General features: G+C 69.8%; 65 protein-coding genes (1 of these 65 running past the window's edge). 57 read left to right on the top strand and 8 right to left on the bottom strand.

Annotated features, from left to right (window positions below):
- The 3 genes from ACEPPI_RS07470 to ACEPPI_RS07460 form a co-directional block, all read right to left on the bottom strand.
- Positions 1–619 carry the 5' portion of a hypothetical protein gene (locus ACEPPI_RS07470; protein ID WP_373914426.1) on the bottom strand. Its footprint begins 140 nt before the window's first position, so only the first 619 of its 759 coding nucleotides appear in the window; its start codon is at positions 617–619; the stop codon falls past the left edge of the window.
- A gap of 123 nt (positions 620–742) precedes the next feature.
- On the bottom strand, positions 743–1,456 hold the full coding sequence (locus tag ACEPPI_RS07465; protein ID WP_373914425.1) for a Crp/Fnr family transcriptional regulator: 714 nt from the start codon (positions 1,454–1,456) through the stop codon (positions 743–745).
- A gap of 71 nt (positions 1,457–1,527) precedes the next feature.
- The gene (locus tag ACEPPI_RS07460; RefSeq protein WP_373914424.1) at positions 1,528–4,017 is read right to left on the bottom strand and encodes a YfhO family protein; all 2,490 of its coding nucleotides are present in this window, start codon (positions 4,015–4,017) and stop codon (positions 1,528–1,530) included.
- Between the two features lie 400 nt (positions 4,018–4,417).
- Between ACEPPI_RS07460 and rpsL the strand changes: the two genes are divergently transcribed.
- The 41 genes from rpsL (at position 4,418) to glmM (ending at position 33,648) form a co-directional block, all read left to right on the top strand.
- Positions 4,418–4,789, top strand: coding sequence for a 30S ribosomal protein S12 (rpsL, locus tag ACEPPI_RS07455; RefSeq protein WP_007265893.1), 372 nt, complete (start codon positions 4,418–4,420; stop codon positions 4,787–4,789).
- A gap of 2 nt (positions 4,790–4,791) precedes the next feature.
- On the top strand, positions 4,792–5,262 hold the full coding sequence (gene rpsG, locus ACEPPI_RS07450) for a 30S ribosomal protein S7 (protein WP_007265894.1): 471 nt from the start codon (positions 4,792–4,794) through the stop codon (positions 5,260–5,262).
- Positions 5,263–5,301: 39 nt separating this feature from the next.
- Positions 5,302–7,434, top strand: coding sequence for an elongation factor G (fusA, locus tag ACEPPI_RS07445; RefSeq protein WP_373914423.1), 2,133 nt, complete (start codon positions 5,302–5,304; stop codon positions 7,432–7,434).
- A 149-nt stretch (positions 7,435–7,583) separates the two neighbouring features.
- Positions 7,584–8,777, top strand: a complete 1,194-nt coding sequence (gene tuf / locus ACEPPI_RS07440; protein WP_373914422.1) for an elongation factor Tu — start codon at positions 7,584–7,586, stop codon at positions 8,775–8,777.
- A 177-nt stretch (positions 8,778–8,954) separates the two neighbouring features.
- Positions 8,955–10,145: a hypothetical protein gene (locus ACEPPI_RS07435; RefSeq protein ID WP_373914421.1), complete on the top strand. Its 1,191-nt coding sequence runs from the start codon at positions 8,955–8,957 to the stop codon at positions 10,143–10,145.
- Between the two features lie 478 nt (positions 10,146–10,623).
- The gene (gene rpsJ, locus ACEPPI_RS07430) at positions 10,624–10,932 is read left to right on the top strand and encodes a 30S ribosomal protein S10 (RefSeq protein WP_003948644.1); all 309 of its coding nucleotides are present in this window, start codon (positions 10,624–10,626) and stop codon (positions 10,930–10,932) included.
- A gap of 14 nt (positions 10,933–10,946) precedes the next feature.
- A complete protein-coding gene (gene rplC / locus ACEPPI_RS07425) occupies positions 10,947–11,591 on the top strand; it encodes a 50S ribosomal protein L3 (protein WP_007265899.1) in 645 nt (214 codons plus the stop codon).
- Positions 11,592–11,595: 4 nt separating this feature from the next.
- Positions 11,596–12,246: a 50S ribosomal protein L4 gene (gene rplD, locus ACEPPI_RS07420; protein ID WP_373914420.1), complete on the top strand. Its 651-nt coding sequence runs from the start codon at positions 11,596–11,598 to the stop codon at positions 12,244–12,246.
- Positions 12,246–12,569 (top strand): 50S ribosomal protein L23, encoded by a 324-nt coding sequence (rplW, locus tag ACEPPI_RS07415; protein ID WP_030154694.1) that lies wholly within the window; start codon positions 12,246–12,248, stop codon positions 12,567–12,569. Before rplD ends, rplW begins: the two co-directional genes overlap by 1 nt.
- Positions 12,570–12,608: 39 nt before the next feature.
- Complete coding sequence (gene rplB / locus ACEPPI_RS07410) at positions 12,609–13,445, top strand: 50S ribosomal protein L2 (protein ID WP_008739715.1); 837 nt, start codon at positions 12,609–12,611, stop codon at positions 13,443–13,445.
- Positions 13,446–13,457: 12 nt separating this feature from the next.
- On the top strand, positions 13,458–13,739 hold the full coding sequence (rpsS, locus tag ACEPPI_RS07405) for a 30S ribosomal protein S19 (protein WP_008739713.1): 282 nt from the start codon (positions 13,458–13,460) through the stop codon (positions 13,737–13,739).
- 43 nt (positions 13,740–13,782) lie between these two features.
- Positions 13,783–14,130, top strand: coding sequence for a 50S ribosomal protein L22 (gene rplV, locus ACEPPI_RS07400; protein ID WP_007265904.1), 348 nt, complete (start codon positions 13,783–13,785; stop codon positions 14,128–14,130).
- The gene (gene rpsC, locus ACEPPI_RS07395; protein ID WP_030230639.1) at positions 14,130–14,972 is read left to right on the top strand and encodes a 30S ribosomal protein S3; all 843 of its coding nucleotides are present in this window, start codon (positions 14,130–14,132) and stop codon (positions 14,970–14,972) included. Before rplV ends, rpsC begins: the two co-directional genes overlap by 1 nt.
- 5 nt (positions 14,973–14,977) lie before the next feature.
- Positions 14,978–15,397 carry a 50S ribosomal protein L16 gene (gene rplP, locus ACEPPI_RS07390; RefSeq protein ID WP_030026326.1) on the top strand — a complete coding sequence of 140 codons (420 nt, stop codon included), beginning with the start codon at positions 14,978–14,980 and terminating at the stop codon, positions 15,395–15,397.
- Positions 15,397–15,621 carry a 50S ribosomal protein L29 gene (gene rpmC / locus ACEPPI_RS07385; protein ID WP_008739703.1) on the top strand — a complete coding sequence of 75 codons (225 nt, stop codon included), beginning with the start codon at positions 15,397–15,399 and terminating at the stop codon, positions 15,619–15,621. The genes rplP and rpmC overlap by 1 nt, the downstream gene beginning before the upstream one ends.
- Positions 15,621–15,902, top strand: coding sequence for a 30S ribosomal protein S17 (rpsQ, locus tag ACEPPI_RS07380; protein WP_352214014.1), 282 nt, complete (start codon positions 15,621–15,623; stop codon positions 15,900–15,902). The genes rpmC and rpsQ overlap by 1 nt, the downstream gene beginning before the upstream one ends.
- 106 nt (positions 15,903–16,008) lie before the next feature.
- A complete protein-coding gene (gene rplN / locus ACEPPI_RS07375) occupies positions 16,009–16,377 on the top strand; it encodes a 50S ribosomal protein L14 (RefSeq protein ID WP_008739701.1) in 369 nt (122 codons plus the stop codon).
- A 2-nt stretch (positions 16,378–16,379) separates the two neighbouring features.
- A complete protein-coding gene (gene rplX, locus ACEPPI_RS07370; RefSeq protein WP_030230645.1) occupies positions 16,380–16,703 on the top strand; it encodes a 50S ribosomal protein L24 in 324 nt (107 codons plus the stop codon).
- Positions 16,703–17,254 carry a 50S ribosomal protein L5 gene (gene rplE, locus ACEPPI_RS07365; RefSeq protein WP_373914419.1) on the top strand — a complete coding sequence of 184 codons (552 nt, stop codon included), beginning with the start codon at positions 16,703–16,705 and terminating at the stop codon, positions 17,252–17,254. The genes rplX and rplE overlap by 1 nt, the downstream gene beginning before the upstream one ends.
- A 5-nt stretch (positions 17,255–17,259) precedes the next feature.
- On the top strand, positions 17,260–17,445 hold the full coding sequence (locus ACEPPI_RS07360) for a type Z 30S ribosomal protein S14 (RefSeq protein ID WP_003956452.1): 186 nt from the start codon (positions 17,260–17,262) through the stop codon (positions 17,443–17,445).
- 223 nt (positions 17,446–17,668) lie between these two features.
- Positions 17,669–18,067, top strand: a complete 399-nt coding sequence (gene rpsH / locus ACEPPI_RS07355) for a 30S ribosomal protein S8 (protein ID WP_007265911.1) — start codon at positions 17,669–17,671, stop codon at positions 18,065–18,067.
- A 20-nt stretch (positions 18,068–18,087) separates the two neighbouring features.
- Complete coding sequence (gene rplF, locus ACEPPI_RS07350) at positions 18,088–18,627, top strand: 50S ribosomal protein L6 (RefSeq protein ID WP_373914418.1); 540 nt, start codon at positions 18,088–18,090, stop codon at positions 18,625–18,627.
- 2 nt (positions 18,628–18,629) lie between these two features.
- The gene (rplR, locus tag ACEPPI_RS07345) at positions 18,630–19,013 is read left to right on the top strand and encodes a 50S ribosomal protein L18 (RefSeq protein ID WP_030026334.1); all 384 of its coding nucleotides are present in this window, start codon (positions 18,630–18,632) and stop codon (positions 19,011–19,013) included.
- Between the two features lie 45 nt (positions 19,014–19,058).
- A complete protein-coding gene (gene rpsE, locus ACEPPI_RS07340) occupies positions 19,059–19,661 on the top strand; it encodes a 30S ribosomal protein S5 (RefSeq protein WP_030230653.1) in 603 nt (200 codons plus the stop codon).
- On the top strand, positions 19,661–19,843 hold the full coding sequence (gene rpmD / locus ACEPPI_RS07335; protein ID WP_005313525.1) for a 50S ribosomal protein L30: 183 nt from the start codon (positions 19,661–19,663) through the stop codon (positions 19,841–19,843). Before rpsE ends, rpmD begins: the two co-directional genes overlap by 1 nt.
- A gap of 1 nt (position 19,844) precedes the next feature.
- On the top strand, positions 19,845–20,300 hold the full coding sequence (gene rplO, locus ACEPPI_RS07330; protein WP_030230657.1) for a 50S ribosomal protein L15: 456 nt from the start codon (positions 19,845–19,847) through the stop codon (positions 20,298–20,300).
- Positions 20,301–20,488: 188 nt separating this feature from the next.
- Positions 20,489–21,802, top strand: a complete 1,314-nt coding sequence (secY, locus tag ACEPPI_RS07325) for a preprotein translocase subunit SecY (RefSeq protein WP_030230660.1) — start codon at positions 20,489–20,491, stop codon at positions 21,800–21,802.
- On the top strand, positions 21,802–22,449 hold the full coding sequence (locus tag ACEPPI_RS07320) for an adenylate kinase (RefSeq protein ID WP_373914417.1): 648 nt from the start codon (positions 21,802–21,804) through the stop codon (positions 22,447–22,449). The genes secY and ACEPPI_RS07320 overlap by 1 nt, the downstream gene beginning before the upstream one ends.
- Positions 22,450–22,541: 92 nt before the next feature.
- A complete protein-coding gene (gene map, locus ACEPPI_RS07315) occupies positions 22,542–23,393 on the top strand; it encodes a type I methionyl aminopeptidase (RefSeq protein ID WP_373914416.1) in 852 nt (283 codons plus the stop codon).
- A 138-nt stretch (positions 23,394–23,531) separates the two neighbouring features.
- Positions 23,532–23,753, top strand: coding sequence for a translation initiation factor IF-1 (infA, locus tag ACEPPI_RS07310; RefSeq protein ID WP_003956442.1), 222 nt, complete (start codon positions 23,532–23,534; stop codon positions 23,751–23,753).
- Positions 23,754–23,826: 73 nt separating this feature from the next.
- Positions 23,827–23,940 carry a 50S ribosomal protein L36 gene (gene rpmJ, locus ACEPPI_RS07305; RefSeq protein ID WP_003956441.1) on the top strand — a complete coding sequence of 38 codons (114 nt, stop codon included), beginning with the start codon at positions 23,827–23,829 and terminating at the stop codon, positions 23,938–23,940.
- Positions 23,941–24,137: 197 nt separating this feature from the next.
- Positions 24,138–24,518: a 30S ribosomal protein S13 gene (gene rpsM, locus ACEPPI_RS07300; RefSeq protein WP_007265919.1), complete on the top strand. Its 381-nt coding sequence runs from the start codon at positions 24,138–24,140 to the stop codon at positions 24,516–24,518.
- A 54-nt stretch (positions 24,519–24,572) separates the two neighbouring features.
- On the top strand, positions 24,573–24,977 hold the full coding sequence (gene rpsK, locus ACEPPI_RS07295) for a 30S ribosomal protein S11 (RefSeq protein WP_003956432.1): 405 nt from the start codon (positions 24,573–24,575) through the stop codon (positions 24,975–24,977).
- 203 nt (positions 24,978–25,180) lie between these two features.
- A complete protein-coding gene (locus tag ACEPPI_RS07290; protein WP_008739666.1) occupies positions 25,181–26,203 on the top strand; it encodes a DNA-directed RNA polymerase subunit alpha in 1,023 nt (340 codons plus the stop codon).
- 92 nt (positions 26,204–26,295) lie between these two features.
- A complete protein-coding gene (gene rplQ, locus ACEPPI_RS07285) occupies positions 26,296–26,760 on the top strand; it encodes a 50S ribosomal protein L17 (RefSeq protein ID WP_215023458.1) in 465 nt (154 codons plus the stop codon).
- A gap of 96 nt (positions 26,761–26,856) precedes the next feature.
- Complete coding sequence (gene truA / locus ACEPPI_RS07280; RefSeq protein ID WP_373914415.1) at positions 26,857–27,720, top strand: tRNA pseudouridine(38-40) synthase TruA; 864 nt, start codon at positions 26,857–26,859, stop codon at positions 27,718–27,720.
- Positions 27,721–27,828: 108 nt separating this feature from the next.
- Positions 27,829–29,448, top strand: a complete 1,620-nt coding sequence (locus tag ACEPPI_RS07275) for an ABC-F family ATP-binding cassette domain-containing protein (RefSeq protein WP_373914414.1) — start codon at positions 27,829–27,831, stop codon at positions 29,446–29,448.
- 211 nt (positions 29,449–29,659) lie between these two features.
- A complete protein-coding gene (locus ACEPPI_RS07270; protein ID WP_373914413.1) occupies positions 29,660–30,916 on the top strand; it encodes a glycosyltransferase family 87 protein in 1,257 nt (418 codons plus the stop codon).
- Between the two features lie 236 nt (positions 30,917–31,152).
- Positions 31,153–31,596, top strand: a complete 444-nt coding sequence (rplM, locus tag ACEPPI_RS07265; protein ID WP_030230678.1) for a 50S ribosomal protein L13 — start codon at positions 31,153–31,155, stop codon at positions 31,594–31,596.
- A 42-nt stretch (positions 31,597–31,638) separates the two neighbouring features.
- Complete coding sequence (gene rpsI, locus ACEPPI_RS07260) at positions 31,639–32,154, top strand: 30S ribosomal protein S9 (protein ID WP_030230680.1); 516 nt, start codon at positions 31,639–31,641, stop codon at positions 32,152–32,154.
- Between the two features lie 135 nt (positions 32,155–32,289).
- A complete protein-coding gene (glmM, locus tag ACEPPI_RS07255; protein WP_373914412.1) occupies positions 32,290–33,648 on the top strand; it encodes a phosphoglucosamine mutase in 1,359 nt (452 codons plus the stop codon).
- Between the two features lie 6 nt (positions 33,649–33,654).
- Here the strand turns inward: glmM and ACEPPI_RS07250 are convergent, their stop codons facing one another.
- Positions 33,655–34,620, bottom strand: coding sequence for a DUF389 domain-containing protein (locus tag ACEPPI_RS07250; RefSeq protein WP_373914411.1), 966 nt, complete (start codon positions 34,618–34,620; stop codon positions 33,655–33,657).
- Between the two features lie 35 nt (positions 34,621–34,655).
- Positions 34,656–35,720 carry a type I pantothenate kinase gene (gene coaA, locus ACEPPI_RS07245; RefSeq protein WP_373914410.1) on the bottom strand — a complete coding sequence of 355 codons (1,065 nt, stop codon included), beginning with the start codon at positions 35,718–35,720 and terminating at the stop codon, positions 34,656–34,658.
- A 255-nt stretch (positions 35,721–35,975) separates the two neighbouring features.
- On the opposite strand from coaA, the gene ACEPPI_RS07240 reads away from it, so the two are divergent.
- The 8 genes from ACEPPI_RS07240 (at position 35,976) to ACEPPI_RS07205 (ending at position 43,905) form a co-directional block, all read left to right on the top strand.
- Entirely contained in the window at positions 35,976–36,758 is a 783-nt protein-coding gene (locus ACEPPI_RS07240; protein ID WP_373914409.1) for a hypothetical protein, read from the top strand.
- Between the two features lie 104 nt (positions 36,759–36,862).
- Complete coding sequence (gene glmS, locus ACEPPI_RS07235) at positions 36,863–38,713, top strand: glutamine--fructose-6-phosphate transaminase (isomerizing) (protein ID WP_373914408.1); 1,851 nt, start codon at positions 36,863–36,865, stop codon at positions 38,711–38,713.
- A gap of 11 nt (positions 38,714–38,724) precedes the next feature.
- Positions 38,725–39,093 carry a holo-ACP synthase gene (locus ACEPPI_RS07230; protein WP_356218016.1) on the top strand — a complete coding sequence of 123 codons (369 nt, stop codon included), beginning with the start codon at positions 38,725–38,727 and terminating at the stop codon, positions 39,091–39,093.
- An 81-nt stretch (positions 39,094–39,174) separates the two neighbouring features.
- Positions 39,175–40,572 (top strand): NAD(P)H-hydrate dehydratase, encoded by a 1,398-nt coding sequence (locus ACEPPI_RS07225; protein WP_373914407.1) that lies wholly within the window; start codon positions 39,175–39,177, stop codon positions 40,570–40,572.
- 89 nt (positions 40,573–40,661) lie between these two features.
- Positions 40,662–41,798 (top strand): alanine racemase, encoded by a 1,137-nt coding sequence (gene alr / locus ACEPPI_RS07220; RefSeq protein ID WP_373914406.1) that lies wholly within the window; start codon positions 40,662–40,664, stop codon positions 41,796–41,798.
- A gap of 17 nt (positions 41,799–41,815) precedes the next feature.
- The gene (locus tag ACEPPI_RS07215; protein WP_373914405.1) at positions 41,816–42,997 is read left to right on the top strand and encodes an alpha/beta fold hydrolase; all 1,182 of its coding nucleotides are present in this window, start codon (positions 41,816–41,818) and stop codon (positions 42,995–42,997) included.
- Positions 42,954–43,523 carry a tRNA (adenosine(37)-N6)-threonylcarbamoyltransferase complex ATPase subunit type 1 TsaE gene (tsaE, locus tag ACEPPI_RS07210; protein WP_373914404.1) on the top strand — a complete coding sequence of 190 codons (570 nt, stop codon included), beginning with the start codon at positions 42,954–42,956 and terminating at the stop codon, positions 43,521–43,523. Before ACEPPI_RS07215 ends, tsaE begins: the two co-directional genes overlap by 44 nt.
- A gap of 196 nt (positions 43,524–43,719) precedes the next feature.
- Positions 43,720–43,905, top strand: a complete 186-nt coding sequence (locus tag ACEPPI_RS07205) for a hypothetical protein (RefSeq protein WP_373914403.1) — start codon at positions 43,720–43,722, stop codon at positions 43,903–43,905.
- 61 nt (positions 43,906–43,966) lie between these two features.
- Here the strand turns inward: ACEPPI_RS07205 and ACEPPI_RS07200 are convergent, their stop codons facing one another.
- Positions 43,967–44,524 (bottom strand): hypothetical protein, encoded by a 558-nt coding sequence (locus ACEPPI_RS07200; RefSeq protein ID WP_373914402.1) that lies wholly within the window; start codon positions 44,522–44,524, stop codon positions 43,967–43,969.
- 134 nt (positions 44,525–44,658) lie between these two features.
- Between ACEPPI_RS07200 and tsaB the strand changes: the two genes are divergently transcribed.
- The 5 genes from tsaB to ACEPPI_RS07175 are packed head-to-tail and all read left to right on the top strand — an operon-like array spanning position 44,659 to position 47,992.
- Complete coding sequence (gene tsaB, locus ACEPPI_RS07195) at positions 44,659–45,321, top strand: tRNA (adenosine(37)-N6)-threonylcarbamoyltransferase complex dimerization subunit type 1 TsaB (RefSeq protein ID WP_373914400.1); 663 nt, start codon at positions 44,659–44,661, stop codon at positions 45,319–45,321.
- Positions 45,318–45,854: a ribosomal protein S18-alanine N-acetyltransferase gene (gene rimI, locus ACEPPI_RS07190; RefSeq protein WP_373914399.1), complete on the top strand. Its 537-nt coding sequence runs from the start codon at positions 45,318–45,320 to the stop codon at positions 45,852–45,854. Before tsaB ends, rimI begins: the two co-directional genes overlap by 4 nt.
- Entirely contained in the window at positions 45,847–47,016 is a 1,170-nt protein-coding gene (gene tsaD, locus ACEPPI_RS07185) for a tRNA (adenosine(37)-N6)-threonylcarbamoyltransferase complex transferase subunit TsaD (protein WP_373914398.1), read from the top strand. Before rimI ends, tsaD begins: the two co-directional genes overlap by 8 nt.
- The gene (locus ACEPPI_RS07180) at positions 47,013–47,285 is read left to right on the top strand and encodes a hypothetical protein (protein WP_373914397.1); all 273 of its coding nucleotides are present in this window, start codon (positions 47,013–47,015) and stop codon (positions 47,283–47,285) included. Before tsaD ends, ACEPPI_RS07180 begins: the two co-directional genes overlap by 4 nt.
- A 47-nt stretch (positions 47,286–47,332) precedes the next feature.
- Positions 47,333–47,992: a hypothetical protein gene (locus ACEPPI_RS07175; RefSeq protein ID WP_373914396.1), complete on the top strand. Its 660-nt coding sequence runs from the start codon at positions 47,333–47,335 to the stop codon at positions 47,990–47,992.
- Between the two features lie 13 nt (positions 47,993–48,005).
- On the opposite strand, the gene ACEPPI_RS07170 is transcribed toward ACEPPI_RS07175, so the two are convergent.
- On the bottom strand, positions 48,006–49,208 hold the full coding sequence (locus ACEPPI_RS07170; protein WP_373914459.1) for a methyltransferase domain-containing protein: 1,203 nt from the start codon (positions 49,206–49,208) through the stop codon (positions 48,006–48,008).
- A 72-nt stretch (positions 49,209–49,280) separates the two neighbouring features.
- Here ACEPPI_RS07170 and ACEPPI_RS07165 point away from each other — a divergent pair, with 72 nt between their 5' ends.
- Both ACEPPI_RS07165 and ACEPPI_RS07160 read left to right on the top strand, forming a co-directional pair.
- Positions 49,281–50,222: a polysaccharide deacetylase family protein gene (locus ACEPPI_RS07165; protein ID WP_373914395.1), complete on the top strand. Its 942-nt coding sequence runs from the start codon at positions 49,281–49,283 to the stop codon at positions 50,220–50,222.
- Positions 50,222–51,112 carry a polysaccharide deacetylase family protein gene (locus ACEPPI_RS07160; protein WP_373914394.1) on the top strand — a complete coding sequence of 297 codons (891 nt, stop codon included), beginning with the start codon at positions 50,222–50,224 and terminating at the stop codon, positions 51,110–51,112. The genes ACEPPI_RS07165 and ACEPPI_RS07160 overlap by 1 nt, the downstream gene beginning before the upstream one ends.
- A gap of 634 nt (positions 51,113–51,746) precedes the next feature.
- Here ACEPPI_RS07160 and ACEPPI_RS07155 read toward each other — a convergent pair.
- Complete coding sequence (locus ACEPPI_RS07155; protein ID WP_373914393.1) at positions 51,747–52,007, bottom strand: hypothetical protein; 261 nt, start codon at positions 52,005–52,007, stop codon at positions 51,747–51,749.
- Between the two features lie 204 nt (positions 52,008–52,211).
- Here ACEPPI_RS07155 and ACEPPI_RS07150 point away from each other — a divergent pair, with 204 nt between their 5' ends.
- Positions 52,212–53,555: a hypothetical protein gene (locus ACEPPI_RS07150; RefSeq protein WP_373914392.1), complete on the top strand. Its 1,344-nt coding sequence runs from the start codon at positions 52,212–52,214 to the stop codon at positions 53,553–53,555.
- Positions 53,556–53,906: the final 351 nt, after the last annotated feature.

Here is a 53,906-nt window from a genome sequence, read left to right as displayed (position 1 = left end):
ACGGGGCGGCCGACGGCGCGGCGGCGGGGGGCGCCGCGGCCGCCCCCTGGGGGAGGGGGCCGTGCAGCCAGGCGGTCAGCGGCCCGTTCTTGCTGGGCACGGTGATCTCGCGGAACTCCGCGGAGGGGACACCGGGGTGTTCGTGCCGCACGATCCCGCTGTACACCGCCTCCGAGACGCAGAGCGCGTAGTCGTCGTGGCGCTCGCGCAGCGCGGCCCGCAGGGTGTTCCCGTCGAGGAGACGACAGGCCTGGTTGAGGTCGCTCCCCACCCAGCCGTCGTACTCGTCGATCATCACGTACCCGGTGGCCAGGACGGCCCGCAGCCGGATCTGCGCCGAACTCGCGGCGAGTCGGTTCACCGACCGCAACTGTGCGGGGGCCTCCGTCAGCAGGGCGCGCAGCAGGGTGTTGACGGGTACGGAGGAGTCGATCAGTTCCATGATCGCGTCGCCTCGGTCGGCGCGCAGCCGCAGGGTCTGGTCGACCCCGGCGGCCAGCAGGGTGCGGTCCACGACGCCGTAGAGCATCCGGCGCAAGTAGGCCTGCTGGACGTCGTCACGGTCGCTGAAGCGCTCCGTGTCGACGAGGAGGAAGGTGCGGTGAAGCGGGTTGCTCATGGTCGCCTCTCGTGGTGGGTCCCTGCGGTGACAAGAGAATGGGGCAGGCGGGCGCGCCGCCGAGAGGGCGGATGACGCACCCGGAGTGTGACGGTGTGCACTGAGCGGGAGGGGCGGGGCGGGTCAGTCCGCGTCCGGTGACTCGGCGATGCGGCGCAGTACGTCCGGACGTACGATCACCAGCGCGCGGCGGCCGGTGAGCACGACCCCGCGCTCGCGCAGCTCCTTGAGCTGGCGCTGGACCATCTCGCGCGAAGCCCCGACGGCCCCGGCCAGCTCCTGCTTGGTCAGGGGGACGGCCACCTCCACGCCCTCCGCGGTGCGCCGGCCGTGTGTGCGGGCGAGGTCCTGGAGGAGGACGGCGAGCCGCTCGCGCACGCTCATGGCCGCGAACTCCAGCCGGCGGCGGTCGGCCGCCCGGGTGCGGTCCGAGGTGAGGGCCAGGAGCTGCAGGGCCGCGCCAGGGGCGCCGGCGAGGAAGGTGCGGAAGCGCTCGTGCTCGATGGCCACGGCGCGCACCGGTTCGAGGGCGGTCACGGTGGCGGAGCGGGGGCGTCCGGTCAGGGCGGCGGATTCGCCGATGATGTCGCCCGGGCCGCGCAGGGCGAGCAGGGCCTCGTAGCCGTTGGCCGCGGAGGCGGTGACTTTGGTCCAGCCGTGGAGGATCAGCAGGACATGGGCGGCGGGTTCGTTCTGGTGGATCAGGGTGGCCCGGGCCGCGAAGGGGATCTCGCGGCCGAGAGCGCGTAACGCGGCGCCCTCCTCGTCCTCCAGCCGGGCGAGGAAGGGGACCCGGTCGTCCAGCCCTCCGTCGCCCGTGAGATGTGCCGCCGCCATGCGCGCCCCCCCGGTCGTCAAAACGGTCAATGTAGTGGCCACGGGGGGTGCGCGGAGGGAGAACGGGCGGATTACGGGGTGCCGCGGCGGCGGCGGAGGCGGGTGGTGAGCGGGACTGCCAGGAGGGTGAGGAGGGCCAGGGCGGCGGCTGCCAGGCCCGGGGTGAGGCCCTTGGGGGTGAAGGTGCAGGAGACCTTGTCGGTGCCCGGGGTGAGGGGGACCGCGAGCAGGCCGTGGAAGGGGCGGACCGGGGCGCTGCACTGCCAGCCGGGGACGGCCGTCATCGCGAGGACGGCGGTGCCGGTGGAGTCCTTCGGGAGGGTGGCCTCGATGGTGTGGCCGCCCGCGGTGACCTTCGTGGCGCCGGTGGCGGTGAGGTGGCCGACCGCCTTGTCCAGGGCGGCGCGGTCCAGGCACCCGATGGGGTGGGCGCCCGCGGTGGCGCCCCGGGTGTGGGTGTCGACGGTGACCTCCAGGCGGCCGGACGCGGGGACCGGGCCCAGGGGGAGGACGCCGCTCATGCGGTCCTCCAGGGTCCGCCGGGTGGCTCCGGCGTGGAGGGTGCCGTAGAGCTCGGGGGAGTACCAGTAGGCCTCGGAGCCGGGGGTGCACTGGGCGGCGTACGTCTGCGCGGTGGGGGTGCCGCCGCGGGTGACCTCGGGGACCTCGTAGACGGTGGCGCCGAGGACGGTCTCCTGGCGGGCGTAGACGCTGTCCGCGGGGTGGGGGGAGGTGTACGGGGTCGCGGGGCGGACCGTGACCAGCGGCGGGGCGGGGGAGCGGGTGGCCGTCCAGGTGCCCGGGGAGGTGCCGGGGCGGACGTGGGCCCCGATGGAGAAGATCGCGTCGAGCACCGGGTTGTCGGCGCCGAAGAAGGTCCGGCCGTCGTTCTTGAAGCCGTAGCCGAGGGGTTCCAGGGCCTGGTACGTGGCCTCCGGCAGGTAGCTGCTGTAGTACTGCGGGCCCTGTGCCCGCAGGGCGAGGCCGTCGTTGTACGAGGTCTGCGGCGCGCCGGAATCCGTCCGGTAGGCGGGCCAGCCGTCCACCCCTCGGACGGCCTTCCAGTGGTCGCTGATCGACCGGCTGGAGGTGGCGACCGGCTTCGCCCAGTGTTCGCGGGCCCGGCGGGCGTCGGCGTTGGCCGCGGCGACCGTGGACTCGGCGAAGACCACGCCGACCATGAGGACCGCGGCGACGGGGACGAGGTGGCGGCGCCTGTCGCCGAGCGCGAGCAGGGTCAGGGCGAGCAGGGAGACGGCTCCGCCGCCCAGGACGGCCGGCCAGGTCCAGCCGCCGAAGTCGTCGGTGTGGCGCAGCACGAAGGTGGCCGTGACCAGGAGGGCGGCGGCCAGAGCCAGGTGCAGCGGGCGCGGCCGGTTGGCCAGCGCCAGCCAGGCCACGATGACCACCATGCCGCTGAAGACGAAGGCCTCGCGGTACGGATTGCCGTTCGGGACGGCCAGCCCGTGCCACACGTACTGGGTCGGCGGGAACTGGAAGGAGGCGACGACCAGCAGCGTCGCCGCGGCCCACACCAGGCGGGTCTTCTTCGCGATCGCGGTGTTGAAGAGGAAGCTGCCCGCCAGGATCAGCCCCAGCGAGGCCACGTACAGGCGCGGCCGGCCACCCCACAGGTGGGTGGCCGGGAGCATTCCGGCGAGGAAGACCTCGATGCGGACGGGGTCGAAGGCGGCCGCCTTGGTGGGCTGCGCCGCCCCGCTGGACAGGAACGACGGCAGGAGCAGCGGCAGGGTCAGCAGGATGCCCACCACCGTCGCGGAGGCGGCCCGCCACAGGGCGCGCAGGCGCTGCGCGCCGGTCAGGTCCAGGGTGATCAGGCGGACGGCCAGCAGGACGCAGGCGGCCATCGTGGCCATCATGGCGGTGTAGAAGTTCCCGAACCACGCGAGGGCGACGAACAGGGCGACGCCCGGCCAGCGCCGCTGCTCCAGGCACCATTCGACGGCGATGCCGAGGAGCGGGAGCGCGACCAGGCCCCACAGCCACATCGGGATGTACGAGGCGTCGCTCAGCGCCCACCCGCACAGCCCGTACACGGCCCCGAGCACGCCCCGCTGCCACCAGGGGCCGGGCTGGAGCTTGCCGAGGTAGACGGTCATCAGCGCGGCGGCCGCGCCCATGGTGACCGGGGTGATCGCGAAGACGGCCAGGTCCACGTGTGCGCGCGGGACGAGGACGGCGAGCCAGGAGAAGGGGTTGCCGAGGTAGGTGTAGTAGTCGGACAGGAACTGCTGTCCGAAGCCTCCGCTCCAGCTGAACAGGACGTCGCCGGAGGCCTGGCCGTGGACCAGGTCCCACAGGGCGCGGTGGAAGGGCACGTACTGGTTGGCCTGGTCGTTGATGGCCCGGCCGGTGTTGCCGAAGGGGAAGCTGCCGCGGGCCACCCAGGCCGCGCAGAAGGCGCCCGAGGTGACGAGGAAGGCCAGCAGGGGCCCGTAGAGGCGGGTCAGGCGCCCGCCGAGGCGTGGTGGCCCGGGGGTCCGGCCGCCGTCCGGGGGCGGGGTGTCCGCCGTCGTCGGCTCCGAGGTGACCGTCCCCAATGTCCTGCTCCTGGCGCTCGTACGTGTTTGTCTGACTCGCTGGGATTCGCTGGCAGTGTAGTTCGCCCCGCTCTACCACGCGGGTGCGAAGAGCGCACGTCCACCCCGCCTCGGGAGCCCGGCGCCCGTGCGGCGCCTGAGCTGTGCGGTCGTACGGGCCGGAGCGGTGCGGCTTATGTTTTGACCGGAGTGGATGCGGTGGGTACGCTCAGACCTTGTGCCTGGGGTGTGCCTGGGCTCCCGTGCGTGTCCATCAACCGCACGCGAGCCGCATCGGCCACCGCGATCCATGCGTTTCCGTGCTTGCACGGAGGTCCGCCGGATCCGACACACCCGACCGCGTGGGTCGGCAAAGTTCCAGGTTAGCTTCACTACACGGCACACAGAAACCGGAGAAGTAGTGCCTACGATCCAGCAGCTGGTCCGTAAGGGCCGGCAGGACAAGGTCGAGAAGACAAAGACCCCCGCGCTTGAGGCTTCGCCCCAGCGTCGTGGCGTCTGCACGCGTGTGTTCACGACCACCCCGAAGAAGCCGAACTCGGCGCTCCGTAAGGTCGCGCGTGTGCGTCTGACCTCCGGCATCGAGGTCACCGCTTACATTCCGGGTGAGGGACACAACCTGCAGGAGCACTCGATCGTGCTCGTGCGTGGTGGCCGTGTGAAGGACCTGCCGGGTGTTCGTTACAAGATCATCCGCGGTGCGCTTGACACCCAGGCTGTCAAGAACCGCAAGCAGGCCCGCAGCCGCTACGGCGCCAAGAAGGAGAAGTAAGAATGCCTCGTAAGGGCCCCGCCCCGAAGCGCCCGGTCATCATCGACCCGGTCTACGCATCTCCTCTGGTGACCTCGCTCATCAACAAGATCCTCCTGAACGGCAAGCGCTCCACCGCCGAGCGCATCGTTTACGGCGCCATGGAAGGCCTCCGCGAGAAGACCGGCAACGACCCGGTCATCACGCTGAAGCGCGCGCTGGAGAACGTCAAGCCGTCCCTCGAGGTCAAGTCCCGCCGTGTCGGTGGCGCGACCTACCAGGTTCCCGTCGAGGTCAAGCCGGGTCGTCAGTCGACCCTGGCCCTCCGCTGGCTCGTGGGTTACTCCCGCGCCCGCCGTGAGAAGACCATGACCGAGCGCCTGATGAACGAGCTGCTCGACGCCTCGAACGGTCTTGGCGCTGCCGTCAAGAAGCGTGAGGACACGCACAAGATGGCCGAGTCCAACAAGGCCTTCGCGCACTACCGCTGGTAGTCCCAACCCACATCGAGACCGAGAGAAGACTGAGCCGATATGGCTACCACTTCGCTTGACCTGGCCAAGGTGCGCAACATCGGCATCATGGCCCACATCGACGCGGGCAAGACGACCACCACCGAGCGCATCCTGTTCTACACCGGTGTGTCGTACAAGATCGGTGAGGTCCACGACGGCGCTGCCACGATGGACTGGATGGAGCAGGAGCAGGAGCGTGGTATCACCATCACGTCTGCCGCTACCACCTGCCACTGGCCGCTCGAAGATGTTGACCACACCATCAACATCATCGACACCCCGGGTCACGTCGACTTCACCGTCGAGGTGGAGCGTTCGCTCCGCGTCCTCGACGGCGCCGTCACCGTGTTCGACGGTGTGGCCGGCGTTGAGCCGCAGTCCGAGACCGTTTGGCGTCAGGCGGACCGCTACGGCGTCCCGCGCATCTGCTTCGTCAACAAGCTCGACCGCACCGGCGCCGAGTTCCACCGCTGCGTCGAGATGATCAAGGACCGCCTCGGTGCGGTTCCGATCGTCATGCAGCTCCCCATCGGTGCCGAGGCCGACTTCCAGGGTGTCGTCGACCTCGTCACGATGAAGGCGTTCGTCTGGTCCGCCGAGGCGACCAAGGGCGAGATGTACGACATCGTCGACATCCCGGCCACGCACACCGAGGCCGCTGATGAGTGGCGCGGCAAGCTGGTCGAGACCGTCGCCGAGAACGACGACGAGATCATGGAGCTCTTCCTGAACGGCGACGAGCCGTCCGTGGAGCAGCTGCACGCCGCCGTCCGTCGCATCATCCTCGGCTCCGGCAAGGGCAAGGGCGAGCCCACGATCACCGCGGTGTTCTGTGGCACGGCGTTCAAGAACAAGGGCGTTCAGCCCCTGCTCGACGCCGTCGTCCGCTACCTGCCCTCGCCCCTGGACATCGAGGCCATCGAAGGCCACGACGTCCGGGACCCCGAGGTCGTCGTGAAGCGCAAGCCTTCCGACGAGGAGCCCCTCGCGGCGCTGGCGTTCAAGATCATGAGCGACCCGCACCTCGGCAAGCTCACCTTCGTCCGGGTTTACTCGGGCCGCCTGGAGGCCGGCACTGCGGTGCTGAACTCCGTCAAGGGCAAGAAGGAGCGCATCGGCAAGATCTACCGCATGCACGCCAACAAGCGTGAAGAGATCGCCGCGGTGGGCGCCGGTGACATCGTCGCCGTCATGGGCCTGAAGCAGACCACCACCGGTGAGACGCTGTGTGACGACAAGAACCAGGTGATCCTGGAGTCCATGGACTTCCCGGCCCCGGTCATCCAGGTCGCCATCGAGCCCAAGTCCAAGGGTGACCAGGAGAAGCTGGGTGTAGCCATCCAGCGTCTCGCGGAGGAGGACCCCTCCTTCCACGTTCACTCGGACGAGGAGACCGGCCAGACCATCCTCGGCGGTATGGGCGAGCTGCACCTTGAGGTGCTGGTCGACCGTATGAAGCGCGAGTTCAAGGTCGAAGCCAACGTCGGCAAGCCGCAGGTCGCGTACCGCGAGACCATCCGCGGCACCGTCGAGCGTCACGACTACACCCACAAGAAGCAGACCGGTGGTACCGGTCAGTTCGCCAAGGTGCAGATCGCGATCGAGCCCATCACCGAGGCTGACGGTCCGGCGTACGAGTTCGTGAACAAGGTCACCGGTGGCCGCGTGCCGAAGGAGTACATCCCTTCGGTCGACGCCGGTGCGCAGGAGGCCATGCAGTTCGGCATCCTGGCCGGCTACGAGATGACGGGCGTCCGCGTCACGCTTCTCGACGGTGGCTACCACGAGGTCGACTCCTCCGAGCTCGCGTTCAAGATCGCCGGTTCGCAGGCCTTCAAGGAGGCCGCGCGCAAGGCGTCCCCCGTGCTCATGGAGCCGATGATGGCCGTCGAGGTCACCACGCCCGAGGACTACATGGGTGACGTCATCGGCGACATCAACTCCCGCCGTGGCCAGATCCAGGCCATGGAGGAGCGCCACGGCGCTCGCGTCGTCAAGGGCCTCGTGCCCCTCTCGGAGATGTTCGGCTACGTCGGAGACCTCCGCAGCAAGACCTCGGGTCGCGCCAGCTACTCGATGCAGTTCGACTCCTACGCCGAGGTTCCCCGGAACGTCGCTGAGGAGATCATCGCGAAGGCCAAGGGCGAGTAACTCTTCCGAGTACACGTTTTAGGCTTGCCACCGGAGCCTCTGGGGCAACAGGAGCAACCCTCCCGTTGCCCCGGGGGAACCGGCTATCCAGCAAAGATCACCTGGCGCCGATGATTCAAGGCGTACAGAACCACTCTCAGGAGGACCCCGTGGCGAAGGCGAAGTTCGAGCGGACTAAGCCGCACGTCAACATCGGCACCATCGGTCACATTGACCACGGTAAGACGACCCTCACGGCCGCCATTACCAAGGTGCTGCACGACAAGTACCCGGACCTGAACGCGGCCTCGGCGTTCGACCAGATCGACAAGGCTCCCGAGGAGCGCCAGCGCGGTATCACCATCTCCATCGCGCACGTCGAGTACCAGACCGAGGCGCGTCACTACGCCCACGTCGACTGCCCGGGTCACGCTGACTACATCAAGAACATGATCACCGGTGCCGCGCAGATGGACGGTGCCATCCTCGTGGTCGCCGCCACCGACGGCCCGATGCCGCAGACCAAGGAGCACGTGCTCCTGGCCCGCCAGGTCGGCGTTCCGTACATCGTCGTCGCCCTGAACAAGGCCGACATGGTGGACGACGAGGAGATCCTGGAGCTCGTCGAGCTCGAGGTCCGTGAGCTGCTCTCCGAGTACGACTTCCCGGGCGACGACCTGCCGGTCGTCCAGGTCTCCGCGCTGAAGGCGCTCGAGGGCGACAAGGAGTGGGGTGACAAGCTCCTCGGCCTGATGGACGCCGTGGACGAGGCCATCCCGACCCCGCCGCGTGACACCGAGAAGCCGTTCCTGATGCCCGTCGAGGACGTCTTCACGATCACCGGTCGTGGCACCGTCGTCACCGGCCGCATCGAGCGTGGTGTCCTCAAGGTCAACGAGACCGTCGACATCATCGGCATCAAGACCGAGAAGACCACCACCACGGTCACCGGCATCGAGATGTTCCGCAAGCTGCTCGACGAGGGCCAGGCCGGCGAGAACGTCGGTCTGCTCCTCCGTGGCATCAAGCGCGAGGACGTCGAGCGCGGCCAGGTCATCATCAAGCCCGGTTCGGTTACGCCGCACACCGAGTTCGAGGCCGCCGCGTACATCCTGTCGAAGGACGAGGGTGGCCGTCACACCCCGTTCTTCAACAACTACCGCCCGCAGTTCTACTTCCGTACCACGGACGTGACCGGCGTCGTGACCCTCCCCGAGGGCACCGAGATGGTCATGCCGGGCGACAACACCGACATGACGGTCTCGCTGATTCAGCCGGTCGCCATGGAGGAGGGCCTGAAGTTCGCCATCCGTGAGGGTGGTCGTACCGTGGGCGCCGGCCAGGTCACCAAGATCACGAAGTAATTTCGTGCTCTGACCTGGTAGCTCGCGCGAGCGGGCACCATGTTCGGCAGAAGGGCCCCTTCCCCACCGCTCCGGCGGCGGGGAAGGGGCCCTTCTCCGTACCCCGGTAAAGAACGCATAAAGGCCCCGTGAGAGGCTCACCGGCAGTTCGAACGGAATCGCACAGGGTGGGGAAGCATGGGGCAGCAGGGCGACGGCAGACCGGAGATCTCCGACGAGGAGTGGGCCCGGTTCGGTGAGCAGGTCGCGCGGGAGTCCGCGGACGCCCCGAGGGAGCCGTCGGCGCGGGCGCGGATGGTCACCGAGCGGCTGCGCCGCGAGGAGGCGGAGCGGGCGGCCGGGCAGGGGCGCGGGCGGTTCGGCCGCCGGCGGCCGGTGCGCAACGATCCGCCGGGGTGGCGGACCGGGCCGGCCTGGCAGGAGATGGAAGGCCGGGGGAAGACCGGGCGCAGGCTCAGGGCGACCGCCGCGATCGTCTTCATAGCGGGGCTCGCGCTCGTCGTCGTACGCCCGGAGCTGCTGATCGACAGGCTGACCGGCAAGACCGAGGCCCGTGAGCGGGCCGCCACGGCCTCGCCGCTGCCGGCCGAGTCCGCGCGTCCGACCGCGGCCCCGGAGGCCGTGTACCCCGACCGGCCGACCCTGAGGGACCCCTTCCGGGGCTCGCCGGCCCTCCAGTGGGCGGACGGCGCCACCGGCATCGAGGTCCCGCCGGCCACCGCGGTCGGCGGGATGACCGAGGACCAGGTCGCCGACGCACTGGCGAAGGCGAAGCAGTTCCTGGTCGCCGCCAACCTGGACCCGGCGACGCTGCGCGGGGAGCGGCCGGAGGCGGCCCTGAAGCTGCTGGACCCGCAGGACGAGGAGTTGCGCAAGGAACTGGACGAGTCCTTCCGGCAGCCGGCCCGCGGGCACGACCCCCTGGACCTGTTCACCCGCTACGACCCGGCCGAGCTCAAGCCCGTGGGCGACGTGGTCAAGGTGCGGGGCCGGATGTGGGTGGAGCCGGGGGAGAAGGCCGGACAGGCCGAGGTGAAGGCGGACTACTCCTTCGTCCACCCCTTCGTGAAGGTCAAGGGGAACCCGGAGGACGTCGCGCGCACCATCGTGCGGCGGGAGATCACCTTCTCGGTCGCCGACCCCGCCAGGTGGAAGGGGACGCCCGGCGCCCTGCGGCTCGTGTCCTTCCGGCCGGACCTCGCGAACAGCGCCTGCGACCGGTACGACGGGTACCTGCACCCGTCCTTCTTCTCGGACCCCGCGGACGGCGGACCGGCACCCTCCGGATCGCCGGTCGACCCGTACGACCGCAGCAAGACCATCGAGGCGCGCGGGCAGGAGGGCTGCGGGACCGTCTCCCGCTCGTGATCAGCGGTGCGGCCTGGGAGAACCCCCGTCGGGTGAGGCGCGCGGTGCGGTTTGACGTGATCGCGCGGCGGGGTATTCTCTTCGGCCCGATTGGCCAGGTAGGTGTCTCGTATGGCAGACTACTCAAGTTGCTCGGTTGAGTGCCGATGCTGTGCGCCTCCCGCCGGGAGGACCGGAAGCGAGTCCCACAGTACTCGTCGTCCTTAATCTGCCTTTCGGGGCAGCAATGAGGACGGACGTACGGGAATCTTCTGGGAAGTGTCAGCAGGGTGCTTACCAGGCACTCGGTGGGTGTTTCTCCCCCGATGCGCGGTCCGGGACCGCATCCCCTTGGACGAGGGAATTTCCGTATGGGAATTTTCTGTAGAGGGAGTGCGACACGCCCGACCGCGTGGGTCGGAGAGAAGCCGCGGGATCCGTCCCGCAGCCGACCGAGAGCCAGAGCGTTTCCACATACAGACAGGACTACGGAGTAGCCATGGCGGGACAGAAGATCCGCATCCGGCTCAAGGCCTACGACCACGAGGTCATCGATTCCTCGGCGAAGAAGATCGTCGAGACGGTGACCCGCACTGGTGCGTCGGTCGCGGGCCCGGTGCCGCTGCCCACTGAGAAGAACGTGTACTGCGTCATCAAGTCGCCGCACAAGTACAAGGACTCGCGCGAGCACTTCGAGATGCGCACGCACAAGCGCCTGATCGACATCCTCGACCCGACGCCCAAGACCGTTGACTCGCTGATGCGCCTGGACCTTCCGGCCGGCGTTGACATCGAGATCAAGCTCTGAGAGGCGTCGAGAAGATGGCAAAGCAGATCAAGGGCGTCCTGGGCGAGAAGCTCGGCATGACCCAGGTCTGGGACGAGAACAACCGTGTCGTCCCGGTCACCGTGGTCAAGGCCGGACCCTGCGTCGTTACCCAGGTCCGTACGAACGACATCGACGGCTACGAGTCGGTCCAGATCGCCTTCGGCGAGATCGACCCGCGCAAGGTGAACAAGCCCCTCAAGGGCCACTTCGCCAAGGCCGACGTCACCCCCCGCCGCCACCTGGTGGAGCTCCGCACCTCCGACGCCAGCGAGTACACGCTCGGCCAGGAGATCACTGCTGAGGTGTTCGAGTCCGGCGTCAAGGTTGACGTCACGGGCAACAGCAAGGGCAAGGGCTTCGCCGGTGTCATGAAGCGGCACAACTTCCGGGGCCTCGGCGCCGGTCACGGTGTGCAGCGCAAGCACCGCTCCCCCGGTTCGATCGGTGGCTGCGCCACCCCTGGGCGTGTCTTCAAGGGCATGCGCATGGCCGGTCGCATGGGTAACGAGCGCGTCACCACCCAGAACCTGACCATCCACGCGGTTGACGCGGAGAAGGGTCTGCTGCTCATCAAGGGCGCGGTCCCCGGTCCGAACGGCGGCCTCGTCCTGGTCCGTACCGCGGCCAAGGGGGCTTGAGGTAATGAGCACCATTGACATCCTTTCGCCGGCAGGCGACAAGGCCGGTACCGTCGAGCTCCCCGCGGAGATCTTCGACGCCAAGACCAGCGTTCCGCTGATCCACCAGGTCGTTGTCGCTCAGCTGGCTGCTGCCCGTCAGGGCACGCACAAGACCAAGACCCGTGGCGAAGTCCGTGGTGGTGGCCGCAAGCCGTACCGCCAGAAGGGCACCGGCCGCGCCCGTCAGGGTTCGACCCGCGCTCCGCAGTTCGCCGGCGGTGGCGTCGTCCACGGCCCGCAGCCGCGTGACTACTCGCAGCGGACCCCGAAGAAGATGAAGGCCGCCGCCCTCCGCGGTGCCCTCTCGGACCGTGCGCGTCACTCCCGCATCCACGTCGTCACCGGCGTGGTCGAGGGTGCCGCCTCCACGAAGGCCGCCAAGACGCTGTTCGGCAAGATCTCGGAGCGCAAGAACCTGCTCCTGGTCGTCGACCGCAGCGAAGAGGCCGCGTGGCTGTCCGCCCGCAACCTGCCCCAGGTTCACATCCTGGAGCCGGGCCAGCTGAACACGTACGACGTGATCGTCTCTGACGACGTGGTCTTCACTCAGACCGCTTTCGAGTCCTTCGTGTCTGGCCCCAAGGCCGATGAGACCGAAGGGAGCGACGCCTGATGTCTGAGGCGACCGTTACCAGCAAGACCTTCACCGACCCGCGCGACCTGCTGATCAAGCCGGTTGTCTCGGAGAAGAGCTACGCGCTGCTGGACGAGAACAAGTACACGTTCATCGTCGCGCCCGGCTCCAACAAGACCCAGATCAAGCAGGCCGTCGAGGCGGTCTTCGGGGTCAAGGTCACCGGGGTCAACACGATCAACCGTCAGGGTAAGCGCAAGCGCACCAAGACCGGTTTCGGCAAGCGCGCTGACACCAAGCGCGCCATCGTGACCCTCGCTGAGGGCGACCGAATCGACATCTTCGGCGGCCAGGCCTCCTAACGGAGGTCTAGTCGTCCGGAATCGGACGAGGACTGAGAAATGGGTATCCGCAAGTACAAGCCGACGACCCCGGGCCGTCGTGGCTCCAGCGTCGCCGACTTTGTCGAGATCACGCGGTCCACGCCGGAGAAGTCGCTGGTTCGCCCTCTGCACAGCAAGGGCGGCCGTAACAACACCGGCCGGATCACCGTTCGCCACCAGGGTGGTGGACACAAGCGCGCCTACCGCGTGATCGACTTCCGTCGTCACGACAAGGACGGCGTGCCGGCCAAGGTCGCGCACATCGAGTACGACCCCAACCGCACTGCGCGCATCGCGCTCCTGCACTACGCGGACGGCGAGAAGCGCTACATCATCGCGCCGAAGGCTCTGAAGCAGGGCGACCGGATTGAGAACGGCCCCACGGCCGACATCAAGCCCGGTAACAACCTGGCGCTCCGCAACATCCCGGTCGGTACCACGATCCACGCGATCGAGCTCCGTCCCGGTGGCGGCGCGAAGTTCGCCCGCTCGGCCGGTGCCTCCGTGCAGCTGCTGGCGAAGGAGGGCACGATGGCCCACCTTCGTATGCCGTCCGGTGAGATCCGTCTCGTCGACGCGCGCTGCCGCGCCACGGTCGGCGAGGTCGGCAACGCCGAGCAGTCGAACATCAACTGGGGCAAGGCCGGCCGCATGCGCTGGAAGGGCGTTCGCCCGTCCGTCCGCGGTGTCGCGATGAACCCGGTTGACCACCCGCACGGTGGTGGTGAGGGCAAGACCAGTGGTGGTCGCCACCCGGTCTCCCCGTGGGGTCAGAAGGAGGGTCGTACTCGCTCGCCGAAGAAGGCTTCGAGCAAGTACATCGTCCGCCGCCGCAAGACGAACAAGAAGCGCTAGGAGCGGGTTTAGATGCCGCGCAGTCTCAAGAAGGGGCCCTTCGTCGACGACCACCTCGTAAAGAAGGTGGACGTCCAGAACGAAGCCGGCACCAAGAACGTCATCAAGACCTGGTCCCGTCGCTCGATGATCATCCCCAGCATGCTGGGTCACACCATCGCGGTGCACAACGGCAAGACCCACGTCCCGGTGTTCGTCACCGAGTCGATGGTCGGCCACAAGCTCGGCGAGTTCTCGCCGACTCGCACCTTCCGCGGCCACGTCAAGGACGACCGGAAGTCGAAGCGCCGCTAAAGGCGGGGTGGTTATGACTATGACTTACACCGAAGGGACAACCATGGAAGCCAGGGCCCAGGCGCGGTACATCCGCGTCACGCCCATGAAGGCCCGCCGAGTGGTGGACCTTATCCGTGGCATGGATGCCACGGAGGCTCAGGCGGTCCTGCGTTTCGCCCCGCAGGCCGCGAGCGTGCCGGTCGGCAAGGTGCTGGACAGCGCCATTGCCAACGCCGCACACAACTACAACCACCCGGACGCCTCCACGCTGGTCATCAGCGAGGCGTACGTGGACGAGGGCCCGACCCTGAAGCGGTTCCGTCCGCGTGCCCAGGGCCGTGCCTACCGGATCCGCAAGCGGACCAGCCACATCACCGTGGTCGTCAGCAGCAAGGAAGGTTCCCGGTAATGGGCCAGAAGGTAAACCCGCACGGGTTCCGGCTCGGCATCACCACCGACTTCAAGTCGCGTTGGTACGCCGACAAGCTGTACAAGGACTACGTCAAGGAAGACGTCGCCATCCGTCGGATGATGACGTCCGGCATGGAGCGCGCCGGCATCTCGAAGGTTGAGATCGAGCGCACCCGTGACCGCGTGCGTGTGGACATCCACACCGCTCGTCCGGGCATCGTCATCGGCCGCCGTGGCGCCGAGGCCGACCGCATCCGCGGTGACCTCGAGAAGCTCACGGGCAAGCAGGTCCAGCTGAACATCCTCGAGGTCAAGAACCCCGAGCTTGACGCTCAGCTGGTTGCCCAGGCCGTGGCCGAGCAGCTCTCCTCCCGCGTCTCCTTCCGTCGCGCCATGCGTAAGAGCATGCAGGGCACGATGAAGGCCGGCGCCAAGGGCATCAAGATCCAGTGTGGCGGTCGTCTCGGCGGCGCCGAGATGTCCCGCTCCGAGTTCTACCGCGAGGGTCGTGTGCCGCTGCACACCCTGCGCGCGAACGTGGACTACGGCTTCTTCGAGGCCAAGACCACCTTCGGCCGTATCGGTGTGAAGGTCTGGATCTACAAGGGCGACGTCAAGAACATCGCCGAGGTTCGCGCCGAGAACGCTGCGGCCCGTGCGGGTAACCGCCCGGCCCGTGGCGCGCAGGGCGCAGGCGACCGTCCCGCCGGCCGTGGTGGCCGTGGTGGCGAGCGCGGCGGCCGTGGTGGCCGCAAGCCGCAGCAGGCTGCTGGTGTCGAGGCCCCCAAGGCCGACGCTCCCGCCGCCGCTCCGGCCGAGAGCACCGGAACGGAGGCCTGACCGACATGCTGATCCCTCGTAGGGTCAAGCACCGTAAGCAGCACCACCCGAAGCGCCGCGGTATGGCCAAGGGCGGTACTGAGGTCTCGTTCGGCGAGTACGGTATCCAGGCGCTCACCCCCGCCTATGTCACGAACCGCCAGATCGAGGCGGCTCGTATCGCGATGACCCGCCACATCAAGCGTGGCGGCAAGGTCTGGATCAACATCTACCCGGACCGCCCGCTGACGAAGAAGCCGGCCGAAACCCGCATGGGTTCCGGTAAGGGTTCTCCCGAGTGGTGGATCGCGAACGTGCACCCGGGTCGGGTCATGTTCGAGCTGTCCTACCCGAACGAGAAGATTGCTCGTGAGGCGCTCACCCGCGCTGCTCACAAGCTTCCGATGAAGTGCCGGATTGTTCGGCGCGAGGCAGGTGAGTCGTGATGGCGACGGGAACCAAGGCGTCCGAGCTGCGTGAGCTCGGCAACGAGGAGCTCGTTGGCAAGCTGCGCGAGGCCAAGGAGGAGCTGTTCAAGCTCCGCTTCCAGGCGGCCACGGGTCAGCTGGAGAACAACGGCCGGCTCAAGTCCGTCCGTAAGGACATCGCTCGCATCTACACCCTGATGCACGAGCGTGAGCTCGGTATCGAGACGGTGGAGAGCGCCTGATGAGCGAGAAGAACGTGACTGAGACGACCGAGCGCGGCTTCCGCAAGACCCGTGAGGGTCTCGTCGTCAGCGACAAGATGGACAAGACCGTCGTCGTCGCCGTCGAGGACCGCGTCAAGCACGCGCTGTACGGCAAGGTCATCCGCCGTACGAACAAGCTCAAGGCTCACGACGAGCAGAACGCTGCCGGCGTCGGCGACCGCGTCCTCATCATGGAGACGCGTCCGCTGTCGGCGAGCAAGCGCTGGCGCATCGTCGAGATCCTCGAGAAGGCCAAGTAAGCACCTGAGGGGTTTCCCTTAGGTTCGTTCCGCCAGGCTCGGTGGGGGCGGTAGCTCTTCGGAGTGAGGCCCCCGCCGGGAACCGGCAGACAAACAGGAGATACACGTGATCCAGCAGGAGTCGCGACTGCGTATCGCCGACAACACTGGTGCCAAGGAAATCCTTTGCATCCGTGTTCTCGGTGGTTCCGGTCGCCGCTACGCGGGCATCGGTGACGTCATCGTCGCCACCGTCAAGGACGCGATCCCCGGTGGCAACGTGAAGAAGGGTGACGTCGTCAAGGCGGTCATCGTTCGCACCGTCAAGGAGCGTCGCCGCCAGGACGGCTCGTACATCCGCTTTGACGAGAACGCCGCCGTCATTCTGAAGAACGACGGCGACCCTCGCGGCACCCGTATCTTCGGCCCGGTGGGCCGTGAGCTGCGCGAGAAGAAGTTCATGAAGATCATCTCGCTCGCGCCGGAGGTGCTGTAAGCATGAAGATCAAGAAGGGCGACCTGGTTCAGGTCATCACCGGTAAGGACAAGGGCAAGCAGGGCAAGGTCATCGCGGCCTTCCCCGCCAACGACCGCGTCCTCGTCGAGGGTGTCAACCGGGTCAAGAAGCACACCAAGGCCGGCCAGACCGCTGGTGGCTCGCAGACCGGTGGCATCGTGATCACCGAGGCGCCGATCCACGTCAGCAACGTTCAGCTGGTCGTGGAGAAGGACGGCCAGAAGGTCGTCACCCGCGTCGGTTTCCGCTTCGACGACGAGGGCAACAAGATCCGCGTTGCCAAGCGGACGGGTGAGGACATCTGATGGCTACCACTCCGCGTCTCAAGACGAAGTACCGCGAGGACATCACGGGCAAGCTGCGTGAGGAGTTCTCCTACGAGAACGTCATGCAGATCCCCGGCCTCGTCAAGATCGTGGTCAACATGGGTGTGGGCGACGCCGCCCGCGACTCCAAGCTGATCGACGGCGCCATCCGCGACCTGACGACGATCACCGGTCAGAAGCCGGCCGTCACGAAGGCCCGCAAGTCCATCGCGCAGTTCAAGCTGCGTGAGGGTCAGCCGATCGGCTGCCACGTCACCCTTCGTGGTGACCGCATGTGGGAGTTCCTGGACCGTACGCTGTCGCTCGCGCTGCCGCGTATCCGTGACTTCCGTGGTCTGTCGCCGAAGCAGTTCGACGGCCGTGGCAACTACACCTTCGGTCTCACGGAGCAGGTCATGTTCCACGAGATCGACCAGGACAAGATCGACCGTACCCGGGGTATGGACATCACCGTGGTCACCACGGCGACCAACGACGCTGAGGGCCGCGCGCTCCTTCGTCACCTCGGCTTCCCCTTCAAGGAGGCGTAAGCGAGATGGCGAAGAAGGCTCTCATCGCGAAGGCTGCCCGCAAGCCCAAGTTCGGTGTGCGTGCGTACACCCGCTGCCAGCGCTGCGGTCGTCCCCACTCCGTGTACCGCAAGTTCGGCCTGTGCCGCGTGTGCCTTCGTGAGATGGCTCACCGTGGCGAGCTGCCGGGCGTGACCAAGAGCTCCTGGTAATTCCCTCTCGTCCGCAAGGACTTGAGGAGTACCAGGCACTCTCGGTAAGCATCTGGACGGCGGGTGCCCGGCCGCGCATGCCTTAGGCTTGTGTGGTTGGGCGTCCGCCGCCCATAACGACTTACTACGCCGTAGGTCCCCGCGCCGCACCCGTCCCGCCTCTGAGTGGGGAGAGGGATGGCGCATACAGGAAACCCCGGCGAGAGAGGCCGAAGGCCACTTCATGACCATGACTGACCCGATCGCAGACATGCTGACCCGTCTGCGTAACGCTAACTCGGCGTACCACGACACCGTCGTGATGCCGCACAGCAAGATCAAGTCGCACATCGCGGAGATCCTCAAGCAGGAGGGTTTCATCACCGGCTGGAAGGTCGAGGACGCCGAGGTCGGCAAGAACCTCGTCCTCGAGCTGAAGTTCGGGCCGAACCGTGAGCGCTCCATCGCGGGCATCAAGCGGATCTCGAAGCCCGGTCTGCGCGTGTACGCAAAGTCCACCAACCTGCCGAAGGTCCTCGGCGGCCTGGGCGTGGCGATCATCTCCACGTCCCACGGTCTCCTGACCGGCCAGCAGGCAGGCAAGAAGGGCGTAGGTGGGGAAGTCCTCGCCTACGTCTGGTAGTCGGGAACGGAGGAAAAGCAATGTCGCGAATCGGCAAGCTCCCCATCCAGGTTCCCGCCGGTGTGGACGTCACCATCGTTGGCCAGACGGTCGCCGTGAAGGGCCCCAAGGGTTCCCTCACGCACACCGTCAAGGCGCCGATCGAGATCGTCAAGGGTGAGGACGGCGTTCTGAACGTCACCCGCCCGAACGACGAGCGTCAGAACAAGGCCCTGCACGGCCTGTCCCGCACGCTGGTGGCGAACATGATCACCGGCGTGACCACGGGTTACGTCAAGGCACTCGAGATCAGCGGTGTCGGTTACCGCGTCGCCGCGAAGGGCTCCGACCTGGAGTTCCAGCTTGGTTACAGCCACCCGATCCTGATCGAGGCGCCCGAGGGCATCTCCTTCAAGGTCGAGTCGCCCACCAAGTTCGCGGTCGAGGGCATCGACAAGCAGAAGGTCGGCGAGGTCGCCGCCAACATCCGCAAGCTGCGGAAGCCCGACCCGTACAAGGCCAAGGGTGTCAAGTACGCCGGCGAAGTCATCCGCCGCAAGGTCGGAAAGGCTGGTAAGTAGCCATGGCATACGGTGTGAAGATCGCCAAGGGTGACGCGTACAAGCGCGCTGCCAAGGCTCGCCGCCACATCCGCATCCGCAAGAACGTCTCGGGTACGGCGGAGCGTCCGCGCCTCGTCGTGACGCGTTCGAACCGCAACATCGTTGCTCAGGTCATCGACGACCTCCAGGGTCACACCCTGGCGTCCGCGTCGACCCTGGACGCTTCGATCCGCGGTGGCGAAGGCGACAAGAGCGCCCAGGCCCAGGCTGTCGGCGCGCTCGTCGCCGAGCGTGCCAAGGCTGCGGGTGTCGAGACCGTCGTGTTCGACCGCGGTGGCAACCGATATGCCGGGCGCATTGCCGCTCTGGCTGACGCCGCCCGCGAAGCCGGGCTGAAGTTCTAAGCCCCGGTTCCGGGACTCACGGACGTAACAGAGAGAGGTAATCCAATGGCTGGACCCCAGCGCCGCGGAAGCGGTGCCGGTGGCGGCGAGCGGCGGGACCGGAAGGGTCGCGACGGTGGTGCTGCCGTCGAGAAGACCGCTTACGTTGAGCGCGTTGTCGCGATCAACCGTGTCGCCAAGGTTGTCAAGGGTGGTCGTCGCTTCAGCTTCACCGCGCTCGTCGTGGTGGGTGACGGTGACGGCACCGTAGGTGTCGGTTACGGCAAGGCCAAGGAAGTTCCCGCGGCCATCGCCAAGGGTGTCGAGGAAGCCAAGAAGAACTTCTTCAAGGTTCCGCGCATCCAGGGCACCATCCCTCACCCGATCACGGGCGAGCGTGCTGCGGGCGTCGTGCTGCTGAAGCCGGCCGCCCCCGGTACCGGTGTTATCGCCGGTGGCCCGGTGCGCGCCGTTCTGGAGTGCGCCGGCGTTCACGACATCCTGTCGAAGTCGCTCGGCTCGTCCAACGCGATCAACATCGTGCACGCGACCGTGGCGGCCCTCAAGGGCCTGCAGCGTCCCGAGGAGATCGCGGCTCGCCGTGGTCTGCCCCTCGAGGACGTCGCCCCCGCGGCCCTGCTTCGCGCGCGTGCTGGGGCGGGTGTCTAATGGCCCGCCTCAAGATCACGCAGACGAAGTCGTACATCGGCAGCAAGCAGAACCACCGCGACACGCTGCGTTCGCTCGGGCTCAAGCGCCTGAACGACGTCGTGGTCAAGGAGGACCGCCCCGAGTTCCGCGGAATGGTTCACACCGTCCGCCACCTCGTGACGGTTGAGGAGGTTGACTAACATGGCTGAGAGCAGCCCGCTGAAGGCCCACAACCTCCGTCCCGCCCCCGGCGCCAAGACCGCGAAGACCCGTGTCGGTCGTGGTGAGGCGTCGAAGGGTAAGACGGCCGGTCGTGGTACGAAGGGCCAGAAGGCCCGCTACCAGATCCCGCAGCGCTTCGAGGGTGGGCAGATGCCCCTCCACATGCGCCTGCCGAAGCTCAAGGGCTTCAAGAACCCGTTCCGCACCGAGTTCCAGGTTGTCAACCTGGACAAGCTCGGCGCTCTCTACCCCGAGGGTGGAGAGGTCACGGTGGCCGACCTGGTCGCCAAGGGCGCGGTTCGCAAGAACAGCCTCGTCAAGGTCCTGGGCCAGGGCGAGATCTCCGTGGCGCTGACGGTTTCGGTTGACGCCGTCTCCGCCTCCGCCAAGGAGAAGATTGCCGCTGCCGGCGGCACCGTCACCGAGCTCGTCTAAGACGAAACTCTTGTGACAAATAGCTAGAAACCCGACCGGGGGTGCCTCACATATGGGGCATCCCCGGTTGGTCGTTCCACGGGGGGCACACTCGCCGGTAAGGTGGCGTGCACCTTTGCTCGTACGTATTCGTCGATCCCTCAGACCGTCACCTCTGACGCAGTAGCGCGGGGGTCGCAGGAGGCACCGTGCTCACCGCGTTCGCCCGGGCGTTCAAGACGCCCGACCTGCGCAAGAAGCTGCTCTTCACGCTCGGCATCATCGTGCTGTATCGGCTCGGGTCCCACATCCCGGTACCCGGCGTGAGCTACAAGAACGTTCAGATCTGTGTCGACTCGATGGGCACCAGCAACAGCCTCTTCGGTCTCGTCAACATGTTCAGCGGCGGTGCGCTGCTGCAGATCACGATCTTCGCGCTCGGCATCATGCCGTACATCACCGCCAGCATCATCCTGCAGCTGCTGACCGTGGTCATCCCGAAGCTGGAGAACCTCAAAAAAGAGGGACAGTCCGGCACGGCGAAGATCACTCAGTACACGCGCTATTTGACGGTCGCGCTCGCGATCCTGCAGGGCACCGGCCTGGTCGCCACCGCGCGCACCGGCGCCCTGTTCGGTAGCTGCCCGGTCGCTCGGGAGATCGTCCCGAACCACTCGATCTTCACCACGGTCGTCATGGTGATCACCATGACCGCAGGTACCTGTGTCGTCATGTGGCTCGGTGAGCTCATCACCGACCGCGGCATCGGCAACGGCATGTCGATCCTCATGTTCATCTCCATCGCCGCCGGTTTCGTCGGCGCGCTGTGGACGATCAAGCTCCAGGGCAAGATCGCTGGAGGCTGGGTCGAGTTCGGCGTGGTCATCCTGGTCGGTCTCGCGATGGTCGCCCTGGTGGTCTTCGTCGAGCAGGCGCAGCGCAGGATCCCTGTTCAGTACGCCAAGCGCATGATCGGCCGCCGGGCTTACGGCGGTACGTCCACCTACATCCCGCTCAAGGTGAACCAGGCCGGTGTCATCCCGGTCATCTTCGCCTCGTCGCTGCTGTACATCCCGGCACTGATCGTGCAGTTCAGCGGCTCGCAGGCCGGCTGGGCGACCTGGATCCAGAAGCACTTCGTCAAGGGCGACCACCCGTACTACATCGCCGCCTACTTCCTCCTGATCGTCTTCTTCGCGTTCTTCTACGTGGCGATCTCGTTCAACCCCGAGGAAGTTGCCGACAACATGAAGAAGTATGGTGGGTTCATCCCGGGCATCCGCGCCGGGCGGCCTACCGCCGAGTACCTGAGCTACGTACTCAACCGGATCACCTGGCCGGGGTCGCTGTACCTGGGTCTGATCGCTCTCGTGCCGACAATGGCGTTGGCGGGCTTCGGAGCCAACCAGAACTTCCCGTTCGGCGGGACGAGCATCCTCATCATCGTGGGTGTGGGTCTGGAAACCGTGAAGCAGATCGAGAGCCAGCTCCAGCAGCGCAATTACGAAGGGTTCCTCCGCTGATGCGAATCGTCCTCGTCGGGCCTCCCGGTGCGGGCAAGGGAACGCAGGCCGCGTTCCTTGCCAAGAACCTGTCGATCCCGCACATCTCCACGGGCGACCTCTTCCGCGCCAACATCAGTCAGAACACGGAGCTGGGCCAGCGCGCGAAGGCGTTCATGGACGCCGGTGACCTCGTCCCCGACGAGATCACCATCGGCATGGCCAAGGAGCGCATGGAGCAGGCGGACGCCGCGAACGGCTTCCTGCTCGACGGCTTCCCGCGCAACGTGTCCCAGGCCGAGGCGCTGGACGAGATGCTCACGGGCGCGGGCATGAAGCTCGACGCCGTCCTCGACCTGGAGGTCGAGGAGGACGAGGTCGTCAAGCGCATCGCGGGCCGGCGGATCTGCCGCCTGGACTCCTCGCACGTCTTCCACGTGACGTACGCGGCGCCGAACGCCGAGGGTGTCTGCGACACCTGCGGCGGCGAGCTGTACCAGCGCGACGACGACTCCGAGGCCACGGTCCGCAACCGGCTGGAGGTCTACCACACGCAGACCGAGCCGATCATCGACTACTACAAGTCGCAGGGCCTCCTGGTGACGATCGCCGCCCTCGGTGAGGTGCACGAGATCACCAAGCGGGCGATGGACGCCCTCAAGAAGTAGTACCCCTGTCGTACAGGTACGGCCGCGGTGTCCCCAGGGCATCGCGGCCGTACTGTTGAGAAGACCCGTTTCGAAGCTGGAAGGCACGCCCCATGGTGCAGATCAAGACCCCCGAGCAGATCGCGAAGATGCGAGAGGCGGGGCTGGTCGTCGCCGCGATCCACGCGGCGACCCGCGAGGCGGCCGTACCGGGCGCCACGACGCGTGATCTGGACATGGTGGCCCGCAAGGTGATCGCGGACGCCGGGGCCAAGTCGAACTTCCTCGGCTACGGCGGCTTCCCCGCGACGATCTGCACTTCGGTGAACGAGGTCGTCGTCCACGGCATCCCGGACGACAGGACGGTCCTCAAGGACGGCGACATCATCTCCATCGACGCCGGGGCGATCGTGGACGGCTGGCACGGCGACGCGGCCTACACGGCCTTCGTGGGCACCGGTCACGCTCCGGAGCTGGTCGAGCTCTCCCGGGTCACCGAGGAGTCCATGTGGGCCGGTATCGCGGCGATGAAGCTCGGCAACCGCCTGGTGGACATCTCGAAGGCGATCGAGGGGTACATCAAGCGCCAGCCGCGGCCGTCCACCGGTGAGCACAGCCTCGGCAAGTTCGGGATCATCGAGGACTACGGCGGCCACGGCATCGGTTCCGAGATGCACATGGACCCGCACCTGCTGAACTACGTCTCGCGCAAGCGGGGCAAGGGCATCAAGCTCGTCCCGGGCCTCTGCCTGGCGATCGAGCCGATGGTCTCCCTGGGCACCGCCCAGACGGAGGTACTGTCGGACGACTGGACGGTCATCACGACGGACGGCACCTGGTCCTCGCACTGGGAGCACTCCATTGCGCTGACCGAGGCCGGTCCCATCGTCTTGACCAGCCCTGACTGTGGCAAGGCGAAGCTGGCGGAGTACGGGGTCACCACGGCTCCCGACCCTCTGGCGTAATGATCTACACTCTGGGGCAAACTTTCCGGATTCGTCTTTCTGGGTGCCCTGACGTAGACTGACTCGTCGGCTCTCGTGCACTTCCATGCCTGCATGGGGCGCGAGGCCGATCAAGGTAGCCGATTCGAAGGGCGAAGCGTGGCCAAGAAGCAAGGTGCCATCGAAATCGAGGGCACCGTGATCGAGTCCCTCCCGAACGCGATGTTCAAGGTGGAACTGCAGAACGGTCACAAGGTCCTCGCGCACATCAGCGGCAAGATGCGCATGCACTACATCCGCATCCTCCCGGATGACCGGGTCGTCGTGGAGCTGTCTCCGTACGACCTGACGCGTGGCCGGATCGTCTACCGATACAAGTAGATCTTGTCCTCACTCCTGCCTGGGCATCCGTCCCGGTGCGGGTGGTGGCACTGACCCGGAGAACCTCACCAACATGAAGGTCAAGCCGAGCGTCAAGAAGATCTGCGACAAGTGCAAGGTGATCCGCCGTCACGGTCGGGTCATGGTCATCTGCGACAACCTGCGCCACAAGCAGCGCCAGGGCTGACGCACGCCGACCGACCTGCCTTCCGCAGTTCTTCGCGCGACGTAAGAAAACGTACATACGCAGAACCCGCCCAGCCCTGAGAAGGGCCGGCGGCACCTCCGGCGGGGGCCGGGGACCCGGACGTACCACCACCCACCAGGGTGGTCGGCGGTCGGGAGTGGTTCTGCGGAAGACCCCCGAACACACAGGAGCCATTTGTGGCACGCGTTTCCGGTGTTGACATCCCGCGCGAAAAGCGCGTGGAGATCGCACTCACCTACGTCTTCGGTATCGGGCGCACCCGGTCCAAGGAGATCCTCGCCTCGACCGGCGTGAACCCGAACACCCGCGTTCGTGACCTGGCCGAAGAGGACCTCGTCAAGATCCGCGAGTACGTGGACGCCAACCTCCGTACCGAGGGTGACCTCCGCCGCGAGATCCAGGGCGACATCCGCCGCAAGATCGAGATCCAGTGCTACCAGGGTATCCGCCACCGTCGCGGCCTCCCGGTGCACGGTCAGCGCACCAGCACGAACGCGCGTACCCGCAAGGGCCCGCGTCGCGCGATCGCCGGTAAGAAGAAGCCGGGCAAGAAGTAGTCCTGTTCAGCGGTCTTGCGCTGTAGGACCGACCACCTCCCGTAGGAGATTTAGATGCCCCCCAAGGGTCGTCAGGGCGCTGCCAAGAAGGTGCGCCGCAAGGAAAAGAAGAACGTCGCTCACGGGCACGCCCACATCAAGAGCACGTTCAACAACACCATCGTCTCGATCACGGACCCCTCGGGCAACGTGATCTCCTGGGCCTCTGCCGGCCACGTCGGCTTCAAGGGCTCGCGCAAGTCCACCCCCTTCGCCGCGCAGATGGCCGCCGAGTCGGCCGCCCGCCGCGCGCAGGAGCACGGCATGCGCAAGGTTGACGTCTTCGTCAAGGGTCCCGGCTCCGGCCGCGAGACCGCGATCCGCTCCCTCCAGGCCACCGGCCTTGAGGTCGGCTCGATCCAGGACGTCACCCCCACCCCGCACAACGGCTGCCGCCCGCCGAAGCGCCGCCGCGTCTGATCCGGGGCGGCGCCTTCCCCGCTTCAGCGGGGGTGACCCGCGCCGCCGCGTCTGACGCAGTGGACGCACCTGTGCGTTCTTGAGTGTCCGGGCGGTACGAACCCCTCGCGGGGGACGTACCGCCCGTACCCTTGTTAGTCCGCAGCCCTGTGCTGCACCCGTCGGGCGTCAAATAGTGGGCGTCCACGACTGAAGGAACAGACATGCTTATCGCTCAGCGTCCTTCGCTGACCGAAGAGGTCGTCGACGAGTACCGCTCGCGGTTCGTGATCGAGCCGCTGGAGCCGGGCTTCGGCTACACCCTCGGCAACTCCCTGCGCCGTACCCTCCTGTCCTCCATCCCGGGTGCCGCTGTCACCAGCATCCGCGTGGACGGCGTCCTGCACGAGTTCACCACCGTGCCGGGCGTCAAGGAAGACGTCACCGACATCATCCTCAACATCAAGCAGCTGGTCGTCTCCTCGGAGCACGACGAGCCGGTCGTGATGTACCTGCGCAAGCAGGGCCCCGGCCTGGTCACCGCTGCCGACATCGCGCCCCCGGCCGGTGTCGAGGTGCACAACCCGGACCTGGTCCTCGCCACGCTCAACGGCAAGGGCAAGCTGGAGATGGAGCTGACCGTCGAGCGCGGTCGCGGCTACGTCTCCGCCGTCCAGAACAAGCAGCTGGGTCAGGAGATCGGTCGCATCCCGATCGACTCCATCTACAGCCCGGTCCTCAAGGTCACCTACAAGGTCGAGGCGACCCGAGTCGAGCAGCGCACCGACTTCGACAAGCTGATCGTCGACGTCGAGACCAAGCAGGCCATGCGCCCGCGCGACGCCATGGCGTCCGCCGGCAAGACCCTGGTCGAGCTGTTCGGCCTGGCGCGCGAGCTCAACATCGACGCCGAGGGCATCGACATGGGCCCCTCGCCGACGGACGCGGCCCTGGCCGCCGACCTGGCGCTGCCGATCGAGGAGCTGGAGCTCACGGTCCGCTCGTACAACTGCCTCAAGCGCGAGGGCATCCACTCCGTGGGTGAGCTCGTCGCCCGCTCCGAGGCCGACCTGCTCGACATCCGCAACTTCGGTGCGAAGTCGATCGACGAGGTCAAGGCGAAGCTGGCCGGCATGGGCCTGGCCCTCAAGGACAGCCCGCCCGGATTCGACCCGACCGCCGCCGCCGACGCCTTCGGCGCCGACGACGACGCGGACGCCGGTTTCGTCGAGACCGAGCAGTACTAAGCAGCACCCGTAGATCTTTCCCGCGGCGTCCGCCTCGGGGGAACTGACACCGGTACCTGACACGGCCGGTGCAGATATGAAGGAGTAACACCATGCCGCGTCCCGCAAAGGGTGCCCGCCTGGGCGGTTCCGCCGCGCACGAGAAGCACCTCCTCGCGAACCTCGCGAAGGCGCTCTTCGAGCACGGCCGCATCACCACCACCGAGGCCAAGGCCCGTCGCCTGCGTCCCTACGCCGAGCGTCTGGTCACCAAGGCCAAGAAGGGCGACATCCACAACCGTCGCCTGGTGCTGCAGACGATCACGGACAAGAGCATCGTGCACACGCTGTTCACCGAGATCGCCCCGCGCTACGAGAACCGCCCCGGTGGTTACACGCGCATCACCAAGATCGGCAACCGTCGTGGCGACAACGCCCCGATGGCGGTCATCGAGCTGGTCGAGGCCCTGACGGTCGCCCAGCAGGCCACCGGTGAGGCCGAGGCCGCCACCAAGCGCGCGGTCAAGGAGGCGGAGGCTGCCGAGGCTCCCGCCGCCGAGGAGACCAAGGAGGCCTGATCCCGCTCCGGGATCGAGTTTTCTTGATCGGCTCTGAACGGGCCCGCCCCTTCCCGGGGCGGGCCCGTTCTGCATTTCTGAGAGAGGATCTGTCACGTGAGTGACGAGGTGGAGCCCGGTCACGTCCGGGTGCGGCTGGACCTGTCCTACGACGGCAAGGACTTCTCCGGCTGGGCGAAGCAGCGGACGCTGCGGACCGTGCAGGGCGAGCTGGAGAGCGCCCTGCAGACCGTGATGCGCCTCAAGGAGCCCGTCGACCTGACCGTTGCCGGGCGCACCGACGCCGGGGTGCACGCGCGCGGGCAGGTCGCGCAGTTCGACCTGGCCGAGGAGGTGTGGGCCGAGCACCACGACAAGCTGCTGCGCCGCCTCGCGGGCCGGCTGCCGCACGACGTACGGGTCTGGAAGGCCGCGGAGGCCCCCGAGGGCTTCAACGCCCGGTTCTCCGCCATCTGGCGCCGCTACGCCTACCGGGTCGGCGACCACCAGGCGGGCGTCGACCCGCTGCGCCGCGGGCACGTGCTGTGGCACCAGTGGCCCCTGGACGTGGACGCCATGAACGAGGCCGCCGCCGCGCTGCTCGGCGAGCACGACTTCGCCGCGTACTGCAAGAAGCGCGAGGGCGCCACGACGATCCGTACGCTCCAGGAGCTCAGCTGGGTGCGGGACGCGGACGGGATCGTCACCGCGACGGTGCGGGCCGACGCCTTCTGCCACAACATGGTCCGCTCCCTGGTCGGAGCCCTGCTGCACGTCGGCGACGGGCACCGGCCCGTGGAGTGGCCCGGACAGGTCCTGGCCGCCGCCGTACGGGACTCCTCGGTGCACGTGGTGAAGCCGCACGGGCTGACGCTGGAGGAGGTCGGCTACCCGGCGGACGAGCTGCTGGCCGCCCGCAGCAAGGAAGCGCGCAACGTGCGGACCCTGCCGGGGGCGGGCGGCGGCTGCGGGGGCTGCTGAGCCCCGGCCCGTCGGGCGGTCACGGGGCCGAGAGGATCGGAGCCCGCCGGCACCGGCCCCGGGGAAAGCATTTGGGCGGTGCCCCGGTGGCCCGGGAGAATGCCCCGCATGGGACATCTCGAAGCCAGCCACCTGGAGTACTACCTTCCCGACGGGCGGGTCCTGCTCCCCGACGTCTCCTTCCGGGTGGGGGAGGGGTCGGTCGTCGCCCTGGTCGGGGCGAACGGGGCCGGCAAGACCACCCTGCTGAAGCTGATCTCCGGGGAGCTCCAGCCGCACGGCGGCGGGGTGACGATCAGCGGCGGGCTCGGCGTGATGTCGCAGTTCGTGGGCTCGGTGCGGGACGAGACGACCGTGCGGGACCTGCTGGTGTCGGTGGCGCAGCCGCGGATCCGGGAGGCCGCGAAGGCCGTGGACCGGGCCGAGGAGCTGATCCTGACGGTGGACGACGAGGCCGCGCAGATGGCGTACGCGCAGGCGCTCAGCGACTGGGCGGACGTCCAGGGCTACGAGGCGGAGACCCTGTGGGACGTCTGCACGATGGCCGCGCTGGCGATCCCCTACGACAGCGCGCAGTTCCGCGAGGTGCGCACGCTGTCGGGCGGTGAGCAGAAGCGCCTGGTCCTGGAGGCGTTGCTGCGCGGGCCGGACGAGGTGCTGCTGCTCGACGAGCCGGACAACTACCTGGACGTCCCGGGCAAGCGCTGGCTGGAGGAGCAGCTGCGGGCGACCCGCAAGACGGTGCTGTTCGTCTCCCACGACCGGGAGCTGCTGACCCAGGCCGCGGAGAAGATCATCAGCCTGGAGGCGAGCCCGACGGGCAGCGACGTGTGGGTGCACGGCGCGGGCTTCGGGACGTACCACGAGGCCCGCAAGGAGCGTTTCGCACGGTTCGAGGAGCTCAAGCGGCGCTGGGACGAGGAGCACGCCCGGCTGAGGGCGCTGGTGCTGCGGCTGCGCAACCAGGCGGCTTCCAGCCCCGACATGGCCTCGCGCTACCGGGCGATGCAGACGCGCTTCCAGAAGTTCGAGGAGGCCGGCCCGCCGCCGGAGCCGCCGCGCGAGCAGGACATCAGGATGCGGCTGAAGGGCGGGCGTACCGGGGTGCGCGCGCTGACCGTGGAGAACCTGGAGCTGACGGGGCTGATGAAGCCCTTCTCGCTGGAGGTGTTCTACGGGGAGCGCGTCGCGGTGCTCGGCTCGAACGGTTCCGGCAAGTCGCACTTCCTGCGGCTGCTGGCGGGCGAGGACGTCAAGCACACGGGCGACTGGAAGCTGGGCGCGCGGGTGCTGCCGGGCCATTTCGCGCAGACGCACGCGCATCCGGAGCTGTTCGGCCGCACGCTCGTCGACATCCTGTGGACGGAGGCGGCGAAGCCGCTGGGCGCGGCGATGGGCGCCCTGCGCCGCTACGAGCTGGAGCGCCAGGCGGAGCAGCCGTTCGAGAAGCTCTCGGGCGGGCAGCAGGCCCGTTTCCAGATCCTGCTGCTGGAGCTGGCCGGCACCACGGCGCTGCTGCTGGACGAGCCGACGGACAACCTCGACCTGGAGTCGGCGGAGGCCCTGCAGGACGGGCTGGAGTCGTACGACGGCACGGTGCTGTGCGTGACGCACGACCGCTGGTTCGCCCGGACATTTGACCGTTACCTGGTCTTCGGTTCGGACGGTGTTGTGCGGGAGACTCAGGAGCCCGTCTGGGACGAACGCAGGGTCGATCGCAAGCGCTGAAACGCTGACCGCGCGTTCGACGGACGGAGTCCGGCGCAGCCGGCCGAAGCCCCTGAGGCCCCTGGGCCGAGGGGTGCGAGGGCGGCGGTGTGAAAAGGGGTCTCAGGAGCCCGTCTGGGACGAACGTAGGGTCGATCGCAAGCGGTAGGGGCTGTCGACCCCTGCGGGGCGAGGGGGAGGCGCTGTGGGGCTGCGGCCTGGCATCTGGCTCATGAAGTGGGACCGCCCGTCCGCGGCCGGGCGGCGGACCGCCTGGCTGATGGGGCCGGCGCCGTGGGCCTGGCGGGCCGTCTCGCTGCTGGTCCTGCTGACGGTCTCGGTCTCGTCGAGCCTGCGCCCGAACTGGGGCTCCGACAACGCGTTCGTGGTCAAGGCCGCGGACGCGTTGCTGTCGGGGGTCTCGCCGTACGAGGACAAGCGGTTCCTGTACCTGCCCAGCGCCGTGCTGATGGCGGTGCCGGAGGCGATGGTTCCGCGGGAGGCGCTGCGCTGGCTGCTGCCGCTGGGGATGACCGGGCTCGTGGGGGTCGGCTGGTGGGCCTCGCTGCGGCTGTTCGCGGTGCCGCTGTGCTCGCGGTTCGCGGTGGGCGGCTTCGGGCTGCTCGCGTTGGCCTACAAGCCGTACGCGAACCTCGTGCTGATCGGCAACTGGACGGCGATCTCGGCGGCCGCCCTGCCGGTGGCCCTGCTGCTGGCGCACCGGCGCTCGTGGGCCGCGGCGGGGCTGGTGGTGGGGCTGGCGATCGCCTGCAAGCCGATGCTGGTGCCGGTCGGGCTGCTCTTCGTCCTGGCCCGGCAGTGGCGGGGGCTGGCGGGGGCGGTGCTGGTGCCGGTGGTGCTGTCGCTCGTGGGGGCCCTGCTGATGCCGAGCCCGACGCTGTTCTTCACCAAGACCCTGCCGTTCCTCCTCAAGGGGCAGGACGCCTACGCGCTGCCCTGGGACGCCTCGCCGATCGCGGTGCTGCCGCGGCTGGGGCTGCCGGAGGCGGTGGCGGTGGTGCTGGCGGGCGTGGGGGCGCTGGCCGGGCTGTGGGCGGTGCGCGTGCGGTGGCGGCGTTCGCAGGGGGAGGCCGACGGGGGTGCGCTGAGGCTGACGGAGACGTCGTGCATGGTGATGCTCGCCGCATTCCTGGTGTCGCGGCCGTCCTTCGACCACTACCTGCTGGTGGTGCTGCCGCCGCTGCTGGCGTCGGGGGTGCGGGAGGGGTCGATGCCGCGCTCGCCCTTGTTCTGGCTGGCCCTGGTGCCCCAGGCGGCCCTCGTTCCGTGGCCCTCCGAGCTGGCCCACAAGCGGCGCGCGTTCCGGGACATGGCGGCCCTGTGCGGGCTCGCGGGTCTGCTGCTGCGTCGTGTGCTGCGCTCGGGTCGGGTTACTCTGGGACCCGTAACAACTGCGGGGTCCCCATCCAGGACCGAACCGGAGTGCGCCGCGACGCCAGCTGCATCGGCATCGCGGACCGCGTTTTGACCCGTACGGGTCTTCTTGGGTACTCTGCTGGTTTGTTATGCGTATTGGCTTTCTCATTCTCACGTGAAAGGGCCTTACGCCGGTCCACCGGGCCGATGACCAGCGGTTCACACGGGTTGCGTCCCCGATGTGGACAAGCGGCTGTCGTGATCGTCCGTGGTGACCCTGTCAGGACCCTTCCCGCGGGGCTCGTGCCCTATGGGATGACCCACCACTGAAGAAGCGAAGGCATACGCGTGCGTACGTTCAGCCCCAAGCCCGGCGACATCTCGCGCCAGTGGCTCGTCATCGACGCCCAGGACGTTGTCCTCGGCCGTCTGGCGACCCAGGCCGCTGCCCTCCTGCGGGGTAAGCACAAGCCGACCTACGCCCCCCACATGGACATGGGCGACTTCGTCATCATCGTCAACGCCGACAAGGTTCACCTGTCCGGCAACAAGGCGACCCAGAAGATGGCGTACCGCCACTCCGGCTTCCCGGGTGGTCTGCGTTCGGTCCGCTACGACGACCTCCTGGCGAACAACCCGGAGAAGGCCGTCGAGAAGGCCATCAAGGGCATGCTCCCCAAGAACACCCTGGGCCGTCAGATGCTCTCGAAGCTGAAGGTCTACTCGGGCGACCAGCACCCCCACGCTGCCCAGCAGCCGGTGCCGTTCGAGATCACCCAGGTCGCGCAGTAGTTCCGGCCACCCCCTAAGACGTAGAAAATTCTGAGGAGCATCGTGGCCGAGACCACCGCCGAGACCCCCGTCGAAGAGTTCGAGGGCGTCGAGGAGTACACCACCGAGTCCGAGGTTGTCGTCGAGGGCGACTACACCTCCGAGTCGCTTGCCGGTCGCTTCGGTGACCCCCAGCCGGCCGCCGGCCTGGGCCGTCGCAAGAACGCCATCGCCCGCGTCCGGATCGTTCCGGGCACCGGCAAGTGGAAGATCAACGGTCGCACCCTTGAGGACTACTTCCCCAACAAGGTGCACCAGCAGGAAGTCAACGAGCCCTTCAAGCTCCTTGAGCTCGACGGCCGCTACGACGTCATCGCCCGCATCGCGGGTGGCGGCGTCTCCGGCCAGGCCGGTGCCCTGCGCCTCGGCGTTGCCCGTGCGCTGAACGAGGCGGACGTGGACAACAACCGCCCGGCGCTGAAGAAGGCCGGCTTCCTTTCCCGCGACGACCGTGCGGTCGAGCGCAAGAAGGCCGGTCTCAAGAAGGCCCGTAAGGCTCCGCAGTACAGCAAGCGTTAATCTGCGCCTGCTGTTCTGCAACGAAACCGCCCCGGCAGCACTCTCCGTGCTGTCGGGGCGGTTCGTTTACCGCCACAAGCGGCAATACCTGTCACAAGCGGTCACAAAGCGAAGCGTGAACTCGGGAGGACAACAGTGGGACGACTCTTCGGGACGGACGGTGTACGAGGCGTCGCCAATGCGGATCTGACGGCCGAGCTCGCGCTCGGCCTCTCCGTGGCGGCCGCGCACGTACTGGCCGAGGCGGGCACCTTCGCGGGCCACCGGGCCACGGCGGTCGTCGGCCGCGATCCCCGCGCGTCGGGCGAGTTCCTGGAGGCCGCGGTCGTCGCGGGCCTCGCCAGCGCCGGCGTGGACGTCCTGCGCGTCGGTGTGCTGCCCACCCCGGCGGTGGCGTATCTCACCGGTGCGCTGGGCGCCGACCTCGGCGTGATGCTCTCCGCGAGCCACAACGCCATGCCCGACAACGGCATCAAGTTCTTCGCGCGCGGCGGCCACAAGCTCGCCGACGACCTGGAGGACCGCATCGAGTCGGTCTACGAGGAGCACCGCACGGGCGCTCCCTGGGACCGCCCCACCGGTGACGGCGTCGGCCGCGTCTCCGACTACACCGAGGGCTTCGACAAGTACGTCGCCCACCTCATCGGGGTCCTGCCGAACCGGCTCGACGGCCTGAAGGTCGTCCTCGACGAGGCCCACGGCGCGGCCGCCTACGTCTCGCCCGAGGCCTTCACCCGCGCGGGCGCGGAGATCGTCACGATCGGCGCCGAGCCCGACGGCCTCAACATCAACGACGGCTGCGGCTCCACCCACCTGGGACTGCTCAAGGCGGCCGTCGTCGAGCACGGCGCCGACCTCGGTATCGCGCACGACGGCGACGCCGACCGCTGCCTGGCCGTGGACCACACCGGCGCCGAGGTCGACGGCGACCAGATCCTCGCCGTGCTGGCCGTGGCCATGCGCGAGGCGGGCCAGCTGCGCGAGAACACCGTGGTCGGCACCGTCATGTCCAACCTGGGCTTCAAGCTGGCGATGGAGGCCGAGGGCATCCAGGTCGTGCAGACCGGGGTCGGCGACCGCTACGTGCTGGAGTCGATGAAGGAGCACGGCTACGCGCTGGGCGGCGAGCAGTCCGGCCACGTGATCATCCTCGACCACGCGACCACCGGCGACGGCACGCTGACCGGCCTGATGCTGGCGGCGCGCGTCGCGGCCACCGGGCGCGGCCTGGCCGACCTGGCCGGGGTCATGACGCGGCTGCCGCAGATCCTGATCAACGTCCCGGACGTGGACAAGTCCCGGGTCGCGACCTCCGGCGAGCTGGCCGCGGCCGTCGCCGACGCCGAGCGGGAGCTGGGCACCACCGGCCGGGTGCTGCTGCGCCCGTCCGGCACCGAGCCCCTCGTGCGGGTGATGGTGGAGGCCGCCGACATCGAGCAGGCCCGCGCGGTCGCCGGGCGGCTGGCGGACGTGGTGAAGTCGGCGCTCGGCTAGCCCCGGCTACTTCGAGGTGTGCCGTGGCGCACCCGGCGGGCGGATCATCCGGCCCCGCTGGGTGCGCCACAGCAGTTTCCAGGCGAGGAGGGTGAGGCTCCCGGACAGGACGATGCCCAGCAGGTTCAGCGACAGCTGTATGGCCGAGCCCCACATCTGGCCGAAGTCCCCGTAGGACAGGGCCACGGCGGCGTTGGCGGCCGCGGGGACGGTGGTGACCGAGATGGCCACGCCGACCAGGGCGCCGGACTTCGCCGAGGTCAGGGAGAGCATGCCGACCACGCCGGCGAGCAGGGCCACGACGAAGGAGAACGGGTCGGGCTGCCAGATGAAACTGGTGTTGGGCCGGGGGTCGTCCAGCATGCTCTCGTGGAAGAGCCCGAGGGCGTCCATCACCAGGCTGAACACGGTCGTCGCCACGATCGCGGCGGCGAAGCCGACCAGCAGGGCGAGCGTGGAGCGCGAGGTCAGCCGCGGGGCGCGCTGCACCAGGCCCGTACAGATCCCGGCGAGCGGGCCGAACTCCGGACCGACGGCCATCGCGCCGACGATCAGGACCGCGTTGTCCAGGACCACGCCGCAGGCCGCGATCATCGTGGCGACGATCAGGAACACGCAGTAGGTGATCGTGAGGGTGGACTCCTCATGGGTGGACTCGGCGAGCTGTTCCCAGATCACCGCGTCCGCGGCCTCGCCCGGAGCCTCGTCCTCCGCCATGTCGGCGCGCCGCGAGATCGACAGGTCGATGTGCTCGACGGCGATGGAGCCCGACTCGTCGATGCCGAGCCCGCGCATCTCCTGCAGCAGCTCGTCGGCGGCCTCGCGGGCCACGTCGCACATCACCACGTCGCCCGCGGGGTCGCGGGCGGCGCCGGTCAGCACGACCAGGTGCGTGGTGCCGACCGTCCGGTGGATCAGGTCCACGACCTGCTCCGTCAGGGCGTGCGGGGTGATCATCCTCAGGTGGAGCATGCCCGCACCCTAGCCGCCTGGAGCCCGCGGCCCGCTCAGAGCTTGCGCAGGCTCAGCTTCTGGACCTTGTGGTCGGGGCCCTTGCGCACGACGAGGGTGGCGCGTCCGCGGGTGGGCGCCACGTTCTCCAGCAGGTTGGGCTTGTTGATGGTCCGCCACATCGTCTGGGCGTACTCCAGGGCCTCCTCCTCGGAGACCTGGGTGTACTTGCGGAAGTAGGAGAAGGGGTTCTGGAACGCCGTCTCGCGCAGCCTCCTGAAGCGGTTGAGGTACCAGCGCTCGATGTCCTCGGGCCGCGCGTCCACGTACACGCTGAAGTCGAAGTAGTCGGCCAGGCCGACGCGGGTGCGGCCGTCCTTGCCGGGCAGGGCCGGCTGGAGGACGTTCAGCCCCTCGACGATCAGGATGTCGGGGCGGCGCACGACGAGCCGCTCGCCCGGGACGATGTCGTAGATCAGGTGCGAGTAGACCGGGGCCGTGACCTCGTCCTTGCCCGCCTTGATGTCGGCGACGAAACGGGTCAGCGCCCGGCGGTCGTAGGACTCCGGGAAGCCCTTGCGGGCGGTCAGGCCGCGCCGCTGGAGCTCCTTCATCGGGTACAGGAACCCGTCCGTGGTGACCAGCTCGACGCGGGGGTGCTCGGGCCAGCGCGCGAGGAGGGCCTGGAGCAGACGGGCCACCGTCGACTTGCCCACCGCGACCGAGCCGGCGACCCCTATGACGAAGGGGGTGCCCTGCTGGGCGCCGTGCCCGTTGCCGGCGTCGCCGAGGAAGGTGTTCAGGGTGCCGCGCAGGTTGCTGGTGGCGCCGACGTAGAGGTTGAGGAGGCGGGAGAGCGGGAGGTAGACGTCGCGCACCTCGTCGAGGTCGATGACGTCGCCGAGACCGCGCAGCCGCTCGACCTCCTGCGCCGTCAGGGGCAGCGGCGTGCGCTCGCGCAGGGCGCTCCACTCCGCGCGGGTGAGGTCGACGTAGGGGGAGGCCTCGTGGCCCCGGCGGCGCGTGGGGTGCGCGGCAGGCTCGGGGTGCGTGGGGTGCTCCGATCCGACGGGGCGCTCCGTTGCGCTGTCCGGCGTGCTTCGTGGCGGCGAAGTGATCACAGGGTCATTGTCGGGGCTCGGGGCCGGTCGTGGGTGGTGGGGTCGGTCACGTGGCCGACGGCCCCGTCGAAGGCGCAGGTGGTGGGGTTGTACGGGTCCGGGTATCGATCGGAACCCCGTCCCGTCTCATGCCGATCACGATTGGTCCCCGGTGCCGGGAACTCCGGCGGGGCGACCGGACGGGTCATACATTGATCGCTACCGCGACGCCGTTCCGTGTGCGTGCGGTGTTCTTTTTCCCTGGGGGGATCCTTCGTGCGCAGCACCCTTGTCCGTCGTACCGTCCTGACCGCCTCCGCGGTGTCCCTGGCCCTGCTCGCCACCGCCTGTGGCTCCGACAAGGCCGACACCAAGGGCGACGCCAAGCCCGACCCGCGGCCGTCCGCGCCGTCGGCCGCTCCCGCCGCGAAGGGCAAGTCGGACGCGGAGCTGTCCGGTCTGCTGGTCACGCAGGCGGACGTCCCGGACTACGTGGTCAACGCCCAGGCCGCCGCCAAGCTGTCCAAGGTCGACGAGAACCAGCTGACCACCGACAAGGCCGCCTGCAAGGTCCTGGTGCAGACCCAGGCCCTGCAGAAGATCGGCAAGCCGGCCGGCGTCGCCCGTACCGCGCTGGGCGCCAAGCCGAAGGAGCCGGCGGCCGGCGCCTCGCCCGAGGAGAAGCTGGAAGCGGTCAAGAACGCCCTCGGCACCACCGTGACCGCGACCGGTCTGTCCTCCTACGACGGCCAGGGCGCACAGGAGACCCTCGCGGCCTTCAAGACCGCCGGGCAGATCTGCGCGGGCGGGTTCTCCTCCACCTCGGAGGGCGAGACCACCAAGTACGAGAGCGTGGCCGCGGGCCCGGCCGTCACCGTCGGCGACGAGGCCGTCAGCCTGAGCCTCACCATCGACCTGGAGGGCGGGGACAAGGGCACCCTGCTCCTCGTCATGGCGCGCAAGGGCGGCACGGTGGCCTCCTTCAGCTCGATCAGCCTCCTGGGCAAGGCCGACTCCCCGACGGCCCTGATCGACGCTCAGGCCAAGAAGCTCGGCTGACCTTCCACGCCCGCACGTCGACCCCGCCCGGCGATCCGCCGGGCGGGGTTTTCGTCTTGTTCGGGTACGGGGCAGACGGCCGACCACCGCGTACGCTGCGGCCTATGTGCGGAATTGTGGGTTACGTGGGAGCGCAGTCTGCGCTCGATGTGGTCATCGCCGGACTGAAGCGGCTGGAGTACCGCGGCTACGACTCGGCCGGCATCGCGGTCCTCGCCGACGGCGAACTCGCCAGCGCCAAGAAGGCCGGGAAGCTGGTCAACCTGGAGAAGGAGCTGGTCGGGCACCCGCTGCCGGCCGGTTCCACCGGACTCGGGCACACCCGGTGGGCGACCCACGGCGGGCCCACCGACGTCAACGCCCATCCCCACCTGGACAACTCCGGCCGGGTGGCCGTCGTACACAACGGCATCATCGAGAACTTCGCCGCGCTGCGCGCCGAACTGGCCGAGCGCGGGCACCGGCTGGAGTCCGAGACGGACACCGAGGTGGTCGCGCACCTGCTCGCCGAGCGGTTCTCGGCCACCGGGGGCGGACTGGCCGAGGCGATGCGGCAGGTGTGCCGGCGCCTGGAGGGCGCGTTCACCCTCGTCGCCGTCCACGCCGACGAGCCGGACGTGGTGGTCGGCGCCCGCCGCAACTCCCCCCTGGTGGTCGGGGTGGGGGAGGGCGAGAACTTCCTCGCCTCGGACGTGGCGGCCTTCATCGCCCACACCCGCTCCGCGATCGAACTGGGGCAGGATCAGGTCGTGGAACTGCGCCGCGACGAGGTCACGGTGACGGACTTCCACGGGGCGCCCGCGGACGTGCGCGCGTACCACGTGGACTGGGACGCCTCGGCGGCCGAGAAGGGGGGCTACGACTACTTCATGCTCAAGGAGATCGCCGAGCAGCCCAAGGCCGTCGCCGACACCCTCCTCGGCCGGATCGACGCGAGCGGTCTGCTGACCCTGGACGAGGTGCGCATCCCCGCCGCGGTGCTCCGCGAGGTCGACAAGGTCGTGATCGTGGCGTGCGGTACGGCGTACCACGCGGGCATGATCGCGAAGCTGGCCATCGAGCACTGGACCCGTATCCCCTGCGAGACGGAGCTCGCCAGCGAGTTCCGCTACCGCGACCCGATCCTCGACCAGCGCACGCTGGTGATCGCGATCTCGCAGTCCGGCGAGACCATGGACACCCTGATGGCGCTGCGCCACGCCCGCGAGCAGGGGGCCAGGGTGCTGGCCGTCTGCAACACCAACGGATCGACGATCCCGCGGGAGTCGGACGCCGTGCTGTACACGCACGCCGGTCCCGAGGTGGCCGTCGCCTCCACCAAGGCGTTCCTGACGCAGCTGGTCGCCTGCTACCTGGTCGCGCTGTACCTCGGGCAGGTGCGGGGCACCAAGTGGGGCGACGAGATCGAGGTCGTGATCCGGGAGCTGTCGGACATCGCCGGCGCGGTGGACACGGTGCTGGAGACGATGGAGCCGGTACGGAGCCTCGCGCGTTCGCTGGCCGACAAGGACACCGTGCTGTTCCTCGGACGGCACGTCGGGTACCCGGTGGCGCTGGAGGGCGCGCTCAAGCTCAAGGAGCTGGCGTACATGCACGCCGAGGGCTTCGCGGCGGGCGAGCTCAAGCACGGTCCGATCGCGCTGATCGAGGAGGACCTGCCGGTGGTGGTGGTCGTACCGTCGCCGCGCGGGCGCTCGGTCCTGCACGACAAGATCGTCTCGAACATCCAGGAGATCCGGGCGCGCGGGGCGCGGACGATCGTGATCGCGGAGGAGGGTGACGAGGCGGTGGTCCCGTACGCCGACCACCTGATCCGCATCCCGGCGACCCCGACGCTGCTCCAGCCGCTGGTGGCGACGGTGCCGCTGCAGGTGTTCGCGTGCGAGCTGGCGACGGCGCGGGGCAACGAGGTGGACCAGCCGCGTAATCTCGCAAAGTCCGTGACCGTGGAGTAGATGGGGTTGTCGTGATCATCGGTGTGGGGATCGACGTTGCGGAGATCGAGCGGTTCGGCGCGGCCCTGGAGCGGACGCCGAACCTGGCGCGGCGGCTCTTCCTCGACTCCGAGCTGACGCTGCCGGGCGGCGAGAGGCGCGGGACCGCCTCGCTCGCCGCCCGGTTCGCGGCCAAGGAGGCCCTGGCCAAGGCGCTCGGCGCGCCCGGCGGGCTGCTGTGGACCGACGCCGAGGTGTACGTGGAGGAGTCCGGGCAGCCCCGGCTGCGGGTGTCCGGGACGGTCGAGGCGCGGGCGAAGGAGCTCGGTGTGACGTCCTGGCACATCTCGCTGAGCCATGACGCCGGGATCGCGTCCGCCGTGGTGATCGCGGAGAAGTAGGGGGCTCCGGTCCGGTTCCGGGTTCCGGCCGGGAGCCCCGGGCTGCGGCCCCCGGGCCCGGCCTTCGGGCACGCTGGTGCCATGCGTACTGCTTACAGCGTGGAGACCGTACGGGCCGCCGAGCGCGAGCTGATGGCCCGGCTGCCGGAAGGCGCCCTGATGGCGCGGGCCGCGGCCGGGCTGGCCGCCGCGTGCGCGGGGCTGCTGGGGCGGGTGTACGGCTCCCGCGTCGTGGTGCTGGCCGGCCCGGGGGACAACGGCGGCGACGCCCTGTACGCGGGTGCGCGGCTGGCGCGGCGCGGGGCCCGGGTGACGGCGGTGCCGATGGATCCGGCGCGGATGCACCCGGGCGGGCTCGCCGCGCTGCGGGCCGCCGGGGGCCGGGTCGAGCGGTCCGTACCGCAGCGGGCGGACCTCGTCCTGGACGGGCTGCTCGGGATCGGCGGCCGGGGCGGGCTGCGGCCGGCGGCGGCAGCGCTGGCGGAGCGGATCCCGGCGGGCGCGCTCGTGGTCGCCGTGGACCTGCCGAGCGGGGTCGACGCGGACACCGGGGAGGTGACGGGCGCGGCGGTGGCGGCCGACGTGACGGTGACCTTCGGCGCGTACAAGCCGGGGCTGCTGATCGACCCCGGGGCCTCGCGGGTGGGCGCGGTGCGGCTGGTCGACATCGGGCTGGACCTCGCGGAGCCCGCGCTGGAAGCCCTCCAGCACGCCGACGTGGCGCGGCTGCTGCCGGTGCCGACGGCGTCCAGCGACAAGTACCGGCGGGGCGTGGTCGGGGTCGTCGCCGGGTCGGAGCAGTACCCGGGCGCGGCGGTACTGGCCGTCGCGGGGGCGCTGCGGGGCGGTGCGGGCGCGGTGCGGTACGTGGGGCCGGCGGCGGACGCCGTGCTCGCGCGCCACCCGGAGGTGCTGGTCGGGCGGGGCCGGGTACAGGCCTGGGTGGTCGGGCCGGGGATCGGGGCCGGGCGGACCGCGGAGGTGGCGCGGGCGCTGGCCGACCGGGACGTGCCGGTGCTGGTGGACGCGGACGGGCTGCGGGGACTGGACCCCGACGTGGTGCGGGGGCGCCGGGCCGCGACCCTGCTGACCCCGCACGCGGGGGAGGCGGCGGCGCTCCTGGGGGTGCCGAGGGAGTCGGTGGAGGCCGGGCGGCTGGCCGCCGCGCGGGAGCTGGCGGGGCGGTACGGGGCGGCCGTGCTGCTGAAGGGGTCGACGACGCTGGTCGCCCCCGCCGGGGCCGGTCCGGTCCGGGTGAACCCGACCGGGACCCCGTGGCTGGCCACCGCCGGGAGCGGGGACGTGCTGTCCGGGCTGGCCGGGGCGCTGCTGGCGGGCGGGCTGTCGGGGGCCGACGCCGGGTCGGTGGCGGCGTACCTCCACGGGCTGGCCGGGAGGCTGGCCGCCGACGGGGCGCCGGCGGTGGCGCAGGAGGTGGCCGCCGCCCTCCCGGCGGCGTGGCGCGACGTCACGTCCTGACCCCGGGAACCCGGTCCGGCCGGGGCCGGTCCGGCGCGGCCGGGCGGGTAGAGACGGGGCGGGGCGGGGGTTCTGAGAGACTGTGGGCGATGAACGAGACACCGACGCGCGTGTACGCCGAGATCGATCTTGACGCAGTACGGGAGAACGTGCGCGCCCTGCGCGCGCGGGCGCCCCGGGCCCAGCTCATGGCCGTCGTCAAGGCGAACGCCTACGGGCACGGTGCCGTCCCCTGCGCCCGTGCCGCCCAGGAGGCCGGCGCCACCTGGCTCGGTACCGCCACCCCCGAGGAGGCGCTCGCCCTGCGCGCCGCCGGCATCGAGGGGCGCGTCATGTGCTGGCTCTGGACCCCCGGCGGGCCCTGGCGGGAGGCCGTCGAGGCCGACGTCGACGTGTCGGTCAGCGGAATGTGGGCCCTGGACGAGGTGCGGGAGGCCGCCCGCGCGGCCGGCCGCACCGCCCGGATCCAGCTCAAGGCCGACACCGGCCTCGGCCGCAACGGCTGCCAGCCCGCCGACTGGGCGGAGCTCGTCGGCGCGGCCGTCGCCGCGCAGGCGGAGGGAACCGTCCAGGTCACCGGCGTCTGGTCGCACTTCGCCTGCGCCGACGAGCCCGGCCACCCCTCCATCCGGCTGCAGCTCGACGCCTTCCGCGACATGCTCGCCTACGCGGAGAAGGAGGGGGTCGACCCCGAGGTCCGGCACATCGCCAACTCGCCCGCGACCCTCACCCTTCCCGAGAGCCACTACGACCTCGTCCGTACCGGCCTGGCCGTCTACGGCGTCTCGCCCGCCCCCGAGCTCGGCACCCCCGCCCAGCTCGGCCTGCGCCCCGCCATGCGCCTCAAGGCCTCGCTCGCCCTGGTCAAGTCCGTTCCCGCCGGGCACGGCGTGAGCTACGGCCACCACTACCTCACCGGGTCCGAGACCCACCTCGCGCTGGTCCCCGCCGGTTACGCGGACGGCCTGCCGCGCAGCGCCTCCGGCCGCGGACCGGTGCTCGTCGGCGGCAAGGTCCGCCGGGCCGCGGGCCGGATCGCCATGGACCAGTTCGTCGTCGACCTCGGCGAGGACCTCGCGGAGGTCGGCGACGAGGCCGTCGTCTTCGGCGACGCGGAACGCGGCGAACCCACCGCCGAGGACTGGGCTCAAGCGGCACACACGATCGCGTATGAGATCGTCACCCGTATCGGAGGTCGGGTGCCCCGGGTGTACCTGGGCGGCTGAGTGAGGACGGCGACGTCGTGAGCGAAAACTGGCGCAAGGCCGGCTGGGCCGGCGCCGCCATCGGTGTCATAGCGGCGGGCGCCGCGGCCGGTGTCGCGGTCGAAAGGATCACCGTGGGACGCGGCATCCGCATGAAGGCCCGCCTGGCGCTCGACGCCGCCGGGGACTACGGCTCCCTGCGCGGTACCGAGGGCGGCTGCCGGGCCGAGGACGGCACCGAGCTCTACTACGAGACCGACGAGCTGCCGCCCGCGCCCCCGGGCAAGAAGCGCCGCCTGCGCCGCTCGTCGCCCGCCGCCGGGACCACCGTCGTCTTCTGCCACGGCTACTGCCTCGGCCAGGACTCCTGGCACTTCCAGCGCGCCGCGCTGCGCGGAGTCGTCCGGGCCGTCTACTGGGACCAGCGCAGCCACGGCCGCAGCGCCCGGGGCCTGGCCCAGGCCGACGGCGAGCCGGTGACCATCGACCAGCTCGGCCGCGACCTCAAGGCCGTCATCGACGCCACCGCGCCCGAGGGACCGCTGGTCCTCGTCGGCCACTCCATGGGCGGGATGACCGTCATGGCCCTGGCCGAACAGTTCCCGGAACTGGTGCGCGACCGGGTGCTCGGGGTGGCCCTGGTGGGCACCTCCAGCGGGCGGCTCGACCAGGTGACGTACGGGCTGCCCTCCGTGGGACAGGGCGCGGTGCGCCGGATCCTGCCCGGCGTGCTCAGGGCACTCGGCTCCCAGGTGGAGCTGGTGGAGAAGGCCCGCGGGGCCACCGCCGACCTCTTCGCCGGGATGATCAAGATGTACTCGTTCGGCTCGCGGGACGTGGATCCGGGCGTGGCCCGCTTCGCCGAGCGGCTGATCGAGGCGACCCCGATCGACGTGGTCGCCGAGTTCTACCCGGCCTTCCAGGCCCACGACAAGACCGCCGCCCTCCAGCGGTTCGCGGACATCCCCGTCACCGTCATCGCCGGGGACCGGGACATGATCATCCCGGCCGAGCACAGCGTGTCCATCAAAGAGTCGCTGCCCGCGGCCGACCTGGTCGTGCTGGAGAACACCGGGCACCTGATGATGCTGGAACGCCCGGACATCGTGACCGGGCTGCTGACCGACCTCCTGGCGCGCACCGGAGCCGTCCCCGCACCGACTAACGTTGGGGCGCATGGAAGAAGTACCGCGGGAAGCACCGCGCAGCCCGGCAGCTGAGGCCCTGGCCGAGGCCGCCGCCGAAACCATCGTCACCGTCGACTCGCCCGCCTCCATGCAGGAGCTGGGCCGCCGGATCGCGGGGCTGCTGCGCCCCGGCGACCTCGTCCTGCTGACCGGGGAACTCGGCGCGGGCAAGACCACCCTGACCCGGGGCCTGGGGGAGGGGCTGGGCGTGCGCGGGGCCGTGACCTCGCCGACCTTCGTGATCGCCCGGGTGCACCCGTCCCTGGGTGACGGGCCGCCGCTGGTGCACGTGGACGCGTACCGCCTCGGCGGCGGGCTGGACGAGATGGAGGACCTGGACCTCGACGTCTCGCTGCCCGAGTCCGTGGTCGTCGTGGAGTGGGGCGACGGCAAGGTGGAGGAGCTCTCCGACGACCGGCTGCACGTGGTGATCGGCCGGGCCGTGGGCCACGAGGAGGTCCTGGACGACGTGCGCGAGGTCGTGCTGCGCGGCGTCGGCGCGCGCTGGTCCGGCGCGGAGCTCGCGGAACTCACCGGGGCCGGGGCGGCGGGACGGTAGGCGCGTCGCCGTACGCCCCCCCCCCGCCCGCTCCGCACGCCCTCCCGCGCGCCGCTCGCGGGCGGGTGGCGCGCCCACAACGTACCGACAGGCCGTCGGGAAGATATTGCGCAGGTGTGGGGCCGCGTGATGACATGGTACCGAGCGCTGGTTAGGTCTACCTAAGTACAGCGTCCCGGGGTCTCAGGAGGCAGCCATGTCGGCAGCAGGAGCAGAGCGAGCGCCCGTCGTGTCCATGCGGGACCTGCTCGCGGCGGGCGCGGCCGCCACGGCGGTCTCGACGCCGCCCGGGAGGGCGGACCGGGCCCCCGCACCGCAGGGCGGTGCGGCCCCCACCGACCCGCACGCACAACAGGCCGCCCCGGAGTCGGAAGCGGCCTGAGTACCCCGTTCGGGTGAATCCCGAGGCGGGGTCGGCGGGGCGTGGTGCGCGGCGCGCGGCGTCAGGGGACGACGACGACCTTCGAACTGATCGTCGCGAACGCCCACATCGCGTCACCGTCGGCGCGGGTCATCCGGATGCCGCCCGTCTTCTTCGCGGGGTCCGGCGTCGGCATCGAGCCGTCCACGCGCGCACTGAAGCCGATCGCGATGCCGTCCGTGCTGGCGAACCGGACGACGTGCTCGATCGGCACCCCGTCCGTACCCGTGACCGTGCCCGAGCGCGAGCCGACCGCGTAACTGCCGGGCGCCGGGTGCACCGTGCTCGGCGTCACCACGAAGGACCTGGGCTCCCGGCCGTCCTCCGCGACCAGCCACACCCGCTTCTGGGACACCGAGTACACGACCCGCATCCCGGTGCCGGAATCGGCGGGCAGCGCGGCGGGCTTCGCCGCGTCCTGCTTGGCCGGGGGCTGGTCCTGCTGCACGGCCGGAGCCTTGGGAGCCGTCTTCGCGGGGTGCGCGGGCGCGGTCGCCGAGGCCTGCCAGCCGAGGAAGCCGATCGCGGCGATCGCCGCGATGGTGAGCCCGGCCACGATTCCCGAGCTGCTGCGTGCCACCTTGCTCCACCTCTTTGCGCCTGCGCCGTCGACCCGGGTGGGCCCCCGGTCGTATCCCCGGTCGAAAGGTAGCAGCCGGGCTCCGCCGTGACCGGCTGCAAGGCCCCGGGGCCCGGGAGTCGTAGGCTGTTCGCGTGCTCTTGCTTGCCGTAGATACCGCCACGCCCGCCGTCACCGTCGCCCTGCACGACGGGGAGGCCGTCCTCGCCGAGTCGAACCAGGTCGACGCCCGCCGCCACGGGGAGCTCCTGCTGCCCTCCGTCGACGCGGTCCTCGCCGAGGCCGGGGTGAAGCTCGAAGCCGTCACCGGCATCGTCGTCGGCGTCGGCCCCGGCCCCTACACGGGACTGCGCGTCGGCCTGGTCACCGCCTCCACCTTCGCCTCCGTCCTCGGCGTCCCCGTGCACGGCCTGTGCACCCTCGACGGGCTCGCCTACGCCGCCGGCGCCGCCGGGGTCGAAGGCCCCTTCACCGTCGCCACCGACGCGCGGCGCAAGGAGGTCTACTGGGCGCGCTACGAGGACCCGCGCACCCGGACCGGCGAGCCCGCCGTGGACCGCCCCGCCGACATCGCCGAGCGCGTGGCGGGCCTCGCGGCCGTCGGCCAGGGCGCCCAGCTCTACCCCGAGGTGTTCACCGACGCCCGCGGCCCCGTGCACCAGTCGGCGGCGGCCCTGGCGGGCCTCGCGGCGGAGCGGCTCGCGCAGGGCGGGACGTTCCTGCCGCCGACGCCCCTCTACCTGCGCCGGCCCGACGCGCAGGTCCCCAAGAACTACAAGGTGGTCACCCCGCAGTGACGGCCGTGACCGCGGTGCTCCGGGAAATGCGCTGGTGGGACATCGAGCCGGTGCTGGAGCTGGAGCACGAGCTGTTCCCCGACGACGCCTGGTCCGCCGGGATGTTCTGGTCCGAGCTCACCCACGCGCGCGGACCGCGGGCCACCCACCGCTACATCGTCGCGGAAGATCCCGCCGACGGCCGCGTCGTCGGCTACGCGGGGCTCGCGTCAGCCGGTGACCTGGGCGACGTACAGACCATCGCGGCCGCCCGCGACCAGTGGGGCACCGGGCTCGGTGCCCGGCTGCTGACCGAACTGCTGCGCGCCGCGACCGACTTCGAGTGCGCCGAGGTGCTGCTGGAGGTCCGGGTGGACAACACCCGCGCCCAGCGGCTCTACGAACGCTTCGGCTTCGAGCCGATCGGTTTCCGGCGCGGCTACTACCAGCCGGGAAACGTCGACGCGCTCGTGATGCGCCTGACCGACCCCGCACAGACGAAGACCGACCCTGAGCAACCCGAACACCCTGAGAGCAGTGAGACCCATGGCTGACGAACCGCTCGTCCTCGGCATCGAGACCTCTTGCGACGAGACCGGCGTCGGCGTCGTCCGTGGCACCACCCTGCTCGCGGACGCGATCGCGTCGAGCGTCGACGAGCACGCCCGCTTCGGCGGGGTCGTGCCCGAGGTGGCCTCCCGGGCCCACCTGGAGGCGATGGTCCCGACCATCGAACGTGCTCTGAAGGAGGCCGGGGTCAGCGCCCGCGACCTCGACGGCATCGCCGTCACGGCCGGTCCGGGCCTCGCGGGGGCACTGCTGGTGGGCGTCTCGGCGGCGAAGGCGTACGCGTACGCGCTGGGCAAGCCGCTCTACGGGGTCAACCACCTGGCCTCGCACATCTGCGTCGACCAGCTGGAACACGGGCCGCTGCCGGAGCCGACCATGGCCCTGCTCGTGTCCGGCGGGCACTCCTCGCTGCTGCTCGCCCCTGACATCACCAGCGACGTCCGGCCGCTCGGCGCGACCATCGACGACGCGGCGGGCGAGGCCTTCGACAAGATCGCCCGGGTGCTCCAGCTGGGCTTCCCCGGCGGTCCGGTCATCGACCGGCTCGCGCGCGAGGGCGACCCCAAGGCGATCAACTTCCCGCGCGGGCTGACGGGGCCGCGCGACGCGGCGTACGACTTCTCCTTCTCCGGCCTCAAGACGGCGGTGGCCCGCTGGATCGAGGCCAAGCGCAAGGCGGGCGAGGAGGTCCCGGTGCGCGATGTCGCGGCGTCCTTCCAGGAGGCCGTGGTGGACGTGCTGACGCGCAAGGCGATCCGCGCGTGCAAGGACGAGGGCGTGGACCACCTGATGATCGGCGGCGGCGTGGCCGCCAACTCGCGGCTGCGCTCGCTCGCCCAGGAACGCTGCGACGACGCCGGGATCATCCTGCGGGTGCCGCGGCCGAAGCTGTGCACGGACAACGGCGCGATGGTCGCTGCGCTGGGTGCCGAGATGGTCAGGCGGAACCGGCCGGCCTCCGACTGGGACCTGTCCGCCGACTCCTCGCTGCCGGTGACGGACCCGCACGTGCCGGGGACGTCCCACGAGCACGAGCACGACGGCGGCCACGCTCACGGCGACGGCCACGGCCACGGCCACGGCCACGGCCACAGCCACGATCACGACCACGTGCACGAGCTGAGCAAGGACAACCTGTACTCGTGAGCACCGTCGCCCTGATGTGGGAGGCCCGGGCCGCCGACGGCCGCGGCAACGAGCTGCTGGAGTGGGCCCGCGCCCAGGTCCTGGCCCGGGAACCGGTGCGCCGCGAGATCCTGCGGGCCCCCCAGGACCGGGTCCTCGTCATCACCTGGTGGGAGGCCCCCGAGGGGGTCGCGGCGGAGCTGCCCGAGCTGCCCGAGCCGGCCGCGGACCTGATCACCCGGGCCGTGCACCGCTGGCGCTTCGAGTCGGTCGAGGTCAGCGACGGCTGAGGCGGGCGTCGAGCGGGGCTGGAGCGGCCGGGTCTACGGTCGTGCGCATGCCTAGCCGTGAGCTCCCGCCCCCGCCGCCCCCCGCGCACCTGCGCGAGTGGCTGGACGAGACCGTCGTACGGTCCGACCGCGCGCGCTTCCTCGCCGACCTGAGCCGGCGCGGCCTGGGCCTGGGGCGGCTGGCCCTGCTCTGGGCGGTGGCGGCGGCCTTCGCGCTCGGCTGGGCCTTCGTCGGCCTGGCCGTGACCTCCTTCGAGGCCGCCGACCTCGTGGAGTCCCTGTTCGGGGCCGTCTTCACCGCGACCGCGGTGGGCGTGCTGGTGCCCGCCGGGATCTGGCTCGCACGGGGTGCCCGGCGGGAGCGGCGCGAGCACGAGCTGCTGTGCGGCTGGATCGAGGCCGGCCGTGAGCCCGTCGTCGACCCCGCGCTGCGGGCGCCGGTACGGAGCCTGGTGTGGCTGGCCGCCTCCCTGACCCTGGGCGCCTGCGGGCTCTGGACCGCCTTCGCGGCGGCGGCCGGGGCGCGGCCCGGCGCGATGGCGTACGGGGAGGTCGTCGGCTTCGTGGGGCTCGGCATGATCCTGTGGATCACCGGGCTGCTGGGCGCGGCCAAGGCGGTCACCCACCGCCGCTGGGCGGCCCGCGCCGGCCGCCCCGCCCCGGCGGCGGCCCGGCGCAGGCCGGTCCTGTCGGACGTGGCGGGTTAGTACCGCGGCGGTCTCAGGCCGTCCCTTGGCCGGCCGGCGATCCGATCAGCATCGACGGGGCGCCGCCCACCCGGGTGAGGAAGACCGTGGCCGCGTTCGGCCCCTGGGGCTTCACCTTCTTGCGGAGCTCCTCCGGCTCGATGGCCGAGCCGCGCTTCTTCACCGTCAGGATCCCGACCTCGCGCTCGCGCAGCAGCGCCTTCAGCTTCTTCAGCCCGAAGGGCAGCACGTCCGTGATCTCGTACGCGGTCGCGTACGGCGTCGGACGCAGCTCGTCGGCGGTGACGTAGGCGATGGTCGGGTCGATGAGCCGGCCGTCCAGCTCCGCGGCCACCTCGGCGACGAGGTGCGCGCGGATCACGGCCCCGTCGGGCTCGTAGAGGTAGCGGCCCACCGGGCCCGCCTGCGGATCCGGCAGCGGATCGGCGGTCAGCAGCTCGCGGGGCCCGGGCAGCAGGGTGGCGCGGACCGTGCCCGGGGCGGTGCCGAACCACAGCACGGCCTCCTTCACGTCCCCGTGGTCGGAGATCCACTCGGCCTCGGCCTCCGCCGGAACCGCCTCGTGCGGGATCCCGGGGGCGATCTTGATGGCGGCGTGCTTCGCGCCCCGGGCGGTCTCCACGGCCCAGGACAGCGGGGGCGAGTACGACTCCGGGTCGAAGATCCGGCCGCGCCCGCCGCGCCGGGCCGGGTCGATGAAGACGGCCTCGTACGAGGACACGTCCACCTCCGTCACGTCCGCCTCGCGCACCTCGATCAGGTCCGCCAGCCCCAGCGCCTCGGCGTTGGCCCGCGCGACGGCCACCGTCAGCGGGTCGAGGTCCACCGCCAGCACCCGGATCCCGAGCCGGGCCAGCGCCAGGGCGTCCCCGCCGATCCCGCAGCACAGGTCCGCGACGCTCCGTACGCCCAGCGCCGCGAGCCGCCCGGCGCGGTACGAGGCCACCGACGCGCGGGTGGCCATCTCGCCGCCGCCGGGTGTGAAGTACATCCGGAACGCGTCCTCGGCCCCGAACTTCGCCACCGCCCGCTGCCGCAGACGGGCCTGCCCGAGCGCCGCCGACACCAGCGGGGCGGGGTGCTCGCGGCGCAGCCGGGTGGCGACGGCGAGCTCCTGGCCGGGGTCGTAGTCGCGGAGGGAGTCGAGGAGCACGCGGCCCTCGGGGGTGAGCAGTGCGGCGAAATCTTCGGGGGTCACCGTCCCATTGTCGGCCAGCCGGGGGAAGGGCGGCTTCCGGCCGTGGTGTCGGCTGCCGGGGGGCGGTGGGCGGTGTAAGGATCCGCTGCTATGCAGCTAGTACGACAAAAGGGAAATACTGCGCAGTATGGTCACCGGTCCGCGGCCCGCCCGCGCGGCCGGTACGGGGTGGCACTGGCCGCGCTGCTCGTCGCCGCCCTGGGCACGGGCTGCGGGGCCGCGGACCGGCCGGCGCCGGCCAAGACCAAGGCCGGCGAAGCGGGCCCCGGAGCGGCGGGCGCCCTCGCCAACTCCGCGGAGCAGCTCAAGGCCGCCCAGCAGGCCCGGGTCGCCGCCGCGAAGAAGTGGGGCCTCCTCAAGACGCCGCTGCTGGCCCCGCCCGCGCCGAAGGTGAAGCACGAGATCACCACGCGCGAGGGTTTCGAGGTCGAGGACCAGGACGAATTCCCGCCGGTCTTCACCACCGTCCCGACAGAGGACAAGGTCGTCTTCCTGACCATCGACGACGGCGCGGAGAAGGACCCCGAGTTCGTCAAGATGATGCAGGAACTGAAGATCCCGTACACGGCGTTCCTCAGTGACTACCTCGTCCGCGACAACTACGCGTACTTCAAGGGGATGCAGGACGCGGGCGTCACCCTGAACAACCACACGCTGAACCACCGCTACATGCCCGCGCTCTCCTACGAGAAGCAGCGCGAGGAGATCTGCGGCCAACAGGACACCATCCAGAAGCAGTTCGGCAAGCGCCCGACCCTCTTCCGGCCGCCGTACGGCAACTACAACCAGGACACCCTGCGCGCGGCCAAGTCCTGCGGCATCAAGGCGGTACCGCTGTGGAACGCGGAAGCCTTCGTGAACCGGATGGACTACCGCGAATGGGACCGGGACCTCCACCCCGGGGACATCATCCTGTCCCATTTCCGGGGCCGGGAGGACTGGAAGGGCACGATGCCTGACATGATCCGTCATGTCATGAAGACCGTCACGGACAAGGGGTACGCCGTGGCTCGCCTGGAGGATTACCTTTGATGTACGCGCGCCGGTTGGTAGCCGGGACGCTGACGGCCGGCGCGCTCGCGCTGTCCCTGACGGGGTGCGGGAACAGCGTGGATCCCATCGAGAGACTGGGCCGCAAGACCGCGACGGAGACGGGGAAGGCCTCGGCCTCCCCGTCGGCGCGGCCCTCCGCGGCCCCCGGGGCCTCCGCCTCGGCGGGGACGCCGGCGGACGAGGCGTACAAGAAGTGGGGTCTGACCGCCCCCCTCCAGTACGCCCCCAGGCCCGCGCAGAAGCCCCAACTCCCCAAGGCCGCACCGGGGAAGCCGGTCGTCCTGGACCGAATACCCGTCCCCGCGACGGACAAGGTCGTCTTCCTGACCTTCGACGACGGCGCCGAGAAGGACCCCGAGTTCCTGAAGATGGCGGCCGACCTGAAGCTGCCGATGAGCATGTTCCTGACCGACAACATCGCGTCGGCGGACTACTCGTACTTCGAGAAGCTCCGCGACAACGGCTCGGGCAGCACGATCAACAACCACACGCTGACGCACCCGAACCTGCGCACGCTGCCCTTCGCGGCGCAGAAGAAGGAGATCTGCGGGCAGCAGGACCGCCTGGAGAAGCGCTTCGGCAAGCGCCCGACGGCCTTCCGGCCGCCGTACGGCAACTACAACGACGACACCCTCAAGGCAGCCTCCGAGTGCGGGATCTCCTCGGTCTTCCTGTGGCGTGAGTCGATGCAGATCAACGACTTCCAGTACAGCGAAGGCTCCGCCTTCAAGCCGGGCGACATCATCCTGGCCCACTTCCGCGGCCCGTCGGAACTCAAGGGCACGACGGAAACCCAGATGACGACGCGCATGCTCCAGCACATCCAGCAGCAGGGCTACAAGATCGCCCGCCTGGAGGACTACGTATAACGGGCCCCGGGCTGCTTTTCCCCCTCGCTCCTCGGCCCTCGCGCCTCGACCCCTCCACCGCCCCGGCGCCTGCCCACCCGCCTCCCGGCGCGGGGCGGTGGCGCCCGCGCTCGCGCCGACGGCGGGACCACAGGGGCGAACGGCAGCCGGCTGGCCCCTCACCCGGGGTGGAGCAGGGACCCGGCAGGGGTCCCGGGGGGTGCGGGACCCGGTCGGCCCGGATCAGAGCAGGGCCGGGGGCTTCCCGCCAGTCTCACTGTCCTTCCGCGTCGTGCCGGTCCCTCAGGGGCGCTCCTTCGTCGCGTCGCTTCGCGATGGCCTTCGGCCACCCTTGACCGACCGGCCCGCCACGGAATGCCAAAGACTGTCGGGAAGCCCCCAAAGGAACGATCGCTGGGGACGAGCAACAGGAACGGCCGCATCAGCGACCCTCGACCCCTCCCGCAGGGCACACCCGAGAGACGGGCCCGCTCCTCGCTCTTTCCGCGCCGGGAGCGGCTTACCCGCACGGAACGGCGACCAGAGCGCCCTGCGGCGCACCCAGCCGCACCAGATCGCTACGCACTCCCCACGTATCAGCGCCTGCGACCCGTCCTGGGCTGATCGTGACACCGGTCTGGCTGGCCCCCACTCGTCACTCCGGGAGGCGGTGCCGTCGGGGCATGGAACCTTCCAGGAGGTCGATGTATCCGGCGGGCACGATGTTGCCCACTGCGGTGGTGAATTCCAGGCCGGACGGGTCGCGGACGTAGGCGAGGTGCACCCATCGCTCGGCTCCGCTGTCCGAGACGTTCTCGTTGACCACGGCCATCAGCTCACCCTCGGTACCGGACGCGATGTCGCGAACACGGCGGCCCAGGAGCCGATGGGACAGGTATCCGTACCCCTCAGCCATCGGAGGGCTCCTCAAGGGTGCCGACGCCATGGGCGTAGCGGTGGATGGTCCGGCTGGTCATGGGTACTCCCTGAGTCGGCGGCAGTCGGCCAACTTCCGCTCGGTCACTGCTTGGTGTGAAGAGGTAACCGCGCGCACCCCCTTCGCGAGTACCGTTGGGGACTCGGAGAAGCATGCAAGCCATGCACCTGTCGGGAGTTGCTCATGGCGCAACGCTCACGCACACCAAACACCGGCCTGTCGAAGCTCCTTGAACAGGCCGGATGGTCAAGAAACCAGTTCGCCTCGATCATCAATCGCATCGGGGCCGAGGCCGGATTCGCTCTCACATACGGGCAGCCCGCCGTCTCCCAGTGGGTGGCGGGCCACCAGCCTCGGCCGCAGGTCAGGGCGCTGATCATCGAGGCGTTCGAGCGGAAACTCGCGCGGCCGGTCACCTATGCCGAAGCCGGTCTCGCGCCGCCGGACGGATCGGCGGGCGCGGACACGGTGCGGGACCTCGTAGACCTCGGAAGGGCCGACATGGATCCATCGCGACGTCGTGTGATCGCCGCAGGCGTCTTCTCCGCGGCACTCGCCATCCCCCTGTTCCCGAACCTGGCCCGGGCGGACAGCCCTGAGCCGATAAGGCCGGGCAAGGCGACGACCCGGGTGGGGCAGGCACAGGTGGCCGCGGTGGAGGTGATGACGGACCGGATCGCGGACATCCTCGACGAGCTGGGCGCCGGTCACGCCCGGCCGATGGCGGCGGCCTTCCTCGTGAACACCGTCGGACCGTGGCTGAAGGCCGAAGCGGCCGCCCCGGTACGGCGGAGCATGCTGGCAGCCGCCTCCGACCTCGTGTACCTCACGGGATGGATGGCGATGTACGAGCGACAGCACCGCCTCGGGCAGGACTACTACGTGTCCGCCCTCAAGCTCGCGGGGGAGGCGGAGGAGCACGTCACGTACTGCCGCACCCTGCGCGGCATGTCCCTCCAGGCCTCCAATCTGGGGTACGGCCGACGTGCCCTCGAACTCGCCGATTCGGCTGCCGAAGCGGCACCCGTCGCCGGCCCGCGGCTCGTCGCCTTCCTGCGGGGACAGCAGGCGCACGGAGCGGCGATGGTGGGTGACAAACGCCAGGCCTTCGCCCGGCTCCGGGAGGCGGAGGACGCGCTGGCCCGGGCCGACGACCGCAGGGAGTCGGTCGGCGGCTACGACCGGACCGCGTACCTCTTCCACGTGGCCCATGTGCAGAACGAGACGAAGGACGTGCCGGGGTCGGTCCGGACACTGCGCGAATCGATCCGGGTGCAGCCCGCGAACGAGCGGCAGGGCCGTCTCCATGCCTACGGGCTCCTCGCCCAGCGGCAGCTGTCGATCGGCCACGTGGAGGCCGCGTGCGAGTCGTGGGGCCGTTTCCTGGACGAGTACGAGGTGCTGTCCTCGGCGCGCGGTGACGAACACTTCGAGGTAATGAACCTGCGGCTCCGCTCTTACAACACCGTCCGCGCGGTCCGCGACCTACGCGAACGCGCTCAGCTCGTCGGCACGCTCAAGGGCTGACACACCCCACCCTCGTCTCGTCCCCCGTGACCGTTCCTTTGGGGGCTTCCCGACAGTCTTTGGCATTCCGTGGCGGGCCGGTCGGTCAAGGGTGGCCGAAGGCCATCGCGATGCAATGCCGCGTAGTTAAGCGGTGTGGTGGCGGGGCGCGCGGTTTGGGGTGCGGCGTGTCGTGAGACAGCGCAACGGGACCTCTTGTAGATCGGGGAAGTCCGCCAAGACATCCCTGAACACGGGGTTCCGTTGCGCTGTCAGTCTGTCACTGTTTCCCGTTCCCTCACTGTCGCTGGGGGTGTCTTCGCGCCGGGCCATCTGGGTGAGTTGACGCGGTACCTGCCGTTCGAGCTAGTC

Origin of the sequence: Streptomyces sp. AB3(2024) (assembly GCF_041862025.1) — a bacterium.
GTDB lineage: Bacteria > Actinomycetota > Actinomycetes > Streptomycetales > Streptomycetaceae > Streptomyces.
This window is presented reverse-complemented; position numbering and strand designations above follow the sequence as displayed.

What these genes read in the sequence shown, in the direction of transcription:
- ACEPPI_RS07465 (WP_373914425.1), bottom strand. Translation starts at nt 1,456, where the DNA reads ATGGCGGCGGCACATCTCACGGGCGACGGAGGGCTGGACGACCGGGTC.
- rpsG (WP_007265894.1), top strand. Translation starts at nt 4,792, where the DNA reads ATGCCTCGTAAGGGCCCCGCCCCGAAGCGCCCGGTCATCATCGACCCG.
- fusA (WP_373914423.1), top strand. Translation starts at nt 5,302, where the DNA reads ATGGCTACCACTTCGCTTGACCTGGCCAAGGTGCGCAACATCGGCATC.
- ACEPPI_RS07435 (WP_373914421.1), top strand. Translation starts at nt 8,955, where the DNA reads ATGGGGCAGCAGGGCGACGGCAGACCGGAGATCTCCGACGAGGAGTGG.
- rpsJ (WP_003948644.1), top strand. Translation starts at nt 10,624, where the DNA reads ATGGCGGGACAGAAGATCCGCATCCGGCTCAAGGCCTACGACCACGAG.
- rplC (WP_007265899.1), top strand. Translation starts at nt 10,947, where the DNA reads ATGGCAAAGCAGATCAAGGGCGTCCTGGGCGAGAAGCTCGGCATGACC.
- rplD (WP_373914420.1), top strand. Translation starts at nt 11,596, where the DNA reads ATGAGCACCATTGACATCCTTTCGCCGGCAGGCGACAAGGCCGGTACC.
- rplW (WP_030154694.1), top strand. Translation starts at nt 12,246, where the DNA reads ATGTCTGAGGCGACCGTTACCAGCAAGACCTTCACCGACCCGCGCGAC.
- rplB (WP_008739715.1), top strand. Translation starts at nt 12,609, where the DNA reads ATGGGTATCCGCAAGTACAAGCCGACGACCCCGGGCCGTCGTGGCTCC.
- rpsS (WP_008739713.1), top strand. Translation starts at nt 13,458, where the DNA reads ATGCCGCGCAGTCTCAAGAAGGGGCCCTTCGTCGACGACCACCTCGTA.
- rplV (WP_007265904.1), top strand. Translation starts at nt 13,783, where the DNA reads ATGGAAGCCAGGGCCCAGGCGCGGTACATCCGCGTCACGCCCATGAAG.
- rpsC (WP_030230639.1), top strand. Translation starts at nt 14,130, where the DNA reads ATGGGCCAGAAGGTAAACCCGCACGGGTTCCGGCTCGGCATCACCACC.
- rplP (WP_030026326.1), top strand. Translation starts at nt 14,978, where the DNA reads ATGCTGATCCCTCGTAGGGTCAAGCACCGTAAGCAGCACCACCCGAAG.
- rpmC (WP_008739703.1), top strand. Translation starts at nt 15,397, where the DNA reads ATGGCGACGGGAACCAAGGCGTCCGAGCTGCGTGAGCTCGGCAACGAG.
- rpsQ (WP_352214014.1), top strand. Translation starts at nt 15,621, where the DNA reads ATGAGCGAGAAGAACGTGACTGAGACGACCGAGCGCGGCTTCCGCAAG.
- rplX (WP_030230645.1), top strand. Translation starts at nt 16,380, where the DNA reads ATGAAGATCAAGAAGGGCGACCTGGTTCAGGTCATCACCGGTAAGGAC.
- rplE (WP_373914419.1), top strand. Translation starts at nt 16,703, where the DNA reads ATGGCTACCACTCCGCGTCTCAAGACGAAGTACCGCGAGGACATCACG.
- ACEPPI_RS07360 (WP_003956452.1), top strand. Translation starts at nt 17,260, where the DNA reads ATGGCGAAGAAGGCTCTCATCGCGAAGGCTGCCCGCAAGCCCAAGTTC.
- rpsH (WP_007265911.1), top strand. Translation starts at nt 17,669, where the DNA reads ATGACCATGACTGACCCGATCGCAGACATGCTGACCCGTCTGCGTAAC.
- rplF (WP_373914418.1), top strand. Translation starts at nt 18,088, where the DNA reads ATGTCGCGAATCGGCAAGCTCCCCATCCAGGTTCCCGCCGGTGTGGAC.
- rplR (WP_030026334.1), top strand. Translation starts at nt 18,630, where the DNA reads ATGGCATACGGTGTGAAGATCGCCAAGGGTGACGCGTACAAGCGCGCT.
- rpsE (WP_030230653.1), top strand. Translation starts at nt 19,059, where the DNA reads ATGGCTGGACCCCAGCGCCGCGGAAGCGGTGCCGGTGGCGGCGAGCGG.
- rpmD (WP_005313525.1), top strand. Translation starts at nt 19,661, where the DNA reads ATGGCCCGCCTCAAGATCACGCAGACGAAGTCGTACATCGGCAGCAAG.
- rplO (WP_030230657.1), top strand. Translation starts at nt 19,845, where the DNA reads ATGGCTGAGAGCAGCCCGCTGAAGGCCCACAACCTCCGTCCCGCCCCC.
- ACEPPI_RS07320 (WP_373914417.1), top strand. Translation starts at nt 21,802, where the DNA reads ATGCGAATCGTCCTCGTCGGGCCTCCCGGTGCGGGCAAGGGAACGCAG.
- map (WP_373914416.1), top strand. Translation starts at nt 22,542, where the DNA reads ATGGTGCAGATCAAGACCCCCGAGCAGATCGCGAAGATGCGAGAGGCG.
- rpmJ (WP_003956441.1), top strand. Translation starts at nt 23,827, where the DNA reads ATGAAGGTCAAGCCGAGCGTCAAGAAGATCTGCGACAAGTGCAAGGTG.
- rpsK (WP_003956432.1), top strand. Translation starts at nt 24,573, where the DNA reads ATGCCCCCCAAGGGTCGTCAGGGCGCTGCCAAGAAGGTGCGCCGCAAG.
- ACEPPI_RS07290 (WP_008739666.1), top strand. Translation starts at nt 25,181, where the DNA reads ATGCTTATCGCTCAGCGTCCTTCGCTGACCGAAGAGGTCGTCGACGAG.
- rplQ (WP_215023458.1), top strand. Translation starts at nt 26,296, where the DNA reads ATGCCGCGTCCCGCAAAGGGTGCCCGCCTGGGCGGTTCCGCCGCGCAC.
- ACEPPI_RS07275 (WP_373914414.1), top strand. Translation starts at nt 27,829, where the DNA reads ATGGGACATCTCGAAGCCAGCCACCTGGAGTACTACCTTCCCGACGGG.
- ACEPPI_RS07270 (WP_373914413.1), top strand. Translation starts at nt 29,660, where the DNA reads ATGAAGTGGGACCGCCCGTCCGCGGCCGGGCGGCGGACCGCCTGGCTG.
- ACEPPI_RS07250 (WP_373914411.1), bottom strand. Translation starts at nt 34,620, where the DNA reads ATGCTCCACCTGAGGATGATCACCCCGCACGCCCTGACGGAGCAGGTC.
- glmS (WP_373914408.1), top strand. Translation starts at nt 36,863, where the DNA reads ATGTGCGGAATTGTGGGTTACGTGGGAGCGCAGTCTGCGCTCGATGTG.
- ACEPPI_RS07225 (WP_373914407.1), top strand. Translation starts at nt 39,175, where the DNA reads ATGCGTACTGCTTACAGCGTGGAGACCGTACGGGCCGCCGAGCGCGAG.
- alr (WP_373914406.1), top strand. Translation starts at nt 40,662, where the DNA reads ATGAACGAGACACCGACGCGCGTGTACGCCGAGATCGATCTTGACGCA.
- tsaE (WP_373914404.1), top strand. Translation starts at nt 42,954, where the DNA reads ATGGAAGAAGTACCGCGGGAAGCACCGCGCAGCCCGGCAGCTGAGGCC.
- ACEPPI_RS07205 (WP_373914403.1), top strand. Translation starts at nt 43,720, where the DNA reads ATGTCGGCAGCAGGAGCAGAGCGAGCGCCCGTCGTGTCCATGCGGGAC.
- tsaD (WP_373914398.1), top strand. Translation starts at nt 45,847, where the DNA reads ATGGCTGACGAACCGCTCGTCCTCGGCATCGAGACCTCTTGCGACGAG.
- ACEPPI_RS07175 (WP_373914396.1), top strand. Translation starts at nt 47,333, where the DNA reads ATGCCTAGCCGTGAGCTCCCGCCCCCGCCGCCCCCCGCGCACCTGCGC.
- ACEPPI_RS07165 (WP_373914395.1), top strand. Translation starts at nt 49,281, where the DNA reads ATGCAGCTAGTACGACAAAAGGGAAATACTGCGCAGTATGGTCACCGG.
- ACEPPI_RS07160 (WP_373914394.1), top strand. Translation starts at nt 50,222, where the DNA reads ATGTACGCGCGCCGGTTGGTAGCCGGGACGCTGACGGCCGGCGCGCTC.
- ACEPPI_RS07155 (WP_373914393.1), bottom strand. Translation starts at nt 52,007, where the DNA reads ATGGCTGAGGGGTACGGATACCTGTCCCATCGGCTCCTGGGCCGCCGT.
- ACEPPI_RS07150 (WP_373914392.1), top strand. Translation starts at nt 52,212, where the DNA reads ATGGCGCAACGCTCACGCACACCAAACACCGGCCTGTCGAAGCTCCTT.